Raw genomic sequence first — 56,084 nt, 5'->3', positions numbered from 1 at the left:
CGTAGGCGAGCTGGATCGTGGCCTTGCGCGCGAGGCCGGCGGCGACGACGTTCTTGGCGAGGTAGCGCGCCGCGTAGGCCGCCGAGCGGTCGACCTTGGTCGGGTCCTTGCCCGAGAAGGCGCCGCCGCCGTGGGGCGCCGCGCCGCCGTAGGTGTCGACGATGATCTTGCGGCCGGTCAGGCCGGCGTCGCCGTCGGGCCCGCCGATCACGAACTTGCCGGTCGGGTTGACGTGCCACACCGTGCCGTCGGTGATCCAGGACTCAGGGAGCGCCGCCCGGATGTAGGGCTCGACGATCGCGCGCACGCCGGCCGAATCGAGCGACTCGTCGAGGTGCTGGGTCGAGAGCACGATCTGGGTCGCCTCGACCGGGCGGCCGTCGACGTAGCGCACGGTGACCTGGCTCTTGGCGTCCGGGCCGAGCTTGGCCGCCGCGCCGACCCCGCCCTTCCGGGCGTCGGCCAGGTCCTTGAGGATCTTGTGGGCGTAGTAGATCGGCGCCGGCATCAGGGCGGGGGTCTCGTCGGTCGCGTAGCCGAACATGATGCCCTGGTCGCCCGCACCCTCGTCCTTGTTGCCCGCGGCGTCGACGCCGACGGCGATGTCGGCGGACTGGGCGTGCAGGTAGATGGCGACGTCGTTGTGCTTCCAGTGGAAGCCGTCCTGCTCGTAGCCGATGTCCTTGACGGCCGCGCGGGTCAACTCCTCGAGGTCGCGGAAGGTGACCGAGTCGGGGCCACGCACCTCGCCCGCGATGACGATGCGGTTGGTGGTCGCCAGGGTCTCGACGCCGAGGCGCGCCTCCGGCATCACCGCGAGGTAGGCATCGACCACGGTATCGGAGATGCGGTCGCAGACCTTGTCGGGATGGCCCTCGGAGACCGACTCGCTCGTGAACAGGTAGTTGGAACGCGGCATGGCGTGCGGAGCCCTCAACGATCTCGTCGAGCGCGGCGCGCAGGCCGACGAAGCCCGACACTTCGATCGCGGGGTTCTGGCAGCCGGAATTCCGAACGTCAATCCGACGGACCGGAGTCGTTCTCTTTATCGAACGCTTGTTGCCCGGACAGCGCATGGTCGACGGCGCGCACGAGGCTGCCGAGGGCCTGGCGGCGCTCCCCGTCGAGATGGGTGTCGGCGGCCCGGGCCACGGCCTCGGCGAAGTCGGTCCAGGCCTCCAGCGTCTCCAGCCGCGCCTGCGGCCTGTCGCTGAGCCCGGGCTGGCCTGCCTCGCGGCCCGGCATGGACTCGAAGAAATACCCGACCGGCACGCCGAGCACGCGCGCGACGACGTCGAGGTCCGTGGCGCTGAGGCGGTTGGCGCCCTTCAGGTATTTGCCGAGCTGCGAGAGCGAGACGTCGAGCGGGGAGGCCAGCGCCTCCCGGCTCAGGCCGGCGCGCAGGCGCCGCTCCTCGATCAGGCCGCCGATATGGACGTCGCGGTGATCCGCAGGTTTCCCGGCCATCTCATCGGCTCGCAGGTTGCCCGCGCGTCGCGCCGCGGCATGGAAGGCGACGGGGTGATTGTTGATTCCCGATCGTTGCAATCGCGTAAATGCCCGCGTTTTCGGCGAACGCTTCATTCGTCATAGCGGATGGTGGCGCGACGATCGGGCCCGACGCGGTGCGTATGGCGGCGCAGGAATCCAGGTCTTGCGCGCCGCGGAGGCGGCGCCGGAATCCAAGTCTTGCGCGCCGCGGAGGCGGCGCGCTGGGGGCCCATACCCGGCCTTAACGACTGTGCGGGAAGGATGGGGCGGTGCCGCCCGGAGCCGTTCCGCCCAACGATGCCGTCCCTGCCGGATATCGCGACCCTGCGCCTGTGCAGCTCGCTCGCCACCAGCGCCTTCGCGGCGGTGTTCCTGGTGCTGTGGGCCGGCCGCCGCGGCGAGACGCACTGGCCGTGCTGGGCGGCGGGGGCGGCCGCCTACGCGGTGATCCTGGCCGGCTTCGCGGCCTCCACCCACCACCTCGTCACGGCCCTGCTCTTCGCCGCCCTCGGCGTCACCTTCACGGTCATCCTCGTCGGCGTCCGGCTCTTCGAGGGGCGGCGCGGCACGCCCGCCTGGCTGTGGGGCCTCGGCCTCGCGCCGGGCCTGGCCTACGCCCTGCCGCTCGCGGGCCTGCGCCTGCACATCGACGACGCGGCGGCGTGGCCCTGCCGCCTCCTCGGAACGCTGCTCCTCGCCGCCAACACCGTGGCCGTCGGCGGCATCCTGCTGTTCGGGCGCGTCGCCGAGCCGAGCCGGGGGCGGCGCATCGCCGGGGTGGCCCTGTTCGGCTACCTGCCGTCCTATGCGGCCGGCATCGCGTTCGAGGCGATCGGTCTCGGCAGCCTCGAACTCGCCGCCCTGCTGCCGATGCTCTCGGATCAGCTCCTGCTCGGTCTCCTCAATCTCGGTCTCCTGGCGATGCCGGGCGAGCGGGCCCAGGCGCGGCTGCGCCTGCTCGCGGAGCGCGACCCGCTGACCGGCGCGCTGAACCGGGCCGGGCTCGCCGCCGCCATGCCGGGCGCCCCGCCGGCCGGCACGGCGGCGGTCCTGATCGACATCGACCACTTCAAGGCGCTCAACGACGGCCACGGCCACGCCGTCGGCGATGCGGTGCTCAAGGCGCTGGTCCGCGTCGTCACGGCCCGGCTGCCCTCGCCCCGCGACCTGGTGGTCCGGCTCGGCGGCGACGAGTTCGCGATCGTCCTGCGCGCGACGACGCTGCCCGAGGCACTGGCGCTCGCCGAGCGGGTGAGGATCGCGTCCCGCGACGTGCCGGGTCTTCCCGCCTGGACGGCGAGCCTCGGCGTGGCGCTGAGCCGGCCCGACGACCGGACGCTGGCGGACACGATGGCGCGGGCGGACGGCGCCCTCTACCGCGCCAAGGCGTCGGGGCGCGACAGGGCCGCGTGAGGATCGTCATGAGGAGGACCGTCGTGAGGATCGGCCTAAGGATCGTCATGGCGCATCCCGCTCCCTTCCCCCGTCCGCCGGCATTCCGGAGGTCCTGAGCGATGCTCTCGACCACCGAGATCTGCCTGCGCCTCGGCGCGGCCGTGCTGGCCGGGGGGCTGGTCGGCATCAACCGCGAGATGCATTCGAAGCCCGTGGGCGTGCGCACGCTCGGCCTCGTCGCCCTCGGCGCGGCGCTGGTGACCCTGGCGGGGTCCGGCTTCTCCGGCGACGGGACCGACGCGAATGCCAGCCGGGCGATCCAGGGCACGATCACGGGAATCGGCTTCCTCGGCGCCGGCGTGATCGTGAAGCGCGAAGGCGGTGGCCGGGTGCACGGCCTCACCACCGCGGCGGCGATCTGGGTGACGGCGGCCCTCGGCATCGTCTGCGGCCTCGGCGCCTATCGTCCGCTGGCGCTCGGCACGGGCTTCCTTCTCGCCACCCTCATGCTCGGCGGCGTCATCGACCGGGCCATCGACGGGCGGCGGAGGCGGGACGGGGCGGAGGAAGGAGCGGATGACCGGGAATGATACCAAATCCGGAAGATCACTTCCGGATTTGGTATCACAAGCCCGCGCGGCACCTGAGCGAAGCCGAAATCCGCATTGCGCCTGCGATCCGACAGGATCGCCTGAAGCAATCAGTCGGATTTCGTATGACCGACCCTGCGCGGAGGCCGGCCGGTTGACCGCGCAGGCGAGCCGGCGACGTCAGGGCGTCGCGGGTGCCGCCTGCGGCGACATGGTCAGGACGAGGGAGGCTTCGAGCACGCGCCGTCCCGACGCGTCCCGCACCGCGGCGCGGCAGCGCGCCGCCTCTCCGGTCGCGCTCTCGGCGCTCATCATCTCCGTGAGCACGGTCCGGACGTAATCGCGGGCAGCGTTCAGATCAGGCAGTTCGACCCCTACGTCGTCGAGGACCACTGTGCCGTCGAACCTGTCGACGTAGTAGCAGGGCATTGGGTCAACCTTGCGCGAATGTCCGGTCCAAGACTCTACCGACCACGCTGAGAAAGGTTCCCGACGCTGCGAGGGGGCCGGATCGACCAACTGGCAGCCGACGACCGCGCCGCCGGACCGGCCCCGACGGGTCAGCCGCGGGGCTGCTGCAGGTTCAGGCCCAGGTCGATCAACTCGCGCTGCACCTGCCGGTCGACGTCGCCCGGCGCATCCCCGGTGATCGACACGACGATGCGCTGGCGTGCCGCTGCCAGGAAGGCCTCGGCCTCTACGCGGTCGCCCCTGAGATACAGCGATCCGAGCTTCTTCTCGCGCCAGCCGACGGAGATGATGAACTCGCCCGGCGCGACTTCCTCCAGGTCGACCTGGAGCGTGGCTTCCTGGGGCGTCGTTCCCGAACGGGAAGGGCCGTCGTGCACCATGATGGCGAGAGCAACAAGCTTGAGAGAACCGACCGGGACCGGCCAGGTTTCGCTGCCCATAGCGCGAAATCGCGTCGAGGGGTACCGCGATCTAACCGTGCGATCACCGGAGCCCCATCCGCCGGTTCCGGCCTCCCTCGCGACAAAAAGGAAGCCGCCCTCTCGAGCGGCTTCAGTCGGGGAGGAAACGCCCTAGGAGGGCAGCAGCGCCGCGGACGAACCGCGATGCTGCAATGCACCAACTCATGTTGCGGTGCATCGTTCCGCTCTCCCGATGCTTTCGCTCCGGAGAATTCTCCGGTCCCTGGAGTCCGTCCGAGAGGAGGCGGGCGGTCGTCGTGCCGCAGGGCGCCGGGACTCCTGCTCCGAACTTCGCAGCGTGGCGAGCGTAGTACCGCCATAGCCGCCCTCCCGAGCCTCGAGCCCGGTCTCGATCGCGGCGAGGGCCGACGGACAGAGCGAAGAGCGAGCAGCATGAGCTACGACACCGACGTTCCCCCGCACCTCTCGGCGCAACGCGCCGATCCGCCGGCCCCGGTCGACGCACGGAGGCCCAACACGGCGATGCTCAAGGGCGACATTGATTCCGGCCGCAGCGGCGACAAGGTCGAAGTGTTCGATCCCGGCATGGCGATGCTCGGGACCTGCGAGGAGGCGGGCGGCAACGCCCTCTCGCCGAAGGACATCGCCCGGGCCCGCTTCGCCGAGATCAAGGAAAGGTGGCGCCTGTCGCCCCGCAAGCCGGGCTACGCGCATAACCGGGCCGATCCGACCCTGGCCCTGTATCTCGGCTTCATCGGCGTCGCGGGCATCGGCCTGTCGGCGGCGATCTGGCTCGCCCGGGCCGGCGCGTGACGGAGATGCGCGGGCCGCGCCTCGACGGCGCGGCCCGCCCGGGATCAGAGGGTAGCGTCAGGCCCGCCGGAAGGCCAGCGCCGCCCGGAACGGCGCCGCCACCAGGTTGAACAGCGCGCCGACCGTGAGGACGAGGATGACGGAGAGGAGAGCGCCGAAGATGCCGATGAAACGCATGGTGCCGCCTCGCTGAAAGGGCCCGGGCCGCATCGCCGGCGGCCGTGTCGGGAGGCACGAGGCGCCGCAAACAAGGCGGGAGTGAGGACTCGGTGTCACGCTCAAGCTCGAAACGTGAGGATTGCGACCGTCGGCCTCAGGGGCTGGCACCGGCGGGTCGCCGATCGCCGTGAGAGGCGGTTCGCGGCGAGCGACCCGGGACGCCGAACGATGCGGCTCCGGCGATCGCGCTGCCGGACCATCGCCGTGACATGCAGAACGCCCGCCGGAGGGTTAGGACCTCGGCGGGCGCGCTGTCATCGGGGATTGGGGAATCCGCTGCTGCCCTGGAAACGTGCGGCCGGCGGACCGGTTCCGGGGCCGGGACGGCTGAGATGCGCGATCCTCGCCGGTGTCACGAGGAGGCGAGGGGTCACGGACCAGCAGTCATGGATGGTCGGATCACGGGCGATTGTCGGTCGCGAGGCAGGACTGGAACGCGTCGAACCGAGGCCAGCTCCTTCGCGCCAGGAACCCTCGCGCCATGAGGAGCACTGATGCCGGCTTCGGCCGGGCCAAGGTCGATCCGATCGCCCAAGCCACTGCATGATCGACTCACCGCCTGATCGACCGCCGTATGGCCGATCACGGGCGGCCTCATTCATTTGCAAACCGGGAAGCCATTCGGGTCGAGATGTCCACGCCGGACCTCACTATGGCCCGTCACTGGATTTCTCCAGGTTACGGCAGTGCAACCCCTATATCTGATCTGCTCTAAGCCCTGTCCTGATAAATCGCCACCTGCCACAGGAAGGAATAGCGTATACATCGATGCGACCATCAATGCAAACAGCATCATTTTCCAGTTGGCGCCAATCGATAAAATCGTTCGATGGACCATCGAAATCGCCTTGCAGCAGAGCGCTGAGACTTGAAGTAGGGCGCGACCAACGCTTCGTGGCGTAAGGCTCCCGGCCGATCCAGCGAGGATTCCAGCCTATCGCAAAAATATGTGGGACTTTTTCCCACGTCAAGCTGGTGCGCCGAGACCCGGTGCGCAGCGCCGTGCGGCCGGTTTCGAAATGTCATGGGAACCCGCGTTCCGCTTGATCGGCGCTCGACCTGCTCCACCCGGTGTTCGATGTCCGCACGGGTGGGCGGCCGCTCCCCGCGAGCCCGGCTCGCCGGGATCCTCGCCCCTGGTCCTCCCGGCTTCCGCGACGTCGGTTCCGCAGGCTGGGCAGGAGGCAGGCGTGGGCACGCCTGGCGGCGAACGGGTCTCGGCCCCGCCCGCCTTCCTGGTCGCCTTCCCGGTCCATGGATGGGCATGAAGGGCCGCAGCCCGGCCGGGACGACCTGCGGGGCATATCAGGTGCCGTGCCGATCCCGCAGGCGTCGTTCCCTGGGTCCACGGCCCGCTCGCACCGGCCGTTTGCACGACCGGCGATGCGCAAGGCACTGATTTTGGCAGAGTGTCAGCCCGGACAAGGGCTTGAAGATGCGTGGCGTCCCCGGCAGGGCTCGAACCTGCGACCCCAGGTTTCGTACCACTTCGGCTTTCGCCGCCGCCGCGAGGCGTTCGTGGTCTGGACTATCCCTTCACCGTAGTCCCGCAAGATGCCTTGCCGGAGCCCTTAGGTGCCGCCCGTCTAGTCTCTACACCTTCCCGGCCTGGCGGGCCGGGCTTGGCTCGGGATCGGCGTGAGCCGCGAGAGGGCTCGACGCTTTCCCCGACTTTGAGCGGATCCGCCGCGCGGTTTCCCGGCGCGACGCCCAATTCGGTTTAGGAAACCTGTGCTCTGTCCAGCTGAGCTACGGAGACCCACGGCGAGCCTCTTACCATCCCGGCCCGTTTCCGCCAACCTCGCCGAGACCGAGTCGGCCAGATCTCCACCACGGGCTGATCCAGCATGAGAGGACCGATCGCGGCGTGTCTCGGCTTCGCGCTCCTCGCCGGGGCGGCGGAGGCCGCAAGCCCGCGCGGGCGCGAGCCGCCGGCCTGCCGCGGGCGCATCGCCGGGCAGGACCGGATCGAGGACGTCGCCGCGCGGGGCGAGCTCGTCCTCGCCTCCGGCCGGCGGGCGCGCCTCGACGGCCTGCGCTGGCCCGACGACCCGGCGGCGGCGGAGGCCGCGCGGGCCTGGCTCGCCGGGCTCGCCGGCCGGGCGCTCGCCACGAGAGAGGCGCCGGAGCCCGACCGCTGGGGCCGAATCATCCTCGACGCCGCCACCCTGGACGAGCCGCCGGTCGACCTCGCCGGCGGGCTCGTGGCGGCGGGCCTCGTCCAGGTCGATGCCGGGGAGAGCGACAGCCTGTGCCGTCCCGGCCTGCTGGCGCTCGAGGACGCGGCCCGCCGCGGCGGTCACGGACTCTGGGCCGGGACGGCCCCGGTGCCGACGGAGGAGGTGGCCCGCCTCAGGGAGTTGGCGGGCCGGTTCGCGGTGGTGGAGGGGCGGGTGCGCAACGTGGGCGAGCGCGAGCGCCGGACTTACCTCAACTTCGCCCCTTTCGGCACGGAAGGTGTTACGGTCACGGTGTCGAAACGCACTTGGCGGATCATGCTCGAACGTGGTTTCTCTTCCCCGGCGCTTCGGGGGCGGCGCGTGCGGGCTCGCGGCGTCGTCGAGCTGTGGCGCGGGCCGACCCTGGATATCGGCGCGGCCGAGATGATCGAGTTGCTGGACGAGGAGCAGGCGCCGCGGCGCTGATCGCCATGGGGTGGTCTTTCACGCGAACACAGCCGGCCCGGCGCCGGGCGGCCGTCCTGCCGGCAGCGGCGCTCGCCCTGCTCGTCGGTGCCTGCACGGCCGACCAGACCGGCGCGCTGGCGCCGCAGGTGGCGGCCGTCGTGCCGCCCGAGGCGCCGCGCACCACCGGGCGCGACCGGCCGGCGAACGACGCCGACCACGCCAAGCTCGTCGCCTCCTTCGGCGGCGAGTACAAGGCGCCGTCGGCGCTCCGCCTCGTCAGCGACGTCACCGACCGCCTGGTCAAGGCGACAGAGCGGCCGGACGAGACCTACGCGGTGACGCTGCTCGATTCGCCGGTGGTCAACGCCTTCGCGCTGCCGACCGGCCGCCTCTACGTCACCCGCGGGCTGCTCGCGCTCGCCGACGACACCTCGGAACTCGCCGCGGTGCTGGCACACGAGATCGCCCACGTGACCCTGCGCCACGCCAGCGCCCGCACCGAGATGGCGCTGCGCTCCGAGCTCGTCAGCAAGGTCGTGGCCGACGTGCTCAACGACCCGGCGACCGGCGCCCTGCTGCAGGACCAGTCCCGCTTCGTGCTGGCCCGCTTCTCGCGCACGCAGGAATTCGAGGCCGACCAGACCGGGGTGCGCACCCTGGCCCGCGCCGGCTACGACCCGTTCGGCGCCGCGCGCTTCCTCACCGCGCTCAACCGCACCACGGCGCTCCGCGCCGGGGCCGGGCTGGCCTCCGAGCCCGACATGCTGGCGACCCATCCGAGCACGCCCGAGCGCATCACCCAGGTGACGCAGGCCGCGCGCCGCATCGGCGCGCCCGGCCTCGGCGCCGACGACCGCAACCGCTACCTCGCGGCGATCGACGGCATCGCCTACGGCGACAACCCGGCCGACGGGCTGATCCGCGGCCGTCGCTTCATCCATCCGCGCCTCGGCGTCGCCTTCGAGGCGCCGGAGGGATTCGGGCTCGACAACACCGCCCGCGCGGTCCTCGGTACCACCCCCGACGGCAACCGCCGCCTTCTGTTCGACGCTGTCGAGACCAATGCCGGCCAGGGCCTCGAGGAGGTGCTGAAGGCGACCTGGAACGACGCGATCGAGACCGGCAGCTTCGAGAACCGGATGCTGAACGGCTTCCCGGCGGTCACCGCGGTCTCGAAGGGCAAGGAGTGGTTCTTCCGCCTCGCGGCGGTGCGGGTCGGCACCAACACCTTCCGGATGATCATGGCGGCCAAGGGCAACGCCGATCCCGAGCCGGCCTTCGGCCGCTGGCTGTCCAGCATCGCCCTGGTCACGCCCGAGGAGGCGCGCAGCCTCAAGCCCCTGCGCATCCAGATCGTCACCGCCGCGCCCGGCGACACCGCCGAGAGCCTGGCCCAGCGCATGACCGCGGTGGACCGGCCGCTCGAGCGCTTCCAGGTCCTCAACGGGCTCGACAAGGGCGTGCCGCTGCGGGCGGGCCAGCCCTACAAGCTGGTGGTGGAATAGGGGAGGCGGCGCGCGGGCCGATTCCCCTGCCGCCCCGCTTCTCAACCCGGACCGGCCGTGCTATCTGGGCAGCCGCCGCGGGTGTAGCTCAATGGTAGAGCAGCAGCCTTCCAAGCTGAATACGAGGGTTCGATTCCCTTCACCCGCTCCACCATTTCAAGGCCGGAAAGCTGTACCCGCACAGGGGTTTAGCTCTCCGGCCTTTTCCTTGCCCGGGACCGCCCCGTTCGAGTGATACCAGCCTGATACCAGTTTCAGGGGTGAAACCGGCCCCTATTGCGGCGCGCCGATTCGGGGTCGATCTTCGCCGCTGGCAGGTGCGGGCGCAGGCGAGAGCCGAGGCCCCTAGCGAACGCCGCGAGGCTTGTCGGGACCGCCTACGGGTTGGGGCACCCGGCATAAGACACAGGCCAACCAGACCGTCGACCGCCAGCGTCAGGGTCCCCGGCAGCCGCCTTGTCCGGCCGGGGCACCTCAAGGGCGGGAGCGCCGCGGCGGCGCCCGGGGACGTTCGCGAGCCCCTCGTCGCTTCTGTGTCGAAACCCGGCACCCTCGCACGAAGGATAGGTGGTCACCCCTCGGAGGTCGCCATGCCCGCCAACGCCTACCTGTCCATGACCTCGCTCTCCGGGACGCGGCCGCATGCCATCCCCGACGACGTTTGGGGATTCCGCCGCGAGGACCCCGACGGCCGGTGCACGGCCTGCCGGCACCATGCCCGCATCGAGGGCCCGGCGCCGGCGACGCGCTACACGGGCGAGGCCGCGGTCGCCGACGTCTGCCTGGCGTTCCGGCGCGAGCTCCTGGTCGCCCTGCCGACGACGCGGCGGTGCGGGCGGTTCGAGGACGTTGCCAGCGCCTGCGCGAGCTGACACGGTACCGGCATGAGTGATCCCACCACCCGCGAGGGGGGCGTCGCCGAGGCACTGCGCCTGCTCGACCTGGCGAACACCATGTCAATGCCGCTTCCCGCGGGAGGGGAGAGCTACGGGTCCGAGGGTATCGAGGTCCTGCGTGGCCTGCCCGGTGGCCTTGAGCACGTGCTTTATCCCTCCCCGGACGGCCCCGGCGCTGGGTGCGTCGTCGAGGTCACCATACGGGTGATGGTTGGCCCGGATCGGTCGACGGTTGTCGTCCGCCGCGGTGGGGAGCCCGTGCTGCTGCACGAGGTTCGCGAGCACGGGGCGGAGGCGGAGGGCATCGGCGCGGTGATCGAGGCCGCCGTGCTAGACGGCGTTAAGCTTTCCAAATAGTGAATGTAGATTATTCGGCATTGCATAGAATTTTAAGAAATCGATTCAGCTAAATGCGATTGGCGTACAAGCATCGTGGCCCCATCGAGAGACAGGGGAGAGAGCCATGCGCCTGTACCACTTCACGTCCCTGGGACACCTTCCGGTCATCGTCGCTACCGGAGGCCTGTGGCGGGGCGAGGTCCCCGTTGGCGATGGGAGCCGGACCCTGCGGGCCACTTGGTTCACGACGGATCCGGACCCCCGCGGCCACGGCCTGGACGGAAGCGCCGCCGACAAGCGGGAGGTACGCATCACGGTTGTCATCCCGTCGAGCGACCGTGGCCTCAAGCATTGGCTCAAGTTCACCCGGACCTCGTTCGGCAGGCTGGCCGATGAGTGCGTCGAGCAGCTCGTTCGCACGGGAGGCGGCAAGCGTAAGGCGGAGACCTGGTACATCTACCCGGACCAGATCCCGCCGGCTGAATTCCGAGCCATCGAGATCCGCAGACCCGATGGGAGCTACACCCATATGGAGCCGGCTGACTTGGCAGCGTCGGTCGCTCACGAGGGACTGGAAGAGGCAGTGCGTGCGGACTTCAGCGAAATGCGCGCCCGCATGCCCTCCCGCGCCGCCTAACCGGTTTTCGCCTTCACCACCGCCGCTCGGCATCTCGCCGGGCATAGCGGGCACCCAGATTCGCCAGACGAGTGCGACCGGCCCGGCGGCATGGTGCCCACAGCAGAAAGAATAGAGGCGAGCGCAATGCAGAGGACAAACATGAGGGGCATGACTGAGGCCGAGATGGCCAAGCACATCGCACGGGGTACCGAGAATCGTATCCTCATCGATGCAGCGTCGGACCCCGAGGCCAAGCTAGCCGAAATCATGAGCCTCGGTGACGTCGTTTATGCTGTCTGGGCCGAGACGGACAAGCGGAAGCCGAAGATCTCCGGCCACGCCCTCGCCATGTTGAAGGGGCGCCCCTTGCTGCAGTCCATGCTGAATAGCGGTTCGAGTAATTCCTTGGCACACATCACTATCATGCTCGACAACCACTCGTCCGCGTACGGCGCCTGCGCCCGGTACGGTGATGAGGCCGAGCCCAAGGCCGCCTAACCGTGCTGTGCCTTCACCGCCTGGCGCTCGGCATCCCGCCGGGCGTAGCAGTCGCCCACCTTAGCGGCATCGCGGGGCAGCCTCTCCTGGCTGGGGGGCGCCTCGCGCAGCGCGTGGGCGAGCCACGGGGTAAGGACGACGACCGGCCAGAGCGGCGGCCTCACAATTCCCCTCCGTCCTGCCCGGCGAACCGCCTGACGTCCAGGTGATCATGGGCGATGCCCGTCCATGCCCACGCCAATTACACCCCGATCTAAGGATAGCTGCTCTCCCGAGAGGCTCTCGATCCTAACCCATAGGGGTGCTTGCGACATCGCTCGGGCGTTTGCCGCCTACTGTGTTGACCCGTGCTTTTGACCCTTTGCGGACGCTCCCACATAAATCATGCCATGTCCGCCTAGAGGGATGAAGCGGGCATGTTCTGACTTTGAGATAGCATAGCCTTCATCTGCCGCAGCTTGGTAACGAGATCGTTGGGCGAGGTCATTGGAATCGCGCTGCCTCCTCTGATGGTCGTCCTCATCCTGGCTGGAAAGCCAGGCCATATGGCGGGCCATTTCTGCGGGGCGGATCAGTCTTCGCGCCCGTGGCCGTCGAACAGCATCATCTGCAGGAGGCCGATCGAGACGACGACCAGCAGGTCGACCCGCTCCGCTGGACGCACCTTCCCGAAGCAGGCCGCGCGAACAAGCACCCCGCACCCGTGGGGAAGTATGAGGCTGAGAGCCACGACGGCGAGACGTAGCCGAGACAGCCCTTTATCAGCGGCCGATTGCGGGCCTGGAGCCGGATCGCGGCGGTCGAGGTGCCGTCACGTGGTGCGGCCGCCAGGGCTATGGAAGCCGGGCGGGATCGACGGTCGAGGCAGACACGAGGAACCCCGTCGAGATCGCGCCGGGGTTCGATCGCCGCTCGGACGAGCGGCGTGGCGTCCGCGACGAGGCGACCATGGCACCGCCTCGTGCATCCGAAACGCATAGGTCCCGTCGTTACAACGGGACGTTCTTCTTGGCCGTCGCCCGTGAATCTCTGGTGGGGCTTAAGGCCGCCGCCCCCTCTCCAGATTGGCGGGAGCGGTGTGCGCCACGGGCTGCGCGGCCGACACTCCGGACTTCGCCGCGCCCGTCACCGTATCGGCGCCGTCAGGAGACGTCGCCCCGCCGGCGAACAGGCCACCGGGGGCCTCGTTCGGCACCTCGATCCGCGCACCCCACACATCGATCATGTGCAGCTTTTGCGCGAGGGCGCTGCCGTTGGTCGCGGCGAGGATGGTCGCGACGAAGATCAGGCGGTACAACATCTGTACATCTCCGAAATTGGCTATTGGTAATGCATGGTGTCTGTTTTCAATATAAAACGTCTCTCGCTATATATTATCGTCGTAGAGTATATGCGATAATATACATTCATTGAAGAGTTTCATACGAAGATACTAGATCGATGGAGGAGATACCATTTGCGCGGCAGGACGAGCCCTCCCGCACCGTCGGGGCCGCCTCATTCGCGGGACTTGCCCTCCTTGGCTGCCAGGGCGGCAGACCGCTCCACGATCACGCCGAATACCGATCCTCGGCCGCAACGGGATTGCACGCCGACCGGATGGCCGAGGGCCTGGGCGGTCTGGCGCACGATGTGAAGACCGAGGCCGAGCCCGGCTCCGTCGCGGCGCCCGGCCCGATCGAAGGCCTCGAAGATGCCGGTGAGGCGCTCCGGCGGAATGCCGGGCCCGTCGTCGTGAACCTCGATCGCGATCCGCCCGCCCCGCCGCCGGCACCCGATGACGACTCGCCCGCCCCGGCCCGCATACTTGACGGCGTTGCCGACGAGGTTGCGCAGGATCGTCGCCAGCATCGCGGCCTCGCTCTCCGCCCACAGATCCGAGCCGCGCACGTGTAGCCGGATCCCGACCGCCTCGGCGTAGGGCTGCCATTCGGCCGCCACCGCGGCGAGGAGGGGGCCGAGCGGCACAGGGCCGAGGCGTGTCGGTGCTCCGCCGACCTGTGACGTGCGAGCGATGTCGTCGAGCTCGCGGCCGAGGCGCACTAGGGCGTCGCTGGCCAGGCCGAGCCGCGCGGCGGCGCGCGGCGCGACGCCGTCGGAGACGGCGCGCTCGATGGCCATGAGGGCGACCTGGAGCGGCTGCTTGAGATCGTGACCGGCGACGGCGAGGAGCCGGGACATGGCATTGCGGGCGGCCTCGGCACGGGTGAGAGCATCGCCGCCGGCCGGCATCGCCACCATCGTTCCCATCGCTACCTCCTCGATCGGTCCCAGCCCGGGACGGCGCATCCATGGGCCGGACCATGCATCTTGGCCGTGAGGCGTGAAATCATACGGAGGTTTGCCCCGACCGGCCCGCGATATCGCCTCTCACCACTGACGTCAGCCCGCGGACCCATACTGCGTTATGAGACTATCACCTCTCATCACGATATCGACAGACGCTAGTCTGACTGCTGTGCTGTACGGTCTCGGCTAGATTGATCTCGTCTCCGAGCGGAGACGAAGGCTCATCAATCGTGACGAGGAAAAGACCATGATGACACGGAACCTGCTCTGCGCGCTGGTCCTCGCGGCCTCTACTGGCGGCGCGGCGGCGCAGGACGCCCCATCCACCTACCGGTACTCGGGCCAACATTCCGGGGGCCCCGCCGGCGCGCTCATCCCCGAAGGAGCACCGGCTCCGGTGATGCACCGCCCGGTCGATCCGGCCTATCGCTATTCCGGCACCCATGCGGGCGGCCCAGCCGACGCGCTGGTGCCGGCGGGCGCGTCTGTTCCGGCGACGCACAGGGCGACGGACCCGGCCTACGGCTACCCGGGCAGCCATGCCGGCGGGCCCGCCGACGCCTTGATCCCGGAGTGAAACCAGGAGACGGGTCCGCCGGATTTGGGTCCGGCGGACCCGCCCGAGTGGCGTGGGGAGAGCCGACGCCCAGGACCGGGTTCGCGCCGCGTTGGCTCGCCGACCGAAGGCTCGACACCTCCGGCCGGCGCGTCCGCGCGGCCTTGCGGCGCATCCCATGGAATGGCCGCGGTCAGGGCTGGACGGTGTCCTCGAGGCAGCGGATCAGCGCGTCGGCTGCGAGGGGCTTGCGCAGGAGGTCTCGCGCCCCGCCGGCGAGGGCACGCCGGCGGATCGCATCGTCGTAGAACCCCGTCATCATGATGATCGGCAGATCGGGCCGGGTCCGCCTCACGCGCTCCTGCAGTTCCAGGCCGTTGATGCCCGGCATGTCCACGTCGGTCAGGAGGCAGCCCAGAGTTCCAGCCGCTCGCCCCTGCGGCTCGGCTGCCAGGAAGACGTCGGAGGCCAGGAACGCCGTGCCGGAACTGAACGCCACGGCGGCGTAGCCCAGCGACTCGAGGAAGCCGGATGTCGCGTCCAGCACCCCCTCGTCGTCGTCGACAATGGCAACCGTTGTCTTCCCGACTGACAAGGGATGTCCTTTCCGGTGTCCCATGGGCATGCTCGCCCCCACCCGAGATGGGCTAGGACCCGATCGAACGGAATCATACGATGGTGTGGTGCGACCGGATCGTCCCCGGCCGCCCGTGCCGCTCCGCGGTGATCGTCGAAGAACCCCGCTTCGTGCAGAATGCGGCCAGGACCGTCAGCCCTCCGACGCCTTCAGTGCCTCGGCCTTGCGCACGAGGTCGGCGACCGAGCCGGCCTGCATCTTCCGCATGACGTTGCCGCGGTGGATCTTCACCGTGATCTCGCTGATGCCGAGGGCGTGGGCGATCTGCTTGTTGAGCAGCCCCTGGACGACGTGCTGCATTACCTCGGCCTCGCGGGCGGTCAGGGTCGCGGCCAGGCGGGCGAGTTCGGCCGTGCCCGCGCTCTCGGTCCGCCGGGCCTTGTCCCGCTCGACCGCGACGGCGATCGCGTCGAGCATGTCCTGGTCGCGAAAGGGCTTGGTCAGGAAGTCGAGCGCCCCCGCCTTCATCGCCCGGACGCTCATCGGGATATCGCCGTGACCGGTCATGAAGATGATCGGCAGGCGGCTGCCCATCGCAGCGAGCTTCGCTTGCAGGTCGAGCCCGCTGGTGCCGGGCAGCCGGACATCGAGGACGAGGCAGCCCGGCCTGTCCGGCAGGCTCGCCGCGAGCAGGTCGGCCGTCGATCCGAAGGCGATCGCGTCAAGGCCGACCGACCGTAGCAGGTCCTGAAGACCCTCGCGGATCCCCTCGTCATCCTCGACGATGACCACCAGCGGGGCCGTCGCCGCCACCGCGGCGGGCGGGCTCGCGCCCGGGCCTCGAATGTTGCCTGCCACCGTCATCGCCGCGTCCTCGCGAGCCCCGCTGCTCCCTCGCCCCACCGGCATAGTCAACAGACCGAACCGACTCAAGGCGACGGCCAAGCTATTCGTCCCGTTCCGGTGGACGATCCGTATTCACCGCGGTGACACCGCATCCCGCGCCCGACGGGACCGAGTTCACCGCGATGGAAACCTGTCCCACCGTCAATGAGCGCAGGCCAGGCATCACCTGACACCTTCGTATGGTCACGCATGCGCAAGGTGTGAGCGCGCTCAGACCAGCCGTCGATATCGCGGCCGAGCCAAACCGGTAAGCTGATCCTTGTCGCCAGCCCCAAGGCATCGATCCACGGGGCCGGCATTCCTCGAACCTGCCGCACGACCGATCCTCTCGCCCGGGAGGATCCGCCCGGAGCGGCGCGACCCCGGTCGTCCGGCCTATGCCCATCCGACCCATGCCCTTGGAGACGAAACGATGCAGCTCACCGGCAACACCATCCTCATCACCGGCGGCACCTCCGGCATCGGCCGCGGCTTCGCCGAGGCCTTTCACCGGCTCGGCAACCAGGTGATCGTCGCGGGCCGCCGCCGGGCGCTCCTCGACGAGGTGACGCGGGCCAATCCCGGGATGTCCTCGATCGCCCTCGACATCGCCGATCCGGAGGCGATCAAGGCCGTTGCAGCCCGGGTCGTGGCCGAGTTCCCGGCGCTCAACGTGCTGTTCAACAATGCCGGCATCATGCCGTTCGACGACGCCTCCGGAATCATCGACGATGCGGTCGCCCAGGCGATCCTGACCACCAACCTGCTCGGGCCGATCCGGATGACCTCCGCCCTGATCGAGCACCTCAAGGCGCAGCCGCGGGCGACGATCGTCAACAACACCTCGATCCTCGCCTTTCTGCCGCTGGCGAGCACGGCGGTTTATTCGGCCAGCAAGGCGGCCCTGCACGCCTACACGCTCTCGCAACGCTTCATGCTGCGCAACACCCGCGTCACCGTGCAGGAGATCGCGCCGCCCTGGGTCGATACCGACCTCATCAAGAAGAGCGGCGATCCGCGCGCCATGCCTCTCGACGCCTTCATCGCCGAGACGATGACCGGGCTCGGCACCGAGGCCGAGGAAGTCGTCGTCGAGGCTGTGCGCTCCGTGCGCGACAATCCCGGCGCCACGGAGCACGCAATGGTCGATGCCTTCAACGCAGGCCTGGTCGCCAACCCGATCCCGGTCTGAGACCCGCCACGGGCGGACCCCCGAGGTCCGCCCATCGGCTACCCGCTTCGAGGAGGACACGCGATGAGCGAACGATACGACGCCGTGGTGATCGGCAGCGGCGAGGGCGGCAAGTTCCTGGCCTGGGATTTGGCGAAAGCGGGGCAGCGGGTCGCGGTGGTCGAGCGCAGCTGGATCGGCGGCTCCTGCCCCAACACCAACTGCTTGCCGAGCAAGAACGAGATCTGGAGCGCCGAGATCGCCCATCTCGCCCGGAACGCGGACCGCTACGGCGTCGAGACCGGCCCGGTCCGGGTCGACATGCGCCGCGTAGTCGAGCGCAAGCGAGCGATGGTGGCCGGCCTCGTCGAGATGCACCTCGACAAGTACCGCGACAGCGGCGCCGAGCTGGTCATGGGCAGTGCGCGGTTCACGGGCCCGAAGACGGTCGCGGTCGACCTGAACGCGGGCGGGGAGCGGGTGCTCACCGCCGACACCATCGTGCTGAACCTCGGCACGCGCCCGGCGATTCCGGACGTTCCGGGCCTGCGCGAGGCGGAGCCGCTGACCAACATCGAGGCGCTCGAACTCGACGTCCTGCCCGACCACATGATCGTGCTGGGCGGCGGCTATGTCGGCCTCGAACTGGCGCAGGCCTATCGCCGGTTCGGCAGTACCGTCACGGTGATCGAGCGCAGCGACCGGCTCGCGGGTCGCGAGGACGCGGACGTGGCGGACGAGCTGGCGCGGCTGCTGACGGCCGAGGGGATCGCGCTGCGGACCGGCACCGCTGTGGTGCGGGTGCGCGGCCGCTCGGGCGATGCCGTCGAGGTCGTGGTGCGATCGAGCGACGGCGAATCCGTGGTGGCGGGCAGCCACATCCTGGTCGCGGCGGGGCGCACGCCCAATACCGACGGAATTGGGCTCGACCGTGCCGGTGTTGCGGTGACGGAGCGCGGCACGATCCAGGTCGACGACCGCCTCGCCACAACGGCGCCGGGCATCTGGGCGATCGGCGAATGCGCCGGCAGCCCGGCCTTCACCCACGCCTCGGCCGACGATTACAGGGTGGTGCGAGACGCGCTGAAGGGTGGCGGGCGCTCCACCGCCGGCCGTCAGATGCCCTACTGCCTGTTCACCGACCCACCTCTCGCCCGCGTGGGCCTGAGCGAGACGGAGGCGCGGGCGGGCGGCGCGGAGATCCGGGTCGCCAAGCTGCCGATGCGGGCGGTGCTGCGCACCCGGACCACGGGGCTGACCGACGGATTCATGAAGGCGATGATCGGGCCGGACGATCGCATCCTCGGCTTCGCGATGATCGGCGCCGACGCCGGCGAGGTCATGGTGGCGGTGCAGGTCGCGATGCTGGCGGGGCTGCCCTACACCGCGTTGCGCGACGCGATCCTGGCGCATCCGACGACCGCGGAGGGGCTGAACGCTCTGTTCGCGGCCGTGCCGGCGCGCTGAGCGCGCTGTCAGACGTCCGCGGTGGCCGGCTCGGCCGCCGCGGCGCGGGCCGCCTCCTCGTGCAGGGGCAACTCGACCGCGAAGGTCGCGCCCACGCCCTCGTTGTTGTGGCCTCCGAGCGTCCCGCCATGGGCCTCGACGATCGCCTTGCAGATCGATAGGCCGATGCCCATCCCGTCGCGCTTGGTGGTGAAGAAGGGGCTGAAGAGTTTCGGCAGCTGGTCGGGAGCGATGCCGGTGCCGCAATCGCTCACCGTCAGCCGGACCCGATCCGGCGACGGGGCGGAGAGCGCGACATCGAGCCGTCGCCGGGTCTCCGGCACCGTCCGCATCGCGTGCAGGCCATTCATCACCAGGTTGACGACGACCTGCTGCAGCTCGACCCGACCGGCGAGGATCCGGGCCTCGGGCACCGTGACGCGCAGGCGCAGGGTCGCCGAGGCGGCGGAAATCTCGCGGTCGAGGAGGCTTGCGGCCTCGGCGAGGACGTCGCGCAGGTCGACGATCTCAGGAGGGCGCCGGTCGCGCCGGAGCTGCTCGCGGGTCCGCTGCACGATCTGGCTCGCCCGCATGCCGTCGCGCACCGCCCGCTCGGCCGCGCGCTCGGCGGCCGCGAGGTCGGGCGTCTCGCGCCGCAGCCAGCGCAGGCAGGCCTCGGCGCTCATCACCATGGCGCCGATCGGCTGGTTGACCTCGTGGGCGATCGAGGCTGAGATAGCCCCCACCGTCGCGACCCGGCCGGCCCGGGCGAGTTCGCTCTGCGCGGCGAGCAGCGCCTCCTTGGCGCGCTCGCGCTCGGTCACGTCGATCATCGCGCAAGAGACCCGGTCGTAGCCCGAATCGTCGTCGGGCAGCGCCATGACGAGGATCGCGGTGACCTCCCGGCCGTCGGCCCGCAGGAGCTTCGCCTGCATTTCGAACCGGCCGCCGCCCTGGCTGAGCCGCGCGAGGAGCATGGCGAGGAGGTCGCTGCCCGGCGGCAGGAAACGGGTCATCGCGCCGAGCACCGCCCCCCGCGAGGCACCGCCGAGGAGCTGCACCGTCGCCTCGTTCGCGTCGATCAGCGTCACGTCGGGCGAGGCGTCGCGACGCGCGATGGCTTCGTGGAGGATGGAGCCGGAATCCTGCACTCCACTCGACACCGTCACCGCCTCGTGCGCGGCGGACAGGTCGATCTCGCAGAGCGCGACGTGGGCCTGCTCGAACAGCGCGCGATAGCGCCGCTCGCTGCGGGCGAGCGCCCCGAGGGCGCGCCGGCGGGCGCTCACGTCGAAGGCGATCAGGCTGATCCCGCCGGTCAGCGCGAGGTAGAAGCCGACCGCGGTCAGGCCGCTGCGCTCGGCGAGTCCCTGAGCGATCATCGGCGAGAACGCGCCGCCGACGATGCCGCCCACATTGAAGGCGACCGAGGTGCCCGAGTAGCGCACCCGCGGCGGAAACAGGCTCGGCAGCCAGGCCCCGAGCGGCCCGTTGACGAAGCCCATCACCCAGAGGGCGAAGGCCAGGAACACGAAGGTCGTGACGAGCGATCCACTGCCGAGCATCGGTGCCAGCAGGATGCCGGCGACGATGGTGCCTGCGCAGCCGACGATGAGGACGCGGGTCGGGTCCACCCGGTCGGACAGCCAGCTCGCGGTGACGATCGCGGCGGCCATGAACAGGATCGCGCCGAGCTCGACCAGGAGGAACGAGGCCCGGGAATGGCCGAGCGTCGTCGTGCCATAGCCGAGCGCGAAGGCGGTCGCGGTCCAGAACAGCGAGAAGCAGGCCACGACCCCAAAGATCCCGGCGACCACCTGGCCGGCATGGAGGCGCATCAGCTCGACGAGCGGCGCGCGCGGAGGCTTGGCCTCCTTCAGCGAGGCGGCGAATTCCTCGGTCTCGCCGAGATGGGTGCGCACCCACAGCCCGAGCCAGACCAGCGGCACGCTGAGCAGGAACGGCACCCGCCAGCCCCACTCGGTGAACTGCTCCGGCGTCAGGGCCACGGTGAGGACCAGGAACAGCCCGTTGGCTACGAAGAAGCCGAGGGGCGCGCCGAGCGGCGCGAACATGGCGTAGCGCGCCCGCCAGCCCGGCGGGGCGTTCTCGAGCGCCAGGAGGGCGGCCCCGCTCCACTCGCCGCCGAGCGCCAGGCCCTGCCCGAAGCGCAGGAGGCAGAGCAGGGCGGGCGCGAGCCAGCCGGCGAGCGCGAAGGTCGGCAAAAGGCCGATCGCCGAGGTCGAAAGCCCCATCAGCAGGAGCGAGGCGACGAGCGTCGCCTTGCGCCCGACCCGGTCGCCGAAATGCCCGAACACCGCGCCGCCGATCGGCCGGGCCACGAAGGCGAGGCCGAAGCTCGCATAGGCGCTGATCAGCTCGGCCGATTGCAGCGTGGCCGGGAAGAACAGCGGCCCGAAGACCAGGCTCGCGGCGGTGGCGTAGATGTAGAAGTCGTAGAACTCGACGGTGGTGCCGATCAAGCTGGCGAGGAGCACGCGCGCCGTGGTCTGCCCGGAGGCCGGCTTGTGCGGTACCGTCATGCTCTCGCCTCGTCCTCTCGCGCCGGGTCCGGGACGTGCTCCGGCCGCGCGTCTGTTAGCTCTTATCTTGACCGTTGGTCGAGGGCCCGCGGCTCCCGGCCCGGTCCATCGGCGGCGCCCTCCGGCGGACCGCTGTCCCGGCAAGCCTCCCCGCGGTGATATCGGCGAGGGTAGACGGTGTACCGAGAGGGCTTGTGAGATCCCGTGAGATGGGACGAGGCGAGCCGCGCAGGCACGCCCGGGCCCGTCACGCGGTCAGGCGCGCGAGAAGCCGCGTCGCCCTGACGACATCCCGGGTGGATCGGCCCTCCGTCAGCGCATCGCAGACGTGCGAGAGCGGGCCCGCCGCCTCGGCCGCACGACCCCGGCGGGAGAGGTATTCGGCGAGATCCGTCGCGGCTCGGAGGCGATAGGACAACGCTCCCTGATCCTGCGCGATCCGGAGGGCGTGGCGGAAGGCCTCCTCCGCACGCTCCGCGTCCTGGTCCGCTTCCTGGGCCGCGAGGGCCCGGCCCTTGATGCGCCACGCCTCGGGGACGAGCGTCAGCTCCTCGTCGCGCTCGATGCGGACCAGGGCGGATCCGGCTTCGGCGAGGGCCTCGCCGGGCCGCCCCGCCTCGATCAGCGCCTCCGCGAGAGCGAGCTGCAGGGCCGAGTTCATCGTCAGGTGCGACACCTCGACGAGGCCCGCCAGTCCCTCGGACAGGAGCGCGACGCCGCTCTCCGGATCGCCTCGGAGCGCGTGGAGCTGTCCGGTCAGCGCCCGGGCGAGAAGCTCGTAGGGGACGAGCGAGTGCCGGGAGGCCAGCACCCGCCCCGTGGCGAGCGCCTCCGCCGCCCGGTCGAGATCGCCCGACCACAGGGCGACCGGCGCCGTCCAGAGCAACGCCGTGCATAGCGAGACGGGATGGCCGATCGCCTCGGTCTCCCGCACCACCCCGTCGACGGCCGCTTTCGCCTGGTCGGGGAGGCCCTGCACCCACAGCGCGCGGGCGATGGCGCAATGGGCCAGCATGCGCTGGTCGATGCCGAAGCGGACCACCTCGGGCCGGCGCTGGAGCGGGAAGTTGCGCAGGGCGTGCCCGCAGCGCAGCCGCGCCTCGGCCTGACGCCCCATGAAGTGATCGAGGACGCCCACCATCCAGTCGCCGGTCGCGAGGCCGGTATCGCTGAGCGAGTGCCAGATTCCGGCGCGGCCGCGCTCCGCATAGGCCATCGCCGCCTTGAAGTCCGCGAGGCGGAGGGCGAAGATGTACAGGCCCTCCAACAACCGGATCTGGTAGGCCAGATCCCCCTCGGCCTCGGCCAGGTCCAGGGCCTCGTGGAGCGCGGTCCGCGCATCCTCGCTGTTACCCCTGGTGTAGCGCAGGGCGACGCTGCGTGCCGCCTTCAGTTCGAGCCGCTGCTTCGGCCCGAGCGCGGCGAACTCACCCGCCCCGAGCGCCCGCCCGGTCCAGTCGACGCATTCGGCGAGCAGCGACAGGTGCAGGAACAGGGGCGCGGAACAGGCCGCGAGCCGGACCGCCGCTCGCGCGTCGCCGTCCGGCCCGAACGCCCAGACCAGTGCGGCCCGGACGTTGCCGATCTCGAAGGCGAGGGCCGCCACCCCGTCGCCCCCGTGCCGCGTCCCGCTCGCCGCCCGCGCGCCTTCGAGCAGGCCTGCGTAGCAGGCGACGTGCCGGCGAGCGACGCCCGCTTCCTCGCCCGCCGCCCGGAGCTTCCGGAGGGCGAACTGGCGCGTCATCTGGAGCAGGCGGTACCGGGCGCCACCCCGGGCGGGCTCCAGCACGAGATGGGACTTGTCGGCGAGCGCGCTGAGGACCTCCAGGTGATCGGAGCGGTCCGTGCCGTCGTCGAGGACCGACACGGCCGCCTCCAGCGAGAAGTGGCCGGTGAAGATCGACAGGGTCCGCAGCGCGCGGGCCTCGGCTTCGGACAGGAGGGTGTAGCTCCAGTCGAAGGTGGCCTGAAGGCTGCGGTGGCGGGGGACGGCGCTACGGTGGGCGAGTTCGGCGCCGTTGCGCAAAAGCTCGACGAGGCCGGCGAGGCCCAGGGTCCGCATGCGGGCCGCGACGAGTTCGATCGCCAGGGGAAGACCGTCGACCTGCCGGCAGATCTCGCCGACGAGCCGGGCCTGGGCCGGATCGAGGGCGAGGTCGGGCGATTGCAGGCGTGCCCGATCGCAGAAGAGCTGGACCGCCGAGAAGGCGAGCGGGTCGTCCGCGTCGGTGACGGGCGCCGCCAGGGGCAGGAGGTGGTGGACGGCCTCGCCGGACAGACGGAGCGGTTCGCGGCTCGTCGCGAGGATGCGCGCGGCGGGCGCGCCGCGCAGGATGGCCTCGGCCGCGAGCGCGACGGCATCGATGACGTGCTCGCAATTGTCGAGGACGAGGAGGGCGTCCGCATCCGCCAGCACCTTGACGATTTGCGGCAGCGGATTGGCCGATCCGACCGGAATGCCCAGGGCCGTGGCGACGGCGCTCGGCACCAGGTCGGGATCGTCCAGCGTCGTTAGGTCGACGAAGGACGGCGACGGCCCTGCAGGGCCGCCGATCCGATGCATGACCGCGGCGGCGAGCGTCGTCTTGCCGACGCCGCCCGTGCCGACCACCGTCACCAGCCGATGACGCGCCAGGCACCCGAGCAGGATCTCGACATCGGCGGACCGGCCGATCAGGTTCGACGGCTCGGGCGGCAGGAGCGGCGCGCCGGCCGGCCGGACCATGGGCATCGGCTGGGCCGGCACGGCGGGTGTGACCGTCGCGGTGAAGCAGTAGCCGCGGCCCGGCACGCTCGTCACGTGCTCGGCCCCTCCTGCGTGCTCGGCGAGCGCCTTCCGCAGCTGCCCGATCTGGAAGCGGAGGTTGCTCTCCTCGACCTGCGCCCCGGCCCAGGCGGCCGCCGTCAGCTCGCGATGGCTGATCACCTCGCCGGGCCGCGACGCGAGATGGATGAGGAGATCGAGGGCGCGGCTGCCGAGCTTGACGACGGACGACCCCGCCAGAAGGCGCCGGTGCTCGGGCAGCAGCCTGAAGACGCCGAACACGATCTCCGGCCGCGCCGCGCCGGGCGGGCCCGCCGTGGCGTCGCTTGCCTTCGTCATGCCGCCACTCCCGCATCCGCCCGACGCCGACCGCCCGAGCCGCCGCCGGCTCCATCCCTTGCGGGGATCACTCCCTGCGCGCGTAACCGGCCGGCGCACCATAGCGCAGCCGTATCCCCGATCATCCGGGCCCTCCGGACGTAGATGCCACCTTTCCGGACATTCCTCCGCCTGAGCGCCCGCCTTCCCATAGGGAATAATCATGCCTCGTTTCCGGCCGCCATGCTTGCCACGGCCGGAGCCCGGGCCGATGGTGCGGCGCGAGAAAGGGGATGGAGCCGATGACGACGACGCGCCGCACGGGGCTGGTGATCGGCCCCGACTTCGACTTCATGGGGCTCGCCGTGACCTCGCCGTTCGTGGTGGCGAACCGCTACGCCGGGGCGGCTCTCTACGATGTCCACCTGCTATCGGAGCGCGGCGGTCCGATCCGGTCCGGTCTCGGCCCCGACCTCGCCACCGAGCCGCTCGGCGACCCGGCGGCCTTCGACACGCTCCTCGTCGCGGCCGGGATCAATCCGCCGACGACCTCGCCCGTGCTCGCCGACCATCTCCGCGCCGCCGCCCGCTCGACGCGGCGGGTCGCCGGGCTGTGCCTGGGCGCCTTCATGCTGGGCGATGCCGGCCTGCTCGACGGGCGTCGCGCGACCACCCACTGGCATTTCGCGCCGCAGTTCCGCGCGCGCTATCCGGCCTGCCGGCTCGACATCGACAAGATCTACGTCGTCGACGACACCCTCTGGACCTCGGCCGGCATGTCGGCCGCCATCGACCTCGCGGTCGGCATGATCGAGCACGACCACGGCCGGGACCTTGCCGTCAGCGTGGCCCGCGGCCTCGTGATGGAGCGCCGTCGGGCCGGGGGCCAGGCGCAGCACTCGGCCTTCCTCGATCTCGACGCCCGCACCGACCGGATCCAGGCCGTCCTGGCCTATGCGCGACGCAACCTGCACCTGCCGTTGACGACCGAGGCACTGGCGGCGGTGGCCTGCCTCAGCCCGCGCCAGTTCACCCGGCTGTTCCGGGCGGAGACCGGCGCCTCGCCGTCCAAGGCGGTGGAGCGCCTCCGCCTGGAGGCGGCGAAGCTGATGCTGGAGCAGAGCCGCCTGCCGATCGAGGAGATCGCGCGAGAGACGGGTTTTTCCAACCGCGAGCGGATGCGCCGGGCGTTCCTGCGGGCCTACGGGGCGGGGCCGCGCAGCGTCCGCGCCGGAGCTGGCCCCATCGCCGCTCAGTGACAGAGTCAAGCCGGTGGTCCGGTCCGATCGACCGAGAATGTCCGGAATCGTAACGTCAACGTCCGGATTCGCCACTGCCTCACCCGCCTGATGGTCTAACATTCGCCGAAGCCCAACCGCCTCCCGTCCGGTCCGGCAGCAGGCAGGCGAGCCGATGCGGAAGGTTGGAGTTGTGGTCGCCCCGAGCCTGCAACTCATGTCGATCGCGGCGCTCGCGGTCTTCCAGGCCGCCAACATCCTGATGGAGGATCGCGTCTACGAGACCCGCCTCTTGTCGGAGGGCGGCGGCGAGGTCCCGACCGCCGCCGGCTTCGCGGTGGCGAGCCATCCCCTGGAGCCGGAGATCTACGACACGCTGCTGGTGGCGGCCCGCATCGGCACGGAACCGGCCCCCGCCGCCCTGGTCGCGTTCACCCGGGAGACGGCGGCGACGTCGCGCCGGGTCGGCGTCCTGTGCACCGGGGCCTTCACCCTGGCGCAGGCGGCCTCCTGTCGCAGCGCCGTGCCACGACGCATTGGCGCCACGCCCGCGAGCTGCAGGCGCGCTTCCCCGACATCCGGATCGAGGCGGACCGTCTCTTCGTCAATGACGGCCCGATCTGGACCTCGGCCGGGATGATGGCGGGGATCGACATGACGCTCGCCCTCGTCGAGGCCGATCTCGGCACCGACGTCGCCCGCATCCTCGCGCGCCGGATGATCCTCGACCGCCGGCGGCCGGGGGCGGATCCGCAGGCCTCGGGGCTCCTGGAGCTCGAACCGCGGACCGACCGGATCCGTAAGGTCCTGGATTACGTCCGGCGGCACCTGCGCGACGACCTCTCGGTGGCCCGGATGGCCGCGGTCGCGAACCTTTCGCCGCGCCAGTTCGGGCGGGCCTGCGCCGCCGAATTCGGCGAGTCGCCCGCGAAGATCGTCGAGCGGCTGCGCGCCGAAGCGGCCCGGGCGCTCCTGATCGACGGCCAGCATTCGTGCGAGGCCGTCGCCGACCGGGTTGGCTTCGCCGACCGCGAGCGGATGCGGCGCGCCTTCCTGCGGCTCTACGGCCGGCCGCCCCAGGACTTCCGACGGACGACCCGCCCACTTGGCCCGCCGGTGGGGACGGCCTGCGACGAGGTCTGATGGAGCCGCCGGCTCACGGAATCTCACGAGGCCTCGCACGACACCCGCGCGGCCCGGCGCCTACGACAGGCCTATTGGCACAATGACGGCAGGCCGCGGGCGCTCGGACCCCCGGCCGCCATCCAGTTTCGCCATCCAAGGAGGCCCCATGTTCGACCTGACCATCAACGGCCAGTCCCGCCGCGTCGATGTCGAACCCGATACGCCGCTCCTCTGGGTCCTGCGCGACACGCTGGGCATAACCGGCACCAAGTACGGCTGCGGCATTGCGCAATGCGGCGCCTGCACCGTGCTGGTGGACGGCCAGGCGACCCGCTCGTGCCAGGTCACGGTGGATTCGGTCGGCGCGGCCAAAGTCGAGACGATCGAGGCGGTGGAAGCCGATCCGGTCGGCCGCAAGGTGGTCGAAGCCTGGGTTGCCGTGCAGGTCCCGCAATGCGGCTACTGCCAGTCGGGCCAGGTGATGGCCGCGACCGCGCTCCTGCGCGAGACGCCGAAGCCCAGCGACGACGATATCGCCACCGCGATGACCAACCTGTGCCGCTGCGGCACCTACAACGCCATCGCCGCCGCCGTGCGGCACGCCGCGGTTTGAGGGGGTGATCATGGACCAGATCCTGCGCACGCCCTCCCGGGCCCCCACCGGCACCGCGATCCTCTCGCGCCGCCATCTCCTCGGCGCCGCGGCCGGCGCGCTGGTGCTCGCCGTCGCGCTGCCCGGCCGCGCCCGGGCCGAGGCGCAGGGACCCGCCGAGGGCGCCGGCGCGATCGCGCCGAAGCCCGGCACCCGGGTCCCGGCCTTCCTGGAGATCCGCCCCGATGGGACGGTGCGCTTCCTGTCGCCCTTCGTCGAGGGCGGCCAGGGCATCGCCACCGGCATGGCCCAGATCGTCGGCGAGGAGCTGGACGTCGATCCGGCGCGCTTCGTGGTCGAGTGCGCCCCGCCCGGCCCGGATTACGCGGTGGTCAACGGCATCCGCATGACCGGCGGCAGCTTCTCGACGCGCTCGAGCTATCCGCTGATGCGCCAGCTCGGGGCCACCGCCCGCGACATGCTGGTGCGCGCGGCGGCCGCGCAGCTCAAGGTGCAGGCGGCCGAGCTCACCACCCGCGACGGCACCGTGGTCCACGCCGCATCCGGCCGCACGCTCGCCTACGGCGCGCTGGCCGCCGACGCGATGGCACTCAAGCCCAACGAATCCGCAGCCCTGCGCGACCCCGAGACCTTCCGCTACATCGGCCAGCCGGTGGCCCGGATCGACGTGCGTGACAAGGCGACGGGCCGCGCCGTCTACGCCATCGACCAGAAGGTCGAGGGCATGCTCTACGCCGCGGTGGCGCACGCGCCACATCCGGGTACCGAGCCGGTCGGGCTCGACAACGAGGCGGCTTTGCGCGCGATGCCCGGCGTGCATTCGGTCCACCGCCTGCCCGGGGCGGTCGCGGTCGCCGCCGACAGCTGGTGGCGGGCGCGCAAGGCCGTCGAGGCGCTGACCGTGCGCTGGAGCGCCCCGAAGGCGACCGGCCTCGACACGGTCGCGGCCGACTTCTCCTCCGACGGGTTGCTCGCGGTGCTCAAGGCCTCGGCGGAGGCCGGCCACGCAGCGGAAGCGGAGGGCGACGCCCCAGAGGCCTTCGCGCGTGCCGCCAAGGTCGTCGAGGCGGAGTATGCGGCGCCCTACCTGGCCCACGCCCAGCTCGAGCCACCCTCGGCGATCGCGCACTTCAACCCCGACGGGACGCTCGACGTCTGGCTGCCGAACCAGATGCCGGAGCTGTTCCAGGCGATCTCCGCGAAGGTTGCGGGGCTGTCGCCGGACAAGGTGCGCATCCACTCGCCGATGCTCGGCGGGTTCTTCGGCCGGCACTTTCCCTATGATTCCGGTAACCCGTTCCCGCAGGCGATCCTGCTCGCGAAGGCGACCGGCCGGCCGGTGAAGGTGCTGTGGTCGCGCGAGGAGGAATTCGCCCGCGACGGCCTGCGTCCCTTGAGCTTCAGCCGCTTCCGCGCCGCCCTCGACGCGGCCGGGACCCCGACGGCGATCGAGGTGCGCACGGTCGGCGAGGGACCGATCGGCCGCTATTTCGGCGCCCTGATGCGAACGCCGGTCGACCCCTCCGCGGTCGAGGGCCTCGTCGAGAAGCCCTACGCGATCCCGAACCGCCGGATGACCTTCACCAAGGTCGCGCATCCGGTGACGATCGCGTTCTGGCGCTCGGTCGGGCACTCGATGAACGACGCCTTCTACGAGAGTTTCCTCGATGAGGTGGCGCAGGCCGGGGGGCACGACCCGTTCGAACTCCGGATGACGCTCCTGAAGGACAAGCCGCGCCACCTGCGACTCCTACGTGAGGTCGCCGATCTCGCCGGTGGTTGGCGCCGCGGCCCCTACGCGGCCGGAGGCGGGCGGAGGGCGCGCGGTATCTCGCTCGCCTCGCCCTTCGGGTCGGAGACCGCGACGATCGCCGAAGTCTCGGTCGAGGGCGGCGAGGCCCGGGTGCACAACCTCTGGATCGCGTTCGATCCGGGTTCGGTCGTCAACCCGGCGATCGTGAAGGCGCAGGTCGAGTCGGCGGCGGCGCTCGGCACCTCCTCGGTGCTGTTCGAGCAGGTTGTCTACCGCGACGGGATGCGCCAGTCGCAGAACTTCGACACCTACCCGATCCTGCGCCGCGAGCACATGCCGGCGGTCCACGTCCGCATCGTCGAGAGCGGCGCCCCGATGGGCGGCGTCGGCGAGCCGGGCCTGCCGGGCGTGCCCCCGGCGATCCTCAACGCCATCGCGGCGCTGACCGGGCAGCGGATCCGGTCGCTGCCGGTCGCCAACACCAAGCTCGCCGGCGCCTGAGCGGCAGCACGACCCGACGTTGGAGCGGTACGCCGACGGGAGAGGCTCCTGCCGTCGGCGCCACGATCGATCCCCTTGTACCGCCGCGCCTTCGAGCGGATTCGTTCGAATGCGAGGGCCGTTAGCGCCCGGCGCCGGCGCGCCCCGACGGCCCGGCACGCCATCCCTGCACGCTCCAAAGACACGGCGGACGTCAAGGTCGAGATCGGCCATTTCCTCGCCGACCACTCAACAGCGGATTGATGACATGACGAGCTTCCTCACGACCGTTCTCGATGCTCATGGCGGCCTCGCACGCTGGAACCAATTCTCGACGATGACGGCGCATCTCGCGCAAGGCGGCGCGCTCTGGGCCCTCAAGGGGAAGGCGGGGCTGCTCGATGAGGTCGACGTGACGGTGGGCCTGCGCGATGAATGGGCGTCCCACGCGCCGTTCGGGGGCGACGGACGCCGCTCCCGCTTCATGCCCGATCGCGTCTCGATCGAGGATGCGGCCGGGTCGACGATCGAGGAACTCGTTGACCCGCGCGCGTCATTCCGGGGTCACACCCTGGAGACGCCTTGGAGCGATCCGCAACTCGCCTACTTCGCCGGCTGTGCGATGTGGACCTACCTCAACATGCCGTTCCTGCTCGCCTATCCGGGTGTCGAGACGCAGGAGATTGAGCCCTGGCGCGACGGCGAGACGGTTTGGCGTCGGCTGCGGGCGACCTTCGCGCCCGGCATCGCGACGCACAGCCGGATCCAGACGCTCTACGTCGATGCCGACAACCTGATCGCCCGGCACGACTACGACGTCGAGATCGCCGGAAGCACGCCGGGCGCGCATTTTTTCTCGGATTACGTCGACGTCTCCGGAATCAAGGTCCCGACGCGGCGGCGGATCTTCCCGCGGCGGCCCGACGGCCGGCCGATGCCCGAGCCGCTCGTGGTGTCCATCGATCTCTCCGCCATCACGCTGAGCTGAGGGGCTTAGGTCCGACCAAGAATTTTCCAGCCGAGGCGTTCTTCCCATGATGCCGTCGACAGTTCAGCACCGAAGCTCTGGTCACACGATGATACTCCTCCAAGAGATCCATCATCGGGTTGCGAACGAGCTTCAGGGCTTGGTCGGAGCCCTTTCACCACCTCGCGCGAAGCAGATGCTCGACGGCTCCGGTGCCGTCGCGCGGGCCGTGGAGCGCATCGGGCACATCGCCCGACTCAACCGCCAGATCTACGAAGCGCCCACCTCGCTCGTGTTTTCGCAACACTGCCGCGAACTCTGTGCCGGTGTCCTGTCCGCCTTCGGTCGATCGGACATCGTCCTGCTCATCGACTTCATGGCCGAACCTGCGAGCCGAGAGCAGAGGCTGACGGTCGCGCTGATCGTCGTCGAGTTGTTGACCAATGCGGTCAAGCACAGTCTTGCGGACGAGAGGGACGCCTGCATCCGGCTCGAGCTCACCACGACGCCGTGCGGATCGCTGCGGCTGACGGCCTCCGATAGCGCAACCATCCAAGAACCGACGTCACTCACGTCATCGTCAATCGTCCGTCTGCTCGCCGAGGACGCAGGAGGGTCGGTCACAATCACAGCAGACCCCGGCTACATTGCGACTGTTGTCCTGCCGAAATATTGATTTAACGTTGTTTCAAGGCAATTCCTCCAGTGCGGCCTCGGTCGCCTCCTCGAAGCTGAGTTCGGCATGCTGCCCTTCGCACTCGCCATGCCGGCCTTTCCATCCGTCGGACGACACCTGCCCGTCGCAGGCCCGCGATATGCGGCGACCTTGCCGACGATCCCGGTATAAGCCGGGTTGCCCTCGGTGACCCCGTCGGCATGCCCGCGAAGTCGGTTCGGAAGCCGCCGGGCTTTACGACGGTGATTTGCACCGCAAGCGGCTTCATCCCCATGCACGGCACCTCGGAAAGTCCCTCCACCGCGACCCTCGCGGCAGAGTACGGGCCCCGCCCGGTCGCATTGGTGCAGCCTCCTATGGAGGAGACCGGCAGGAAGTGGCCGCGACGCCAACCGCGGACAACCGAGGACGGACGTGACCGCAGCCCCAGGAAACCGCCTCGATGGGCTCGACGACAACTTGCAAGCGTCGCCAAGTGCCTTGCTATTGAACTTACGATTGGTCGCGGCGGAGCGTACTTCCACTCATTGATTCAGCGACTGTTCGTTGCCGAGGATATTGTGTCGCCCAGTTTGACTGTTTCGCGGGGTGGCAGCTTGCGGGACAAGAGCGGGCATTCCAGAAGCCTTGTTCGAAGGTCCGAAAGTGGCGCATAGTTCGCGCGAGGAGAACGAAGGGTAGTTGCATCCTATCCGTCGTCCACCCCCGGCGCTTCCGTTTAACGGAAGCCGCGAGCCGCGGGCGCGCTGGTCCAGCTGTTCGGTAGCCGGCGGTGATCTCGGAGCCCCAGAGAGCGATCTGGCACGCTCCGAGCGCAGCTGGAAAAAAGCTCTTTCTCACCAGCAGGGCAGGGCGCATTCAGCTCAGATCCGGGTTGATGAGGGAAGCTGCCCTGTCGAGGCTGCCCCCGCCGATCTCCTCGTGCTGGACCTAGCTAGGCCCATCAGAAATGAGACGGAGCAGGGGCACGGTCTTGCAGCTTTAAGGCCAAAGTCAGGCCCCGGTCACACGCCAGACCACGTTGCCGACGTCGTCTGCCATCAGCAGCGACTTATCGGGCCCAAGCGCGACGCCAACCGGCCTGCCATAAGAGACACTCTCGTCCGGCGCCAGGAAGCCCGACAGGATGTCGCGAGCCGGGCCGGACGGGTGTCCGTTCTCGAACGGCACGAAGACAAGCTTGTAGCCGCTCAACGTGCTGCGGTTCCAGGAGCCGTGCTGCCCGATCGCCATGCCATCCGGGAAGCCAGGCAGCGTTCCTGCCGGCATCCAGCAAAGACCCAGTGATGCGGTATGGCCGCCCAGCGCATAGTCCGGTGTGATCGCGCGGGCGACGGCGGCGGCGTCCTGCGGCACGCGGTCGTCTACGGTCTGCCCCCAATACGAGTACGGCCAGCCATAGAACCCACCATCTTGCACGGACGTGAGATAGTCCGGCGGCGTCTCGTCGCCCAACCCGTCCCGCTCATTGACCACCGTCCACAGCACGTTCGTGCTCGGTTCCCAGGCGAGGCCGACAGGATTGCGCAGTCCCGAGGCGAAGATGCGGCTCGTGCCGCTGGCGAGGTCGAGCTCGTAGACGGCCGCGCGGCCCTCTTCGACCGCCATGCTATCGTCGCCGATATTGCTCAACGAGCCGACGCCCGCATACAACTTCGTCCCGTCCGTGCTGGCCAATAAGCTGCGTGTCCAATGGCCGCCCGGCTTGAAATCGACCAGCTTGCGGCCCGGCCCGGCGATCCTGGTGGTACCCTCTGCGTAGGGAAACACGACGATGCCGTCGGTGTTGCCGACGTAGAACTTATCATCCACGAGAGCCATGCCAAATGGCTGGCTGAGGCCCGTGAGGAACGGCTCGCACGTCTCCGCCACACCGTCACCATCCGTGTCGCGCAGCAGTGTGATGCGGTTTGCGCTCACCCCCGCGGCGCGGGCGCGCTTCATGGTTGCGGTCATGGCGTGGTCGAACAGATGCCGCATGACCTTGCGCGGCTCACCGGATGATTCGGCGACCAGCACATCCCCGTTCGGGAGCACATGAAGCCAGCGTGGGTGGTCCAACCCGGTGGCGAAGGCATTGACCTTCAGGCCGGGAGCAGCGACCGGCGTCTGCCCCGGTGACCACCCGCGTGCCGAGGGCATCTTCAGCGTCATGATCCGGCCCTGCGGCTTCGCAGTCGGAATGGTGGGCGCACTGCCCCAGGCAGGTTCGTAGCTGCCATCGCGAAATCGCCGCAGCCTGGACGCGGCTCCACCGATCAACGAAACACCGCGTGCGAATGTATTCGACAAGTTCAACGACCCTCTCCCAACGATTGTTGCCTGATCGGCTGGAGGCACCTGGGCTTGGTACGGCCGCCGGAACCGGTCCTAGACGTGCGCCGCTGAGGCAGTGGAACTGCGCCGGCGGCCCGACCGTGATGCCAGGATCATAACCCGCATCGCCATTGCAAGAGCCTGATCGATACCGCGCATGTTCAAGCCGACCACGGGCGGACGAACACGGCAGGGTCGGCGGCGCACGGCAGATTCTCAAGGATTGCGGTAGCGTCCTCTCCGGTAGACCAAGCTGAAATTGTTGGCCGGCATCGGAATACGCTCGACGAGGCTCAAGCCCTGAGCCAGGCCGGCTTCAGAAATCGCTTCGACATCCCGCACGCCCCACGCGGGGTCGCGAGCACGCAGGTCCGCATCAAAGGTCGCGTTGCTTGGAGCCGTGTGGGCCCCCGCGACCCTGAACGGACCATACAGGTAGAGCAGGCCGCCTTCAGGAAGGATGCCGCCAGCTCCCGCCATCAGCCCCACCGTTGCCGACCACGGCGCGATGTGGGTCATGTTGATCGCCAGCACCGCATCGGCGCGCGCCACCGGCCAAGGCTGCGCGCGGGCATCGAGGGATTGCGGGGCAAGGACATTGGCGAAGCCAGTGTTTTGTGCGTGTGCCGCGATACTCCTCAGTGCTCTTGGATCAGCATCAGTCGGTTGCCAGCGCAGGCGAGGTAACGCGGACGCAAAGTGAACTATGTGCTCGCCCGACCCACTGGCCACCTCTAGAACCAAGCCAGACGCGGGGAGCAGTCGGTACAGGACATTGAGGATCGGCTCTCTGTTCCGAGCCACGGCTGGCGCAAACAAGGCATCGCCGTTTGAAAGAGGTTGGCTCAAGACCGCGTCCCATTCCAGCATGACCTGCTTCACGATGAGCATCGGCCCTCGTGAGGTAGAGCGGTCCTGGGCCCTGACCAGTGCGCGGAGATGGCCGACAGTTGGTCCGCTGGTGACCTCCGAGCTGAGATCCCGATTTCGCCCGGCGAAGCTCCATCGCCACACATGACTGGGTGTGGCATGGGCAGCCTCATGATCCGCGCAAGGCCTCGGATCGCTGGCCCAGCTGCCTATCTATCCGGAACGATGGAGCTCGGTCTGCACGAGGAGAGTACGATGGCCTACGAGAAAGCGGTGCTGGCGGGCGGGTGTTTCTGGGGCATGCAAGACCTGATCCGCCGTCAGGAAGGGGTTGTCGCGACCCGAGTAGGTTATACCGGCGGCGACGTAGCGAACGCGACCTACCGCAATTACGGCACCCATGCGGAGGCCATCGAAATCACCTACGATCCGGCGCGTACGAGCTTCCGCCGGATACTAGAGTTCTTCTTCCAGATTCACGATCCGACGATCCCGAACCGCCAGGGCAACGACCGTGGCCTGAGCTACCGATCGGCTATCTACTACGTCGACGAGGATCAGTGCCGAATCGCCGAGGGCACCATAGCAGATGTGAACGCGTCGGGCCTCTGGCCTGGGCGGGTGGTCACCGAGGTGGCACCCGCCGGACCGTTTTGGGAGGCCGAGCCGGAGCATCAGGATTATCTGGAGCGCCATCCCAACGGCTATACCTGCCACTTCGTCCGACCGAATTGGCGGCTGCCGGTCCGGACTGCGGCAGAATAGCCGAGAGTTCCAGTGGCATCGTCTGCGGACGGTGCCTTCTTCACGAGCAATGGGAAGAGGCTGCAATCCAGCGCCATCACCGGGCTGATGAACCTCCGATTTTTCCCGGTACCGGCGCGGGGACGCCTGAACGCTGGGCTAATTCCTGACGCCATCCGCGCCTTCAAATCACTTGTACCGAAGGACTGCATGAGGTGGGGACCGAACCCTACCCCTTTGCCCGAGCGCGAACGTTTCGCTTCCGGCCGATGTCGGTCGTCGATCACCCTGCTCGGTCCGCTTGGAGGCGGATGTAGATACTCTCGGCTGGAAGATGATCCGCTTTGTGAGAGAATGCGGCACCGCATGTCACAACCGTGCAGGTCGGTTCGTCATGGCTTCGAACGTCGTCTCCGGCGCTCCGAGCACAAGGACGGGACATGAGCGAGATCAAGCGACTGGTCTGGAACGAGGTGGCCCCGCAGGGGGCCAAGGCGCTCTATGGCATTCACCACTACATCACCACTGGCACCGATCTACCCCATGAGCTGATCCAAATCGTCTTTCTGCGAGTGTCGCAGATCAACGGCTGCGCGCACTGCATCGACTTGCACACCCGGGATCTCCTTAAGACGATGCCGTTCGAGAAGGTCGCCCTGGTTCCGGTCTGGGCCGAGGTGCCACACCTTTTTCCTGACCAATACTGCGCCGCGCTCGCGTGGGCGGAGGAAGTCACGCTGGTCAGCGAGACGCACGCTTCCGATGAAGCCTATGCGGCCGCAAGCGCAGCCTTCGCGCCCAAGGATCTCGTGGATCTCACGATCACCATCGCGGCGATGAACGCGTTCAACCGCCTCGGCGCACCCTTCCGCCTCCCGGTCCAGGCGAAAATTTAGTCGGTTCTGCGCTCTGTCAGGGGCGGCGCCAGCGCCGTCCCATTCCCGCTGATGTCAATCGATCTTCGGCGGCGGTTCCACGTCTCACGTCGCCGATTTTTTTCCGGGGCATGTCACATCGGGCCCATCCCGCCTCGTCATTTGTTCGACGGACGCCTGAAAGCGGCAAGGAGCCGCGCCGTCCGTTCTCGAGCAAGGAGATCGGTATCATGAAGATCGTGGTGATTGGCGGAAGCGGCCTCATCGGCAGGCATCTGTCGGCCGAGCTGTCGCGGCAAGGACATGAGGCCATTGCGGCCTCGCCGAGCAGCGGGGTGAATGCGCTGACGGGCGAGGGCTTGGCCGGGGTTCTTGCCGGAGCCGACGTCGTCGTCGACGTGTCGAACTCTCCGTCCTTCGAGGACGCCGCGGTGCTCGACTTCTTCGAGCGCTCTGGCCGCAACCTCCTCGCCGCAGAGCGCGAGGCGGGTGTGAAACATCACGTCGCCCTATCCATCGTCGGCACGGACCGCCTGGAGGGGAACGGATACTTCCTCGCGAAGGTCGCACAGGAGCGATTGATCGCGGCCTGTGGCCTTCCCTACACCATCGTCCGGGCGACGCAATTCTTCGAGTTCGTCGCGACGATTGCCCAGGCTTCCGTCGCAGGCGACCGCATCGTTGTTCCCGATGCCGACTTCCAGCCGATCGCCGCCGCCGATGTAGCCGCAGCGCTCGCCGATGTCGCGCTTGCTCCTCCCCGCAACGCGACGATCGAGATTGCGGGGCCGGACCGCCTGCCGTTCCGTGACTTCGTCGCCCACTCGATCGCGTCCACCGGCGACCGTCGGGAGGTCCTAGCCGACAGGGCAGCGCGCTACTTCGGCGCCGCGCTCGACAAGGGTTCTCTCGTTCCCGAGCATGAGGAAGCGGCGCGGCTCGGGCCGACGCGGTTCGAGAGCTGGCTCGCTGCTGCCTGAACCGCTGCGCTTCTCTCCATCCACGAAGAAAGACCCCTTCCATGTTCAGAGCATTTCTGCTGGGCGCCCTCGTTGCCGTCTCCACAGTTCCTGCGATGGCGGCCGATGTTGCGAGGGGCGAGGCCCGCGTCACGACGATCTTCGACCATCCACTACCTTCGGTTCCCGGCAAGAGCCTGCGTGGTGTCCTCGTCGAGTACGGTCCGGGCGGATCCTCACCGTCCCACACCCACGCCGCATCTGCCTTCATCACGGCAACTGTGATCGAGGGCGCGGTGCGCAGCCGGGTCAACGACGGCCCGGAGAAAGTCTTCCGCGTCGGCGAGAGCTTTGTCGAAATGCCCGGTGATCACCACGGTGTCAGCGCTAATGCCAGCGACGTCGAGCCCTCCAAGCTCCTCGCCGTCTTCGTCGTGGACACGGCCGACCGGGTGTTGACGACGCCGGACCGGCACTAACAGCGGCGGCGGCGCGGGAACTCAGCTGTTCAAGGCGGCAAGGATAGCCGATGGTCGTCCACATTCGCTCAACCGGCTTCGTTTACGAGGAACGGCCCATGTCGCCAGCCGAAATTGCCACGGCGACCTTCGAGTCCCATCGCGCGCGGCTGTTGCGCATCGCCTACCGCATGCTTGGCTCGCACAGCGAAGCGGAGGACGTCGTGCAGAATGCGTGGCTGCGCTGGGTGGCGGTGGACCAGACGAAGGTCGCTGCTTCCTATCCCTTCCTCGCGCGCATCGTTACGCGCCTCTGCCTCGACGAGATGAAGTCGGCCCGCGCCCGCCGGGAGACTTACGTCGGCGCTTGGCTGCCCGAGCCGCTCGTCGAGAACGAGGAAGATGGGCTGGACAAAGATGATCTGACGCTGACGCTGATGATGGCGCTGGAGCGCCTGTCGCCGCTCGAAAGGGCGGCATTTCTCCTCCACGACGTCTTCGGCGTGCCGCTCGGCGAGGTGGCGGATGCGCTCGATCGGGAGGCGGCGGCTGTGCGCCAACTCGCCGTCCGGGCACGGCGGAACGTGGAGGCTGCGCGTCCGCGCTTCCCCGTAAAGCGCGAAGAGGGCGAGCGGATCGCACGAGCCTTCTTCGCGGCAAGCACCAGCGGCGATACCGCAGCGCTGCGTACTCTTCTCGCCGAGAATGCGGTGCTGCGCTCCGATGGCGGCGGCAAGGTTTTGGCCTTCATCAACCCCATTACCGGATTGGACCGCCTCCTGCGGATGTTCGAGGGTGTGCGGCGCAAATGGGGTCAGGGCTGGGCGCAGATGCTCGAACTGGTCTGGATCGACGGCTTGCCCGGCTATATCAGCCGCGAACGCGGCGACGTTCTCCAAACAACTGCACTCGCCATCGAGGACGGCCGGATCACCGCGATCTACATCACCCGCAATCCCGACAAGCTCCGCCACGTCGCGCAGGCGCTCGCAGTGGCACCGGACCCTACCTCGCGGACCCACTAATCAGACAGCGCTCCCCCTGAGCCGCCCTACTCAATATCCAGCCTCTCAAGGTGTGCCCCCGCCGTTGGAAGCTGAAGGCAATATCCGCTGAGGCCGCAGCAGACCGCCCGTGGTCTTCGGTCGACAGTAGGAAGCAGGCGCAGCGCGATGTCCGCTCTTGCGTGCTGTCGATCGAAAGCGGATCAGCGGACATCCACACAACGCAGTCGTCGACCTCTGCCGCGTCAACAGCCTGGAAGCGGACCTTCCCGGGGACCGCAACGGGTCGGGATCGGCGGTTCGGCGCCTCCTGACCAAGGTCGGCCCCTGGCGCAACGCAGCCCTACGGACCGTGCCACCAGTGCACGACGGATTAACGCGGGATCATCTCGATCACCGGAGCGTTGCGCCTCCGCACCCGCAAGGGCAATCGGAGACCGAACCGACGATGGCAGTGCGAGAGCGCAAGGGGCTGGCGGTGGTGACGGGCGCCTCCAGTGGCATCGGGCTGGAGCTGGCGAAGCTGTTTGCAGCCGATCGCTACGACCTTCTGATTGCCGCCCGCAGCGAGCACCTCGAAGCGGTGGCCTGCCGGATGCGCGAGGCAGGGACGTCGGTCGAGGTCTGTCGAGCCGACCTGTCGAAGCCGAAGGGCGTCGAGACGCTCTGTGCGGCGATCCAAGCCGCTGAGCGACCACTTGAGGCTATCGCCATCAACGCAGGTGTCGGCCTCGGCGGACCCTTCGTCGAAAACCGCTGGGAGGACGAGCTGAACCTTATGCAGATCAACGTCGTCGAGACCGTTCACCTTGCCAAGCTCGTTGTACCCGGCATGGTCGCCCGGGGCCGCGGGCAGGTCCTGTTCACGTCCTCGATCTCCGGCACCACACCGGTGCCGTTCGAGGCCGTCTACGGCGCCTCCAAGGCCTTCGTTCTCTCGTTCGCCGAAGCCATTCGTAACGAGCTGCGCGACACCGGCGTCACCGTGACGGCTCTCCTGCCTGGCCAGACCGAGACCAACTTCTTCCATCACGCCGGCATGGACGACACCAGCATCGGGGCGGGTCCGAAGAGCGACCCGGCCGATGTGGCGAAGGCCGGCTACGACGCGATGATGGCGGGCCGGGAGAAGGTCGTGGCCGGCAGCATTGCGACCCACTTCGAGGCCGCGGTACTGAACCGCATTCTGCCTGACGCCATGAAGGCGGAGCGGCACAGGAAGCTGTCGGAGCCGGGCGGCGCAGAGTAGCGGAGGCCTCTGGAAGTCATCGCCTAGCCCTGTTTATGGACAGCATGCGAACTGCTGACCCCTTCCGGACCCTGCGACATATCAATTCGGATGTCCACTTGGCGGACAGAAGCGGCCCCAAGAGCCGTGGCTACGACAGCGGTTTCGGGCATGTCGGCTACGTCTCTCGGCCATCCTTGCGGTCAGTTGTTCGAAGGCATTCCGTGTCTTTCCTGTAGGGATTTATCTTTGCCATACTAACGCCTAAACACCTTGCGCTGAAAGGTGCTGTGACCACGTTCTCATCGCACAGCCTTGCCCTCTTCATGCAGCGAAGCGAGCGAGATCATGTCTTCCAGTCAGCCAGGAAGTCGAGGAGTAGTCGGTTAACTTCCTGGGGCTGCTCTTCGTGGGGAAGGTGGCCGCAGCGCGGGATCGCCGCGGTGCGCAGGTCGCTCGCCATCTCGGCCCACACGGCCGCCATGTCGAAGGTCTTGCCGACGGCGCCGAAGTCGGCGCCCCACAGCGACAGCACCGGGCAGGAGATCTTCACGTCGGCGTCGACGAGATCTTGCGCCGTGTCCTCCTGGTTTGCGCGGTAATCCGCCATTGCGCCGCGCACGGCCCCGGGCGCCTTGTAGGCGGCGACGTAAGCATCGAAGTCGGCGCCTGAGATGGCATGCGGGTTGAAGCACCAGTCCGAGAAGAAGTGGCGCAGCCAAATGTCCTCGCGGCCCGCGATCAGTGCCTCCGGCAGGTCGGGCACGAGGTGGAACAGGAAGAACCAGTAGGCACGGGCGATCTGGGCGTTCATGCTGCGCGCCACGATTCGGGTCGGCACGTTGTCCATCACGACCAGGCGGTCGAGGCGACCAGGATGGTCCTTGGCGAATCGCGTGGCGACGCGGGCACCACGGTCATGCCCAACGAGGGCGATTCTGTCGATCCCGAGAGCGTCGAGGAGGGCGACAAGGTCCTGAGCCATCGTACGCTTGTCGTACCCACTCGCCGGCTTGTCGGTCTCGCCGTAGCCCCGTAGATCTGGTGCGATGACGCGGTAGTGTCGGCTGAGCGGCGGGATCTGGTAGCGCCAGGCGTAGCTCGTTTCCGGGAAGCCGTGCAGCAGCACGACGGGCGGACCCGACCCGGCCTCGAGGTAGTGCTGCCGGATACCGTTCGCCCGGATGGTATGATGCGTGATCAACGGCATGCTCCGTCCTTCTTTATATTTCGCAGCGTGCAGCCAGCATGGCACGGCGCAGGCTGCGGTCTTTCAGAATTGCCCGGTGTTTTAGACGTATCGCAGGCGCTGGATCACGTAGCCTTTGCTGAAGCGGGATCCGTAGCGGCGACGAGGATCAGCGCAGGGGCGAGGGCGAGAGCCGCGAGCCCCACGAGGTAGTAGAGCAGAGCCGCAAGCCCGCAGCCGAGCGCGAAGGCCGCGACGGCGGCGCTCATTCGAGCGATCCGGCGCCGGCCCGCGTGCTCGGCGGGCACGCCGCGCAGGAGATCGGCGAGGTCGATCATGATCTGCGTCGTCGTCCCGGTCATCAGGGTCGAGGGCGGCGCCTCAGGCAGATGCGCCCGGTGCGCAGCGTTCTGGACCGCCATCGCGGTAACCAGCACCATGCCGGTAAGGAGCGCTGCCGGACGGTCGGCATCGGCGAAGGGTCCGAGAGCCACAGCGAGGACCGCTCCGAGGAACAGGCAGACGCATTGGGCGGCGAGCAGCACACGCAGGGCCGGCCGGCCCGTCTCGTCCAGGCGGCGGCTCGCCAATCGAGTCAGGAGAACTGCAACGCAGAAGACCGGCAGTACCAAGAGCTTCGCCCAAGCACCGGTGGCGCCGTGCACCATCGCGGCGCCGAAGGTCACGAAGTTGCCGGTGACGTGGGCGGTGAACAGGCCCTGCAGGGCGAGGAAGCCGAGCGTGTCGACGTAGCCGCCGACAAAGCTCAAGACATGGGCAAGAGAAGGACGCATGAGGGCGTGATCCGTTCAAGTGTTGGGGCGGCTCACCAGGCGTAGCGAAGCTCGACGCCGAGATAGGTGCCGTCCTTGCCTCCAGCCCGGCGGATCGTCTCGCCGGCGGAGAAGCGGATCGCCTCGACCGCACCGGTGAGACCGGGAGCGAAGACGTAATCCGCCCGCAGCTGGCCATAGACGCCGCTCCACAGATGCCCGTGCCCGGCCGTGCCCGGCACTGGGTTGCTCGGCTGGACGTAGATCGCGTCGGACGTGGTCTGGCGCCATTGCAGTCCCAGAGCCGCGCTGACCGCGAGGTCGGCGGCCGGGTGCACGGTCAGCGACGGCTTGAGGTGGAGGAGATTGGCGTAGCTCGTGTAACCCGCCAGCGTGAAGTAGTAGCCGTTCGGGAAGAGCGGGTTGAAGGTGCCGAGGACGCCGTCGCCGCGGCGGCGGTCGCCCGACGCGGCGTCGCCCTGGAGGCCGAGGCGCGGCTGCCAGGGGAGATCCGCGAGCGTGTAGCCGACGCGGCTGCCAACGGCCCAGGCAGCGATGTCGTTGCGGCCGACGCGGCCGAACTGGCCCATCGCTTCGAGATCCCAGTCGAACCCGCCCGCGCTGCCCGCATAGCGGATGTCGAGGACGTGGCGCGACTCGTTGCCGGTGGCGTCGAGGAAGCGGGCGCCGTCGCGCTGGTAGAGTCCCCAATAAGCCGAGAGTTCCTGATCGCCGAAGACCTTGCGCTCGACCCGCAGGGTGCTGAAAGCGAAGGCCCGGGTGGAGATGTCGTCGAAGGGTTCATTGAACCGGTACTGCACCGGCTGGCTGACGAAGCCGAGCACCCGCCACGGCCCGGCTTCCCAGTCGGCCCAGAATGCGTCGAAGGACTGGCGCACGTTCGGTCCGTCGCGCGAGGACACGAAGCGCTGCAGGTCGAAGGCGAAGTCCTGTCGGCCGACCCGCGCCTTGAAGGTTCCGGCCTCAGCGGTCCGGCTATAGGACAGGAAGGCGAGGCGCAGGTCGAGGATGTTCTCGTCGACCGAGGTGATGACGCGTTTGCCGGGTGCCCGCACGTCCTCGATCTGCGCGAAGATCTGCCAGCTCTCGTTCAGGCGCGCGTCGAGGTGGATCTGCAGGCGCTGGAGCAGGTAGGCATCGCCCCGCGGCCCACCGATGCCAAAGGCGGGCGTGCGGTTGCTCTCGAACCGCTCGCGCAAGGTCAGGCCGAGCGACAGGTAGCTCTTCGGGTCGGCCGCGAAGAGCGGGATGTATTTCAGGTCGTCGAAAGGCTGGGTGCGCTTGGCCGGGTCGGCGAGCCCCGACCAGTCCTCGGCCCAGCGGTTCGTCTTCGTCGCCGGACGGGTGACCGCGTCGGACGTCGCATCCTCCGCGCGCGCGCCCGCGCCGAGGAGTACGCAGAGCGCGACGACCACGCCCGGCCGTGTGCCGCTCACTGCGCCGCTGCGCCGGATGCGTGGATCTCTGCGACGTAGCCGCCGGGGAAACGCACCATCGCGGCATTCCGGTCGCCGGCGGAGTAAGGCGCGACCAGCACGCTCGCGCCGGAGGCCTGCGCCTTAGTGAGGGTGTCAGCGAGGTCGGCGACCTCGTAGCCGGTCGTCTCGTGACCGTAGGGGTAGGGCAGGTGGCCGTCGGTCACCAGCACGGTCAGGCGGCCGAACCCCGAGGTCAGGCGCAGGCGCCGGTAGGTGTCGCCCGGCCGGCCGATCTCGACGCCGGGGGCCTTAAGCTCGTCCGAAACAATGCGGCCTTGCGAGAAGCGGCAAAATCCCTCGACGAAAGCCTCGACGTTGTCGGGCGAGATGTAGACGCGGTTCTCCGGCACCGTCGCGAAGGGCGCGTAGTCGGGCTTCGTTGTGTGCCAGTAGAGCTGCATGTTGACGCCGCCAGGCCACTGGATGACGGCGTCGCGGCCGATCGGGTCCGGGAAGGTCTGGACGATCACCGCGGCCCCGGCGGCGCGGGCGGCCGCCACCGCCGCATCCATGTCGGTGACGAGGTAGCCGGTGCGCTCGGCTCCGAAGGGGTAGGGGATCGGCGTCTTGAAGCCGAACAGGGAGACGGTGCCGACCGGGGTCTGGATCAGCTGCGAGGTGGTGCTCGACGGCGTCGGCGTGACGGTCGCGACGACCTGCTTGGTGCTGGCTCCGCCAAAGGTGGCCGTGAAGCTCGCGACGAAGCGGTCGACGTCCTCGGGGGCGACGTAGACGTGGGTGGTGTCGTATTGCGGGGCGACGGCAACCTTGTGCTCGTGCGCGGCGTCCCGGGCTTCTGCCTGTCCGGCAAGGAGAGCGGCCGCCAGGAGGAAGGCGGCGAAGGTACGCGTCATCTGGGGCTCCAAGCGGTTGGCCGTAAAAAGTATTGTTGCGAGTTGTGAGGGGCGTCCTGAACCCTCCCGTCTGCGGGGGGGGGGGGAGGATGATGGTGCTGGTCCTCACACCGCCCAGCAGGCGCAGCCCAGCGCGCCCCAGAAGCTCTTCAGGTCCGAGACCGGCGCCTGCGACGACCAGGCAGTGGCGTGGGCGTGCCCGTGCAGCCCGCAGGACATCGCACAGCCGCAGGACGCGCTCGCTTCCCTTGCTACCACCGCCTCCGCCCGGACCGGGCGCTCGCCCCAGGCGCCATAGCCCTTGAAGGTGCGCACTGGCGACCAGTCCGGCATTGCCGGCGGGGGCGGGGTCTCGTCGAGCGCGGCGAATAGGCCCGCCGCGTACACCACCTTGCCGCCCACCACCGTCAGGTCGCTCACCGTGTCGGCGATGTCGGCCTCGGCGCAGGCCATCACGTCGCGGTCCGGCACGATCAGGTCGGCGAGCTGGCCCACCTGGATGCGGCCCTTCCTGCCCTCCTCGTTCGAGAACCAAGTCACCTTCTCGGTCCACATCCGCAAGGCCGTCTCGCGGTCGAGGCAGTTGCGGCGGGGCGTGAGCTGCATCCCGCCGACGGTGCGGCCAGTGACGAGCCAGGAGATCGCGACCCAGGGATTGTAGGACGCCACCCGTGTCGCGTCGGTGCCGGCCGAGACCGGCACGCCCTTCTCCAGCATCCGCGCCACGGGCGGGGTCGCGGCGGCGGCGCCGTGGCCGTAGCGCTCGACGAAGTATTCGCCCTGGTAGGCCATCCGATGCTGGATCGCGATGCCGCCGCCGAGCGCGGCGATGCGGTCGATCGAGGCCTCGGAGATCGTCTCGGCGTGGTCGAAGAACCAGTTGAGGCCTTCGAGCGGGATGTCCTGGTTGACGCGCTCGAACACGTCGAGGGCGCGGGAGATCGTCTCGTCGTAGGTGGCGTGCAGGCGCCAGGGCCAGCGGTTCTCGGCCAGCACCCGCACCACGCCCTCGAGCTCGCCCTCCATCTCGGGCGCCATGTCGGGCCGGAGCTGGCGGAAATCCTCGAAATCGGCCGCCGAGAAGACCAGCATCTCGCCGGCACCGTTGTGGCGGAAGTAGTCGTCGCCCTGCTTGTAGCGGGACGACTTCGTCCAGGCGAGGAAGTCGTCCTTCTCGGCCTTCGGCTTCTGGGTGAACAGGTTGTAGGCGAGACGCACGGTGAGCTGGCCGGCCTCGGCGAGCGTCTGGACGACCTGGTAATCCTCCGGATAGTTCTGGAAGCCGCCGCCGGCATCGATCGCGCCGGTCACGCCGAGCCGGTTGAGCTCGCGCATGAAGTGGCGGGTCGAGTTGACCTGGTACTCGAAGGGGAGCTTCGGCCCCTTGGCGAGGGTGGCGTAGAGGATCGCGGCGTTGGGCTTGGCGAGCAGGAGCCCGGTCGGGTTGCCGGCAGAATCGCGCAGGATCGACCCACCCGGCGGCTCGGGCGTATCCTTGGTGTAGCCGACGGCCCGCAAAGCTGCGCCGTTCAGGAGCGCCCGGTCGTAGAGGTGGAGCAGGAAGACTGGCGTGTCGGGGGCGACGGCGTTCAGTTCCTCGAGCGTCGGTAGGCGCTTCTCGGCGAACTGGTGCTCGGTGAAGCCGCCGACGACCCGTACCCATTGCGGCGGCGGCGTGACCGCCACCTGCCGCTTGAGCATCGCCATCGCGTCGGCGAGCGAACGCACGCCGTCCCAGCGCAGCTCCATGTTGAAGTTGAGCCCGCCGCGAATCAGGTGCAGGTGGTTGTCGATGAGGCCAGGCAGCACCCGGCGGCCCTTGAGGTCGACCACCCGCGTCTGCGGGCCGGCGAGCGCCATGACCTCGCGGTCGAACCCGACCGCCGTGAAGGCGCCGTCCGTCATCGCGACCGCCGAGGCGACAGGATTGCTCGGATCGAGCGTGGTGACGAGGCCGCCGCGCAGGATGAGGTCGGGGTAAGCCACAGCGCTCAATCGAAGCTCCTCGGTCGGATGTTGAGGGGAACCGCCGGCCTTAAGTCAGGCCGGCGGGTGTCTCGGAGCCTCCCGCTCGACCGCGAAGCTCTTGCGGTGGAGCAGGCTCGACAGGACGGCCGGGTGGCCGCGCCAGTAGGAGACGGCCATCTCGCCGGCTAGGATGCCAAGGAGGCCGACGAGGGCGATAATCGGCGGTGCGGGCGACTTCACGCCGATCACCCCGTAGGCGACGCCGACCGCCAGGCCGGCGCCGAGGGAGAGGAGGTACGGCAGCATCGCGCGCGCCGGGTTGATTCGATGGCCTTGGGCTCAGTGGCCTTCGGACGCGCCGAACATCGACTTGGCGTAGATGATGCCGAGCCCATAGGCGCCGCTGTACTTCTTGGCGATGCCGGTGGTCATCTCGTAGGTCTCGGTGCGGGCCCAGTCGCGCTGCAGCTCAAGCATGTATTGCAGCGAGGTCATCGGCTGCACGCCGGCCTGGATCATCCGCTGCATGGCACGCTCGTGCGCCTCGTCCGAGACGTCGCCGCACGCATCTGCGATGACGTAGACCTCGTAACCCTGGTCGAGAGCTGAGAGGGTCGGGCCGACGATGCAGACCGACGTCCACAGGCCGGCGAAAACCAGGCGGTCCTTGCCGATCTCCGACACCCGGGCCACCACGGCGGCATCCTCCCAGGTGTTCATCGAAGTGCGGTCGAGGAGCTTCTCCTCCGGGAAGGCCGAGGTGATCTCCTCGAACATCGGTCCCGAGAAGCTCTTCTCGGCCACCGTCGTCAGCACCGTCGACACGCCGAACCCGGCGGCCGCGCGCGAGACCAGGGCGACGTTGTTGCGCAGGGTCACGGCGTCGATCGACTTCGTCGCGAAAGACATCTGCGACTGGAAGTCGATCATGATCAGCGTGTGATCGTGCGGCGAGACGAGGCGCTTTCCGGGCGTCGGCGTCGCTTTGATGGCCATGAGTCGGGCTCCTTGCGCTCGTCCTGGCGGACGGTGATTGTCGCGCCACCGCTCTCGGGGCGTTGGCGATGCCCAGTTTCTAGTCCCGCTGGGGACACGCGGATTGGAGGCTTTGCGCGCGGCTTGGACGAATGCGCTGTCGCGGCGTCCCAACGGTGCGCGGCGGGGAACCCTTTCGGGATGGGATCAATGTCGTCGCCGATCGCCGGACGAGGCGCGGATTGTCTCCTCTCGCCACTGGTCCGACGGGGAAGCGCGGTCCGGGCGCAGCCCCCCGGACCGACTAAATACCGCGAGAATCGACAAGACCTGAGGCGGCCCACCGCCCGATCCTTCGGCCGCGCTCGTCGCCCCGGCGGGCGGGCCAACCGGGAAGGCCATGATCGAGCATCACGACAGAGGCGAGGAACCCAGGCCCGGCCTGCGCGACGCGCTGCTGCGCTGGCTCTTGCACGACACGGTGGACGAGCGCTTCCTCGACGACGTCTTCGCGGGCTTCTGCGACCGGCTGCGCCGCAACGGCGTCGCGGTGGCGCATGCCACGCTGCACTTGCGCACCAACCATCCGCAATGGCTCGGCATCGAGATCCTGTGGCGGAAGGGCTGCCGTACGCCGCGCTCGCGCAACCTCGATTACGGTCTGTTCGGGACGGAGGGATTTCGCGGTAGCCCGGCGGCGCGGATCCTCGCCGGTGCCGAGATGGTGCGACACCGCCATGGCGAGACGGGCGAGGGCGCGCAGCCGGAGGTCGCCGGACTGATGGCCGTCGAGGGCCTGACCGATCTCGTCGCATGGCCGATGCGCTATACGCTGGGCCGGCGGCACGTGGCCTCCTTCGCGAGCGACCGGCCGGGCGGGTTCACGCACGCCGAGATCACCCTCCTGACGGACCTCCTGCCGGCGCTGGCCGTCGTCACCGAGGTGCGCCACCGGAACCGCCTGACCCGCCTCCTCCTCGACACCTATGTCGGGCCGCATGCAGGCGAGATGATCCTGAACGGCGCGACGCGGCGAGGCAGCGGCGTCACCGTCGAGGCGGCAATCATGGTGGTCGACCTGCGCGGCTTCACCCGGATCTCCGAGCTGTGGCCGCGCGACGACGTGATCGCGCTCCTCAACGACTATTTCGACGCGGTGTGCTGCCCGGTGGAGCGCAACGGCGGCGAGATCCTGAAGTTCATGGGCGACGGCCTCCTGGCGATCTTCCCCCTCGACCGGCCCGATGCCGGCGGCGCGACCCTGCGGGCCGCCGACGAGGCCCGCCGGGCGATGCACGGCCTCAACGGGACTCGCAGGGCCCAAGGCCTCGACGCCCTCGGCTACGGGATCGGGGTCCATGCGGGTGCGGTGATGTACGGCAACATCGGCTCGCGCACCCGGCTCGACTTCACGGTCATCGGCCCGGCCGTCAACGTCGCCGCCCGGCTGGAGGGGCTGACGAAGGCGCTCGACGCCGACGTTCTGGTCTCGGGTGCCTTCGCGGCGCTCCTCGACGCGCCGACGGCGCTGGCGTGCCTCGGGAGCTTCCCGCTGCGCGGCGTCGGCGAGCCGCTGGAGGTTTACCGGCTCGCCGAATAAGAGATCCCGGCGCGTGACAAGCCGCGCCAGCGCCGTCACCCCTCGATGAAGGCCAGGAGGTCGGCGTTGAGGCGGTCGGCGTGGGTCGTCGCGGTGGCGTGGGGGGCGCCCGGGTAGACCTTGAGCGTCGCGCCACTGATCATCTCGGCTGCGAGCTTGCCCGTCGACTCGAATGGCACGACCTGATCGGCATCGCCGTGGACCACCAGGGTCGGTATGTCGATCTTCTGCATGTCGGGCCGGAAGTCGGTTTCGGCGAAGGCCGTGGCGCAGTCGACCGTGGCCTTGATCGAGGCCATGAGGGCGATCTGCAGCGTCTGCTTGAAGACGCCTTGCGAGACACTCATGCCCTTGTTGGTGCCGTAGAAGATCGGGTTGAAGTCGTCGAGAAACTGCGCCCGATCCTTGACGATGCCGGCCTTCAGGGCATCGAAGAAGGACTTGTCCGGCCCATCGTGGTCAGCGGTCTTGCCGAAGATCGGCGTGATGGCGCTGACGAGCGCGAGCTTGGCGACCCGCCCCGAGCCATGCCGGGCGATATAGCGGGTCACGTCGCCGCCGCCCATCGAGAAGCCGACCAGCACGACATCCTGCAGGTCCAGAGCCTCGATCAGCGCCCCGATGTCGTCCGCCATCGTGTCGTAGTCGTAGCCGTCCCATGGCTGGCCCGACCGGCCGAAGCCACGCCGGTCGAACGCCACCGTGCGGTAGCCGCGCTCGGCGAAAAACAGCATCTGGGCGTCCCACATGTCGGCCGAGAGCGGCCAGCCGTGGCTGAACAGGATCGGTTGGCCCGTGCCCCAGTCCTTGTAGTAGATTTCGGTCCCGTCCTTGGTCTTGATCGTCGGCATGTCCTGCTTCCCCTCGTCCTGCTTCCCCGCAGGTGACGGCACGCACGATAGGCTTCGGGGCGGGCGAGCGGATTGGACGATCGCGACGCGGCTTGTGCAGGTTCCCGCTGCCGTCGCGGCCGCCTTGCCCGGGAGCGGGGCAGCATGGTCTCGATCTCGCGCCGCGGCTCCTCGTGGGCCGGGTTCCGCCGGCCCCGCTAAGACGCGCCCCGATCGCCGAGGAGCCCATCCTCGTCGTGCGGCTGCCCCGATGGGAGCACGAGCGGATGCGGCGCGTGCAGGCGCCGCCACTGTCCGGGGCTGGTCCCGACCGCGCGGGAGAAGACCCGGGTGAAGTAGCTCTGGTCGTGAAAGCCGCAGGAGAGGGCGATGTCGGCCAGCGGCAGCCCCGTCGTCGTCATCAGCGTGCGCGCCTCATCGACCCGCAAGGCCGACAGGTACTGGTGCGGCGAGCGCCCGGTGCTGCGCCGGAAGGCGGCGGCGAAGTAGCTCGGGGAGAGCCCGCACGCGCGGCTGACCTCGGTGATCGTCAGCGGACTCGCGAGCCGGGCCCGCATCATCTCCTTGGCGCGGCGTTCCTGCCAGGGGGCGAGGCCGCCGCGCCGGACGTTCGTCTGCGCGGGTACCTGCCCGTAGAGGTGGGCCGCGTGGCTCAGGAAGGCCAGCACGAGGTGGTCGACGAAGGCGGCGCGCGCGGGGTCCGGCCGCTCGATCGCCGGGAGGAGCAACTGCGCCAGCCCGAGGGCGACGGGGTCGACCCCGTCGCGGGGCCAGGACAGGCCTGTGGGCCGGGCGAAGCCCTCCTTGGCGGCGATGTCGTGCAGGACCGCGTCCGGCAGGTAGAGCTGCATCGCGTCGAAGGTGCCGCGCATGGCGGAGCGGGGCGTGTCGCCGAGGTTCAGCGCACTGACCGCTCCGGCCGGGACCAGTCCCGCGTGCCGGACGCGGCCGGCGACGCTGAGGTCGTGATGCTGCAGCGGCTGGAGCTGGATCACGATGCTGAAGGCGGCCTCAGGCCTGAGCGGCGCCGTAACCGCGTCGGGCGTCACTTGCCCCTGAAGCCGCGTCAGGACGAGCGGTGCGAGGCGACCTCGCCCGACCGGGAGGGAGGAGGTCGCCCGGATCCCGAAATGCCGGGCGAGGCGCACACCGTGCAGGCCCTGCCAAGGGCCGGCCTGATGCGAGGGTGACTCCGTGCGCCGTGTCTCGGTTTCTGCTGCCATGGGCCGTCGAAGGTCCAGCCAGGTCTGGAAACAAATCTCTCCCAAGTCGGGGCGGGGATGAAGTTATCCATGCGTATCGGGTGTCGGGACGTGGACCGCAGCCCTGGGATATCGGCGCACCGGATCGCGTCAGCGTGCCAGGGTCGCCTCTACGGCGGCAAGCGTCGGATAGTCGGTGTAGCCGGATTCGTCGCCGCCATAGACGCCGATCGAACGCGGGGCATTGTAGGGACCACCCGTTCGGATGCGGGCGGGCAGGACGGGATTGGCCAGGAACGGGCGCCCGAACGCGACGGCTTCGGTCTCGCCCTCCGCCACGATCGCAGCCGCGCGCTCCGGTGTGAGGCCGCCATTGACGATCAGCGGGCCCGGATAGAGCGGGCGAAACAGCGCCAGCATCCGGTCGTAGTCGGGGGCCCCGGTCCAGGCGTTGGTGTCCGCAAGGTGCAGGTAGGCGAGGCCGGCCCCGGCGAGCCAGGACGCCAGCGGGCCGTAGGTCTCGGCGGGATCCGGGTCGCGGACGTCGTTGTAGGTGGCGAAAGGCGAGAGCCGGAGGCCGACGCGATCCGGCGGCACCGCGTCCGTCACCGCCGCGATCACCTCCCGCAGGAAGCGGGCGCGCCCTTGCGCGTCGCCGCCATACGCGTCGGTACGCCGGTTGGTGGTGGGCGAGAGGAATTGCGGGATCAGGTAACCGTTGGCGCCGTGGATCTCCACGCCGTCGAAGCCGGCCTCGCGGGCATGGGCGGCCGCGACGCGGTAGGCCTCGACCGTCGCGGCGATCTTGGGCGCCGTCATGGCGCGGGATTGCGTCGCCGCGATCCGCACGTAGGCGCCGTTGGCGAGTAGCCCCCAGACCTGCAGCGCGCCGAGGTCGTCGTTCACGCCCGACGGCGACAGGGGCTCGTGGCCACCGAGCAGGCCCCGCGCGCTCGCCCGGCCGCCGTGCCAGAGCTGCGCCACGATGAGACCGCCCTCCTTGTGCACCGCCTCAACGACCGGCCGCCAGCCCTCGACCTGGGCGCGCGTCCACAGGCCCGGCGCGCGGTCGAAGGCGTTCGACATCGGCTCGACGTTCACGCCCTCAGAGACGATCAATCCGGCGCCGGCCCGCGCGGCGTAGTACCGCGCGGCCGAAGCGTTGATGACGCCCTGCGCGTCGGCGCGCGAGCGCGTCATCGGGGCCATGACGATGCGGTTCGCGAGCGTGAGGCCGCCGAGGCGGACGGGGTCGAACAAATCGGACATCGCTCTTGTCCCTCCTTTCGTCAGGCGCCGAGGGCGGCCTTGATCCGGCCCGCCGTGAGAGGCAGGTCGTGCAGGCGCTGGCCGGTCGCGTCCCGGATCGCGTTGGCGAGCGCGGCGCCGGCCGGCCCCTGGGCCGCCTCGGCGACGCCGAGGAACGGCTGATCGGGCTGCGTCACGATGTGGACCTCGACGCTGCGCGGCACCGCGCTAAAGCGCAGGATCGGGTAGGCCGACCAATCGACCGAGGTCACGCGTGTGCGGTCGAAGGCGACGCGCTCGAACAGCGTCCAACTCGCGGCCTGGAGGATGCCGCCCTCGATCTGGTTGGCGACCCCGTCGGGGTTGACGACCTCGCCGGTATCGACCGCGGCGACGACCCGCTCGATCGAGACCTGGCCGGTCTCGCGGTCCACCGCGACCTCGACCGCGACGGCGCAATAGGCCTCAAGGTTCTTGTAGCGGGCGAAGGCGAAGCCGAATCCTCCGCCGGCGCGCGCGGATCGCCCCTCCCAGCCGAAACTTCGCGCCGCCGCCGCGACGACGGCGCTCGCGCGCGCATCCGTCAGGTGCCGGAGCCGGAAGGCGACCGGGTCCCAGCCGGCGGCGCGGGCGAGATCGTCCACCGTGCTCTCGATGGCCATCACGTTGAGGTAGCCGCCGAGCGAGCGCATCGACGAGCCGCGCAGCGGCATCTCGGGCAGGAAGTGGTGCACCACCCTCGCGTTCGGAAAGGCGTAGAGCGGGATCGCGTTGCGGTCGCCGCCGCCCTCCGGCTGGGCGAGGGCCACGGGTGGGGCCGGCGTGAACGGCTCTGCGATCTCTCGGGCTGCGAGCAGCGCGCCGGGCGGTCCTGGCCGCATCATGTGCGACGGGCTCCAGACCTCGTGCGTCCAGTCGGCGACGCGCCCGTCCGGCGTGACGGCGGCGCGCACGCTCGCCACCATCCCGGGCCCGAACGGCTCCCAGGCATGCTCCTGCTCGCGCATCCACTGCACCCGGACCGGGCGGCCCAGCACCGCGCGTGCCAGGAGCGCGGCATCGGCCGCCGCGTCGTCTGCGCCGTTCTGGCCGTAGCAGCCCGCCCCCTCGGCGTGGATGCACCGCACCTTGTCGTCGGGTAGGTGCAGGAGACCGGCGAGCGCCCGGCGCAGCGGGAAGATGCCCTGGCTGTGGCTCCAGACCGTCACGCCGCCGTCCTGCCACTCCGCGATGGCGCAGGAGGGGCCGATCGAACCGTGGGCGAGGTAGGGGCGAGTGAAGGTCCCCTCGACGACTGTACCGGCGCCGCCCGTGGCGCCCCGCTCCAGGATGGTCGAGTCGCGGCTCGGCAGCGCGCGCAGGGCGTCCGGCAGGGCTGCGGCATCTGGCAGGGACGCGATCTCACGCCAGCGGGCGGAGGCGGCGAGCCGGCGCATCGCCTGGATCGCGGTCCACTCGCCCTCGGCGACGACGCCGAGGAAGGTCCCGTCGCGGACGACCTTCACCACGCCCGGGAGCCGCTCGACCGCCGTCGCATCGACCTCGATCAGGATGGCGCCATAGCTCGGAGGCCGCACGACGCGGGCATGCAGCAGGCCTGGCGGGCGCAGGTCTTGGATGTACGCCGCGCCGCCCGTCACCTTGGCGGGGATGTCGATGCGGGGCACCGGCCGCCCGATCACCGCGTACTCGGCCGCGGGCGTGAGGGACGAGGCGGGTTGCGCCTCCGCGGTGAGGAGCGCGTCGGTTACGAGGTCGCCGTAGCCGATCCGGGCGCCGCCGGGCCCGAGGACCGCCCCGTCCTCGGCCCGCAGCCGCTCCGCCGGGACGCCGAGCCGCCCGGCCGCCTCGGCGATCAGCAGGGCCCGGACCTGGGCGGCGGCGTGGCGGATCGCGGTCCCGGAATCCTGGACCGAGTGGCTCGCCGCCGTGTAGCCCTCGTCGGCGGTGCGGCCGGTATCGGCGGTCACGAGCGATAGGCGGGTGAGGGGAGCTTTCAGCTCCTCGGCGGCGATCTGGAGCAGCGCCGTCTTCAAGCCCTGGCCGAGCTCGGCCTTGCCGGTCAGGACCGTGACCGCGCCGTCGGGCCCGACGCGGATCCAGGAATCGAGGCGCGGGGTGTCGTCGAGGCTGCCGGGCAGGCCGCGCTTCCTCGGCCCCTCGCCCTTTCCGGTCTCGGTCTGCGCGCGCGCGGGCGCGAGGGAGAACGCGAGCACAAGGGCACCGGTGCCGGCGAGCACCGTGCGTCGTGACAGGGTCATCGTCCGGCCTCCGCGGTCGAGCGCGGCCGCATCGCGTCTGCCGCCCGGCGGATGGCACGCAGGACGCGCATGTGGGTGCCGCACCGGCACAGATGCGGCTCAAGCTCGGCCCGGATCGCGGCGTCGGACGCATCCGGGTCGCGCGTGAGGAGGGCTTGGGCCCGCATCATCATGCCGGGGATGCAGTAGCCGCACTGGGCTGCCTGCGCGTCGATGAAAGCGCGCTGCAGCGGGCCCGGCGCCTCCGCCGTGCCAAGCCCTTCGAGCGTCGTGACCTGGCGGTTCTCGGCCAGCATGACCGGCGTGACGCAGGAGAAGACCGCCTCGCCGTCGATCACCACCGTGCAGGCGCCGCACTGGCCGAGCCCGCAGCCGTACTTGGCGGCGTTGAGCCCGAACTCCTCGCGCAGCACGTAGAGGAGGGGGGTGTCCGGCGCCGCGCGCACCGCGCGCCGCTCGCCGTTGAGGATCATGCTCGTCATGGTCGGCCTCATCGCGTCATTGCCAACGTCATCGCCGCCGGGCGCGCCGCGAGGCGGCGGGCGGCCCGGGCCTCGCGGATCGCGGGTTCGAGATCGGGCCAGGGGGCGCCGCCGGCGAAGCGCCGGCGCAAGCCGGCCGCGAGGCTCGCCACCTGGGCGTCGGTCAGCACCGCGCCGAAGCCCGGCATGATCGGCTGGCCGGTCCCGCCCCGCACCGGCAGGCCCTCCAGGATCACGTTGACCAGGTTGCGCGGGCTCTCGCCGGAGATCGCGGTCGAGAGCGCCAGCGAGACCCCGCCGAAGGGCGGCGGCCGCCCGCCCTCATGGCAGGCCGCGCAGGTGGCCGCGTAGAGGTCGGTGCCGGCCCCTTCGATCGCGGCCTGCATTCCGGCCGACTGCGGCGCCTGGCCCGGACCGGAGGAGGAGGCGAGAGGTGGCGTGGCCTTGCCCGAGCCGGCGCCCAGGGAGGCGAGATAGCGCGCCATCGCCACGACCTCCTCCCGCGGCACCTCGGCCAGGTTCTCAACCACCGGCGCCATCGGCCCGCGGGCGACGCCGTGCAACGGGTGGAAGCCCTCGCGCAGGTACTGCGTCAGCGCCGCCTCGTCCCACGGCACCGGCGCGCGGGAGGCGGCGCCGAGCGCGTAGGCCCGCCAGCCCTCGGCCTCGCCACCCTCGTAGGCGCGCGATACGACCTCGGCCCCCAGGACGTTGCGCGGCGAGTGGCAGGCGCCGCAATGGCCGAGACCCTCGACCAGATAGCGGCCGCGATGCCAGACCGCGTCCTTCGTCGGATCGGGCGCGAGGTCCCGGGGACGCAGGAACAGCAGCTTCCAGCCGGCGAGCGTCAGGCGGATGTTGAGCGGGAAGGGGAGTTCGTTCGGCGGCGGCGTCGCGGCGACTGCCGAGCGAGTCATGAAGAACGCGTAGAGGGCCCGCACGTCGTCGTCGGACGTCGCGCTGTAATGGTCGTAGGGGAAGGCCGGGTAGAGGTGGCGCCCCTCGCGGTCGACCCCCTTGCGCAGGGCGCGGGCGAAGGCGGCCTCGGACCAGCGCCCGATCCCGGTTTCCGGATCCGGGGTGATGTTGGTCGAGTACAGCGTCCCGAACGGCGTCGGCAGGGGCAGGCCGCCGGCGAAGGCGGCCCCGCCCGAAGTCGTATGGCAGGTGCGGCAATCGCCGATCAGGGCGAGGTCGGCCCCGCGGCGCACCAGCGCCGGGTCGAAGGAGGCGGGCGCCGGCGGCGGGACCGGCGCGATCGCGGGCCGCCAGGCGAGCGCGAGCGCCGCCCCGGCCGCGGCGAGGCCGAGGATCCCGATCCCCATGATGGTGCGTCTCGTTCGGGCGTGTCTCTCTCGCACGGTCGTCACCTCCTGGCGGGGGAACGGAGCACGGCCCGGGGCGGCGGGGCTTGTCGCATCGCCGGGCCGATTGGACATTTG

Annotated in this window: 52 protein-coding genes and 1 tRNA gene (1 of these 53 only partly in view); 27 read left to right on the top strand and 26 right to left on the bottom strand. The window is 69.6% G+C overall.

The genetic code is table 11. The features are described from left to right. A protein-coding gene (metK, locus tag BM430_RS21205; RefSeq protein WP_093569232.1) for a methionine adenosyltransferase crosses the window boundary here: on the bottom strand, window positions 1–919 show its 5' portion. The gene continues 260 nt to the left of window position 1, outside the view; only the first 919 of its 1,179 coding nucleotides appear in the window; the start codon lies at window positions 917–919; its stop codon lies off the left edge, out of view. 98 nt (window positions 920–1,017) lie between these two features. Next, window positions 1,018–1,584 carry a helix-turn-helix domain-containing protein gene (locus tag BM430_RS21200; RefSeq protein ID WP_244539595.1) on the bottom strand — a complete coding sequence of 189 codons (567 nt, stop codon included), beginning with the start codon at window positions 1,582–1,584 and terminating at the stop codon, window positions 1,018–1,020. 204 nt (window positions 1,585–1,788) lie between these two features. Here BM430_RS21200 and BM430_RS21195 point away from each other — a divergent pair, with 204 nt between their 5' ends. Together BM430_RS21195 and BM430_RS21190 are read left to right on the top strand one after the other, a co-directional pair. Further along, window positions 1,789–2,904: a GGDEF domain-containing protein gene (locus BM430_RS21195; RefSeq protein ID WP_143132089.1), complete on the top strand. Its 1,116-nt coding sequence runs from the start codon at window positions 1,789–1,791 to the stop codon at window positions 2,902–2,904. 101 nt (window positions 2,905–3,005) lie between these two features. Beyond that, window positions 3,006–3,476, top strand: a complete 471-nt coding sequence (locus BM430_RS21190; protein WP_093569229.1) for an MgtC/SapB family protein — start codon at window positions 3,006–3,008, stop codon at window positions 3,474–3,476. Between the two features lie 180 nt (window positions 3,477–3,656). On the opposite strand, the gene BM430_RS21185 is transcribed toward BM430_RS21190, so the two are convergent. Next, the gene (locus BM430_RS21185; protein WP_093569228.1) at window positions 3,657–3,905 is read right to left on the bottom strand and encodes a DUF6894 family protein; all 249 of its coding nucleotides are present in this window, start codon (window positions 3,903–3,905) and stop codon (window positions 3,657–3,659) included. 131 nt (window positions 3,906–4,036) lie between these two features. Then, the gene (locus BM430_RS21180) at window positions 4,037–4,387 is read right to left on the bottom strand and encodes a hypothetical protein (protein ID WP_093569227.1); all 351 of its coding nucleotides are present in this window, start codon (window positions 4,385–4,387) and stop codon (window positions 4,037–4,039) included. A 414-nt stretch (window positions 4,388–4,801) separates the two neighbouring features. On the opposite strand from BM430_RS21180, the gene BM430_RS21175 reads away from it, so the two are divergent. The 8 genes from BM430_RS21175 to BM430_RS21140 all read left to right on the top strand — a co-directional run bounded on the left by BM430_RS21175 (window position 4,802) and on the right by BM430_RS21140 (window position 11,885). Further along, window positions 4,802–5,182 (top strand): hypothetical protein, encoded by a 381-nt coding sequence (locus BM430_RS21175; RefSeq protein WP_093569226.1) that lies wholly within the window; start codon window positions 4,802–4,804, stop codon window positions 5,180–5,182. Window positions 5,183–7,248: 2,066 nt separating this feature from the next. Further along, window positions 7,249–8,046, top strand: coding sequence for a DNA-binding protein (locus tag BM430_RS21170; RefSeq protein ID WP_093569225.1), 798 nt, complete (start codon window positions 7,249–7,251; stop codon window positions 8,044–8,046). 5 nt (window positions 8,047–8,051) lie between these two features. Beyond that, window positions 8,052–9,533, top strand: coding sequence for a M48 family metalloprotease (locus BM430_RS21165; RefSeq protein WP_093569224.1), 1,482 nt, complete (start codon window positions 8,052–8,054; stop codon window positions 9,531–9,533). A gap of 77 nt (window positions 9,534–9,610) precedes the next feature. Beyond that, window positions 9,611–9,684, top strand: a tRNA-Gly gene (locus BM430_RS21160). Between the two features lie 439 nt (window positions 9,685–10,123). Beyond that, the gene (locus BM430_RS21155; protein ID WP_093569223.1) at window positions 10,124–10,405 is read left to right on the top strand and encodes a hypothetical protein; all 282 of its coding nucleotides are present in this window, start codon (window positions 10,124–10,126) and stop codon (window positions 10,403–10,405) included. Between the two features lie 12 nt (window positions 10,406–10,417). Then, window positions 10,418–10,786 (top strand): hypothetical protein, encoded by a 369-nt coding sequence (locus BM430_RS21150; RefSeq protein ID WP_093569222.1) that lies wholly within the window; start codon window positions 10,418–10,420, stop codon window positions 10,784–10,786. A gap of 106 nt (window positions 10,787–10,892) precedes the next feature. Then, a complete protein-coding gene (locus tag BM430_RS21145) occupies window positions 10,893–11,405 on the top strand; it encodes a hypothetical protein (RefSeq protein ID WP_244539594.1) in 513 nt (170 codons plus the stop codon). A gap of 165 nt (window positions 11,406–11,570) precedes the next feature. Further along, window positions 11,571–11,885, top strand: coding sequence for a hypothetical protein (locus tag BM430_RS21140; protein WP_143132088.1), 315 nt, complete (start codon window positions 11,571–11,573; stop codon window positions 11,883–11,885). Window positions 11,886–12,924: 1,039 nt separating this feature from the next. On the opposite strand, the gene BM430_RS21135 is transcribed toward BM430_RS21140, so the two are convergent. Both BM430_RS21135 and BM430_RS21130 read right to left on the bottom strand, forming a co-directional pair. After that, window positions 12,925–13,185 (bottom strand): hypothetical protein, encoded by a 261-nt coding sequence (locus tag BM430_RS21135; RefSeq protein ID WP_093569220.1) that lies wholly within the window; start codon window positions 13,183–13,185, stop codon window positions 12,925–12,927. 197 nt (window positions 13,186–13,382) lie between these two features. Continuing rightward, window positions 13,383–14,135, bottom strand: a complete 753-nt coding sequence (locus BM430_RS21130; RefSeq protein WP_093569219.1) for a sensor histidine kinase — start codon at window positions 14,133–14,135, stop codon at window positions 13,383–13,385. A 286-nt stretch (window positions 14,136–14,421) separates the two neighbouring features. On the opposite strand from BM430_RS21130, the gene BM430_RS34135 reads away from it, so the two are divergent. Beyond that, on the top strand, window positions 14,422–14,751 hold the full coding sequence (locus BM430_RS34135; RefSeq protein WP_143132087.1) for a hypothetical protein: 330 nt from the start codon (window positions 14,422–14,424) through the stop codon (window positions 14,749–14,751). 172 nt (window positions 14,752–14,923) lie between these two features. Here the strand turns inward: BM430_RS34135 and BM430_RS21125 are convergent, their stop codons facing one another. Continuing rightward, window positions 14,924–15,325: a response regulator transcription factor gene (locus BM430_RS21125; protein WP_093569218.1), complete on the bottom strand. Its 402-nt coding sequence runs from the start codon at window positions 15,323–15,325 to the stop codon at window positions 14,924–14,926. Window positions 15,326–15,499: 174 nt separating this feature from the next. Beyond that, window positions 15,500–16,171 (bottom strand): response regulator transcription factor, encoded by a 672-nt coding sequence (locus BM430_RS21120; RefSeq protein WP_093569217.1) that lies wholly within the window; start codon window positions 16,169–16,171, stop codon window positions 15,500–15,502. Window positions 16,172–16,625: 454 nt separating this feature from the next. On the opposite strand from BM430_RS21120, the gene BM430_RS21115 reads away from it, so the two are divergent. Next, window positions 16,626–17,384 (top strand): SDR family oxidoreductase, encoded by a 759-nt coding sequence (locus BM430_RS21115; protein WP_093569216.1) that lies wholly within the window; start codon window positions 16,626–16,628, stop codon window positions 17,382–17,384. A gap of 63 nt (window positions 17,385–17,447) precedes the next feature. After that, window positions 17,448–18,830, top strand: a complete 1,383-nt coding sequence (locus tag BM430_RS21110; protein WP_093569215.1) for a mercuric reductase — start codon at window positions 17,448–17,450, stop codon at window positions 18,828–18,830. Between the two features lie 8 nt (window positions 18,831–18,838). Here BM430_RS21110 and BM430_RS21105 read toward each other — a convergent pair whose 3' ends face one another. Together BM430_RS21105 and BM430_RS21100 are read right to left on the bottom strand one after the other, a co-directional pair. Beyond that, a complete protein-coding gene (locus BM430_RS21105; protein ID WP_093569214.1) occupies window positions 18,839–21,352 on the bottom strand; it encodes an MFS transporter in 2,514 nt (837 codons plus the stop codon). 247 nt (window positions 21,353–21,599) lie between these two features. Continuing rightward, window positions 21,600–24,455, bottom strand: coding sequence for an ATP-binding protein (locus BM430_RS21100; protein WP_177303126.1), 2,856 nt, complete (start codon window positions 24,453–24,455; stop codon window positions 21,600–21,602). 281 nt (window positions 24,456–24,736) lie between these two features. On the opposite strand from BM430_RS21100, the gene BM430_RS21095 reads away from it, so the two are divergent. The 7 genes from BM430_RS21095 (at window position 24,737) to BM430_RS21070 (ending at window position 31,286) form a co-directional block, all read left to right on the top strand. After that, window positions 24,737–25,693 carry a GlxA family transcriptional regulator gene (locus tag BM430_RS21095; protein WP_093569245.1) on the top strand — a complete coding sequence of 319 codons (957 nt, stop codon included), beginning with the start codon at window positions 24,737–24,739 and terminating at the stop codon, window positions 25,691–25,693. A gap of 196 nt (window positions 25,694–25,889) precedes the next feature. Further along, a complete protein-coding gene (locus BM430_RS35705) occupies window positions 25,890–26,312 on the top strand; it encodes a type 1 glutamine amidotransferase family protein (RefSeq protein WP_348273090.1) in 423 nt (140 codons plus the stop codon). A gap of 14 nt (window positions 26,313–26,326) precedes the next feature. After that, on the top strand, window positions 26,327–26,815 hold the full coding sequence (locus BM430_RS35700; protein ID WP_348273089.1) for a helix-turn-helix domain-containing protein: 489 nt from the start codon (window positions 26,327–26,329) through the stop codon (window positions 26,813–26,815). Between the two features lie 148 nt (window positions 26,816–26,963). After that, a complete protein-coding gene (locus BM430_RS21085; RefSeq protein ID WP_093569212.1) occupies window positions 26,964–27,410 on the top strand; it encodes a (2Fe-2S)-binding protein in 447 nt (148 codons plus the stop codon). Between the two features lie 10 nt (window positions 27,411–27,420). Further along, complete coding sequence (locus tag BM430_RS21080; RefSeq protein ID WP_093569211.1) at window positions 27,421–29,664, top strand: xanthine dehydrogenase family protein molybdopterin-binding subunit; 2,244 nt, start codon at window positions 27,421–27,423, stop codon at window positions 29,662–29,664. 247 nt (window positions 29,665–29,911) lie between these two features. Further along, window positions 29,912–30,631 carry a hypothetical protein gene (locus BM430_RS21075; RefSeq protein WP_093569210.1) on the top strand — a complete coding sequence of 240 codons (720 nt, stop codon included), beginning with the start codon at window positions 29,912–29,914 and terminating at the stop codon, window positions 30,629–30,631. 46 nt (window positions 30,632–30,677) lie between these two features. Next, a complete protein-coding gene (locus BM430_RS21070) occupies window positions 30,678–31,286 on the top strand; it encodes a histidine kinase dimerization/phosphoacceptor domain -containing protein (RefSeq protein WP_093569209.1) in 609 nt (202 codons plus the stop codon). Between the two features lies 1 nt (window position 31,287). Here BM430_RS21070 and BM430_RS34130 read toward each other — a convergent pair whose 3' ends face one another. From BM430_RS34130 to BM430_RS21060, 3 genes are all read right to left on the bottom strand, one after another. After that, on the bottom strand, window positions 31,288–31,761 hold the full coding sequence (locus BM430_RS34130; protein ID WP_244539593.1) for an SDR family NAD(P)-dependent oxidoreductase: 474 nt from the start codon (window positions 31,759–31,761) through the stop codon (window positions 31,288–31,290). A 518-nt stretch (window positions 31,762–32,279) separates the two neighbouring features. Further along, the gene (locus tag BM430_RS21065; RefSeq protein ID WP_093569208.1) at window positions 32,280–33,584 is read right to left on the bottom strand and encodes a PQQ-dependent sugar dehydrogenase; all 1,305 of its coding nucleotides are present in this window, start codon (window positions 33,582–33,584) and stop codon (window positions 32,280–32,282) included. A 234-nt stretch (window positions 33,585–33,818) separates the two neighbouring features. Then, window positions 33,819–34,472 carry a DUF938 domain-containing protein gene (locus BM430_RS21060; protein WP_093569244.1) on the bottom strand — a complete coding sequence of 218 codons (654 nt, stop codon included), beginning with the start codon at window positions 34,470–34,472 and terminating at the stop codon, window positions 33,819–33,821. Between the two features lie 255 nt (window positions 34,473–34,727). Here BM430_RS21060 and msrA point away from each other — a divergent pair, with 255 nt between their 5' ends. From msrA to BM430_RS21030, 6 genes are all read left to right on the top strand, one after another. Next, entirely contained in the window at window positions 34,728–35,237 is a 510-nt protein-coding gene (gene msrA, locus BM430_RS21055) for a peptide-methionine (S)-S-oxide reductase MsrA (protein WP_093569243.1), read from the top strand. A 419-nt stretch (window positions 35,238–35,656) separates the two neighbouring features. Next, complete coding sequence (locus tag BM430_RS21050; protein WP_093569207.1) at window positions 35,657–36,112, top strand: carboxymuconolactone decarboxylase family protein; 456 nt, start codon at window positions 35,657–35,659, stop codon at window positions 36,110–36,112. 209 nt (window positions 36,113–36,321) lie between these two features. After that, window positions 36,322–37,071 carry an SDR family oxidoreductase gene (locus BM430_RS21045; RefSeq protein WP_093569206.1) on the top strand — a complete coding sequence of 250 codons (750 nt, stop codon included), beginning with the start codon at window positions 36,322–36,324 and terminating at the stop codon, window positions 37,069–37,071. A gap of 41 nt (window positions 37,072–37,112) precedes the next feature. After that, window positions 37,113–37,529 carry a cupin domain-containing protein gene (locus BM430_RS21040; RefSeq protein ID WP_093569205.1) on the top strand — a complete coding sequence of 139 codons (417 nt, stop codon included), beginning with the start codon at window positions 37,113–37,115 and terminating at the stop codon, window positions 37,527–37,529. Between the two features lie 98 nt (window positions 37,530–37,627). After that, complete coding sequence (locus BM430_RS21035; protein ID WP_177303129.1) at window positions 37,628–38,533, top strand: sigma-70 family RNA polymerase sigma factor; 906 nt, start codon at window positions 37,628–37,630, stop codon at window positions 38,531–38,533. Between the two features lie 427 nt (window positions 38,534–38,960). After that, complete coding sequence (locus tag BM430_RS21030) at window positions 38,961–39,761, top strand: SDR family NAD(P)-dependent oxidoreductase (protein WP_093569203.1); 801 nt, start codon at window positions 38,961–38,963, stop codon at window positions 39,759–39,761. 325 nt (window positions 39,762–40,086) lie between these two features. Here BM430_RS21030 and BM430_RS21025 read toward each other — a convergent pair whose 3' ends face one another. From BM430_RS21025 to BM430_RS20995, 7 genes are all read right to left on the bottom strand, one after another. Beyond that, entirely contained in the window at window positions 40,087–40,944 is an 858-nt protein-coding gene (locus BM430_RS21025) for an alpha/beta fold hydrolase (protein WP_244539592.1), read from the bottom strand. Window positions 40,945–41,054: 110 nt separating this feature from the next. Next, complete coding sequence (locus BM430_RS21020) at window positions 41,055–41,723, bottom strand: YoaK family protein (protein WP_093569201.1); 669 nt, start codon at window positions 41,721–41,723, stop codon at window positions 41,055–41,057. 32 nt (window positions 41,724–41,755) lie between these two features. Beyond that, window positions 41,756–43,159 carry an alginate export family protein gene (locus BM430_RS21015; RefSeq protein ID WP_177303124.1) on the bottom strand — a complete coding sequence of 468 codons (1,404 nt, stop codon included), beginning with the start codon at window positions 43,157–43,159 and terminating at the stop codon, window positions 41,756–41,758. Then, window positions 43,156–44,055: a glyoxalase gene (locus BM430_RS21010; RefSeq protein ID WP_093569199.1), complete on the bottom strand. Its 900-nt coding sequence runs from the start codon at window positions 44,053–44,055 to the stop codon at window positions 43,156–43,158. The genes BM430_RS21015 and BM430_RS21010 overlap by 4 nt, the downstream gene beginning before the upstream one ends. Before the next feature lie 105 nt (window positions 44,056–44,160). Continuing rightward, window positions 44,161–46,050, bottom strand: a complete 1,890-nt coding sequence (locus BM430_RS21005) for an amidohydrolase (RefSeq protein WP_177303123.1) — start codon at window positions 46,048–46,050, stop codon at window positions 44,161–44,163. Window positions 46,051–46,095: 45 nt separating this feature from the next. Then, entirely contained in the window at window positions 46,096–46,329 is a 234-nt protein-coding gene (locus tag BM430_RS21000) for a DUF1427 family protein (protein ID WP_093569197.1), read from the bottom strand. A gap of 33 nt (window positions 46,330–46,362) precedes the next feature. Further along, window positions 46,363–47,013 carry a hydrolase gene (locus BM430_RS20995; protein WP_210188452.1) on the bottom strand — a complete coding sequence of 217 codons (651 nt, stop codon included), beginning with the start codon at window positions 47,011–47,013 and terminating at the stop codon, window positions 46,363–46,365. A gap of 385 nt (window positions 47,014–47,398) precedes the next feature. Here BM430_RS20995 and BM430_RS20990 point away from each other — a divergent pair, with 385 nt between their 5' ends. Next, window positions 47,399–48,598: an adenylate/guanylate cyclase domain-containing protein gene (locus BM430_RS20990; protein ID WP_093569195.1), complete on the top strand. Its 1,200-nt coding sequence runs from the start codon at window positions 47,399–47,401 to the stop codon at window positions 48,596–48,598. 35 nt (window positions 48,599–48,633) lie between these two features. Here the strand turns inward: BM430_RS20990 and BM430_RS20985 are convergent, their stop codons facing one another. The 6 genes from BM430_RS20985 to BM430_RS20960 all read right to left on the bottom strand — a co-directional run bounded on the left by BM430_RS20985 (window position 48,634) and on the right by BM430_RS20960 (window position 55,967). Next, a complete protein-coding gene (locus tag BM430_RS20985) occupies window positions 48,634–49,449 on the bottom strand; it encodes an alpha/beta fold hydrolase (protein WP_093569194.1) in 816 nt (271 codons plus the stop codon). 197 nt (window positions 49,450–49,646) lie between these two features. Continuing rightward, window positions 49,647–50,498: a helix-turn-helix transcriptional regulator gene (locus tag BM430_RS20980; RefSeq protein ID WP_244539591.1), complete on the bottom strand. Its 852-nt coding sequence runs from the start codon at window positions 50,496–50,498 to the stop codon at window positions 49,647–49,649. Window positions 50,499–50,801: 303 nt separating this feature from the next. Next, window positions 50,802–51,920, bottom strand: coding sequence for an alkene reductase (locus BM430_RS20975; RefSeq protein ID WP_093569192.1), 1,119 nt, complete (start codon window positions 51,918–51,920; stop codon window positions 50,802–50,804). A 20-nt stretch (window positions 51,921–51,940) separates the two neighbouring features. After that, on the bottom strand, window positions 51,941–54,160 hold the full coding sequence (locus BM430_RS20970) for a xanthine dehydrogenase family protein molybdopterin-binding subunit (RefSeq protein WP_093569191.1): 2,220 nt from the start codon (window positions 54,158–54,160) through the stop codon (window positions 51,941–51,943). Beyond that, a complete protein-coding gene (locus BM430_RS20965; RefSeq protein WP_093569190.1) occupies window positions 54,157–54,642 on the bottom strand; it encodes a (2Fe-2S)-binding protein in 486 nt (161 codons plus the stop codon). Before BM430_RS20965 ends, BM430_RS20970 begins: the two co-directional genes overlap by 4 nt. 8 nt (window positions 54,643–54,650) lie before the next feature. Next, window positions 54,651–55,967, bottom strand: coding sequence for a c-type cytochrome (locus tag BM430_RS20960; protein WP_093569189.1), 1,317 nt, complete (start codon window positions 55,965–55,967; stop codon window positions 54,651–54,653). Window positions 55,968–56,084: the final 117 nt, after the last annotated feature.

The organism is Methylobacterium sp. 174MFSha1.1 (genome assembly GCF_900116815.1).
In the GTDB taxonomy this organism is placed as follows: Bacteria; Pseudomonadota; Alphaproteobacteria; order Rhizobiales; family Beijerinckiaceae; genus Methylobacterium.
The sequence above is the reverse complement of the archived record's forward strand: the minus strand, read 5'-3'. Positions and strand labels throughout refer to the sequence as shown.

Excerpts from the sequence above, each read along its gene's own strand:
- BM430_RS21200 (WP_244539595.1), bottom strand. The coding sequence starts at position 1,584 with ATGAAGCGTTCGCCGAAAACGCGGGCATTTACGCGATTGCAACGATCG.
- BM430_RS21195 (WP_143132089.1), top strand. The coding sequence starts at position 1,789 with ATGCCGTCCCTGCCGGATATCGCGACCCTGCGCCTGTGCAGCTCGCTC.
- BM430_RS21190 (WP_093569229.1), top strand. The coding sequence starts at position 3,006 with ATGCTCTCGACCACCGAGATCTGCCTGCGCCTCGGCGCGGCCGTGCTG.
- BM430_RS21185 (WP_093569228.1), bottom strand. The coding sequence starts at position 3,905 with ATGCCCTGCTACTACGTCGACAGGTTCGACGGCACAGTGGTCCTCGAC.
- BM430_RS21180 (WP_093569227.1), bottom strand. The coding sequence starts at position 4,387 with ATGGGCAGCGAAACCTGGCCGGTCCCGGTCGGTTCTCTCAAGCTTGTT.
- BM430_RS21175 (WP_093569226.1), top strand. The coding sequence starts at position 4,802 with ATGAGCTACGACACCGACGTTCCCCCGCACCTCTCGGCGCAACGCGCC.
- BM430_RS21170 (WP_093569225.1), top strand. The coding sequence starts at position 7,249 with ATGAGAGGACCGATCGCGGCGTGTCTCGGCTTCGCGCTCCTCGCCGGG.
- BM430_RS21165 (WP_093569224.1), top strand. The coding sequence starts at position 8,052 with ATGGGGTGGTCTTTCACGCGAACACAGCCGGCCCGGCGCCGGGCGGCC.
- BM430_RS21155 (WP_093569223.1), top strand. The coding sequence starts at position 10,124 with ATGCCCGCCAACGCCTACCTGTCCATGACCTCGCTCTCCGGGACGCGG.
- BM430_RS21150 (WP_093569222.1), top strand. The coding sequence starts at position 10,418 with ATGAGTGATCCCACCACCCGCGAGGGGGGCGTCGCCGAGGCACTGCGC.
- BM430_RS21145 (WP_244539594.1), top strand. The coding sequence starts at position 10,893 with ATGCGCCTGTACCACTTCACGTCCCTGGGACACCTTCCGGTCATCGTC.
- BM430_RS21140 (WP_143132088.1), top strand. The coding sequence starts at position 11,571 with ATGGCCAAGCACATCGCACGGGGTACCGAGAATCGTATCCTCATCGAT.
- BM430_RS21135 (WP_093569220.1), bottom strand. The coding sequence starts at position 13,185 with ATGTTGTACCGCCTGATCTTCGTCGCGACCATCCTCGCCGCGACCAAC.
- BM430_RS21130 (WP_093569219.1), bottom strand. The coding sequence starts at position 14,135 with ATGGGAACGATGGTGGCGATGCCGGCCGGCGGCGATGCTCTCACCCGT.
- BM430_RS34135 (WP_143132087.1), top strand. The coding sequence starts at position 14,422 with ATGATGACACGGAACCTGCTCTGCGCGCTGGTCCTCGCGGCCTCTACT.
- BM430_RS21120 (WP_093569217.1), bottom strand. The coding sequence starts at position 16,171 with ATGACGGTGGCAGGCAACATTCGAGGCCCGGGCGCGAGCCCGCCCGCC.
- BM430_RS21115 (WP_093569216.1), top strand. The coding sequence starts at position 16,626 with ATGCAGCTCACCGGCAACACCATCCTCATCACCGGCGGCACCTCCGGC.
- BM430_RS21110 (WP_093569215.1), top strand. The coding sequence starts at position 17,448 with ATGAGCGAACGATACGACGCCGTGGTGATCGGCAGCGGCGAGGGCGGC.
- BM430_RS21105 (WP_093569214.1), bottom strand. The coding sequence starts at position 21,352 with ATGACGGTACCGCACAAGCCGGCCTCCGGGCAGACCACGGCGCGCGTG.
- BM430_RS21100 (WP_177303126.1), bottom strand. The coding sequence starts at position 24,455 with ATGACGAAGGCAAGCGACGCCACGGCGGGCCCGCCCGGCGCGGCGCGG.
- BM430_RS21095 (WP_093569245.1), top strand. The coding sequence starts at position 24,737 with ATGACGACGACGCGCCGCACGGGGCTGGTGATCGGCCCCGACTTCGAC.
- BM430_RS35705 (WP_348273090.1), top strand. The coding sequence starts at position 25,890 with ATGTCGATCGCGGCGCTCGCGGTCTTCCAGGCCGCCAACATCCTGATG.
- BM430_RS35700 (WP_348273089.1), top strand. The coding sequence starts at position 26,327 with ATGACGCTCGCCCTCGTCGAGGCCGATCTCGGCACCGACGTCGCCCGC.
- BM430_RS21085 (WP_093569212.1), top strand. The coding sequence starts at position 26,964 with ATGTTCGACCTGACCATCAACGGCCAGTCCCGCCGCGTCGATGTCGAA.
- BM430_RS21080 (WP_093569211.1), top strand. The coding sequence starts at position 27,421 with ATGGACCAGATCCTGCGCACGCCCTCCCGGGCCCCCACCGGCACCGCG.
- BM430_RS21075 (WP_093569210.1), top strand. The coding sequence starts at position 29,912 with ATGACGAGCTTCCTCACGACCGTTCTCGATGCTCATGGCGGCCTCGCA.
- BM430_RS21070 (WP_093569209.1), top strand. The coding sequence starts at position 30,678 with ATGATGCCGTCGACAGTTCAGCACCGAAGCTCTGGTCACACGATGATA.
- BM430_RS21060 (WP_093569244.1), bottom strand. The coding sequence starts at position 34,472 with ATGCTGGAATGGGACGCGGTCTTGAGCCAACCTCTTTCAAACGGCGAT.
- msrA (WP_093569243.1), top strand. The coding sequence starts at position 34,728 with ATGGCCTACGAGAAAGCGGTGCTGGCGGGCGGGTGTTTCTGGGGCATG.
- BM430_RS21050 (WP_093569207.1), top strand. The coding sequence starts at position 35,657 with ATGAGCGAGATCAAGCGACTGGTCTGGAACGAGGTGGCCCCGCAGGGG.
- BM430_RS21045 (WP_093569206.1), top strand. The coding sequence starts at position 36,322 with ATGAAGATCGTGGTGATTGGCGGAAGCGGCCTCATCGGCAGGCATCTG.
- BM430_RS21040 (WP_093569205.1), top strand. The coding sequence starts at position 37,113 with ATGTTCAGAGCATTTCTGCTGGGCGCCCTCGTTGCCGTCTCCACAGTT.
- BM430_RS21035 (WP_177303129.1), top strand. The coding sequence starts at position 37,628 with ATGTCGCCAGCCGAAATTGCCACGGCGACCTTCGAGTCCCATCGCGCG.
- BM430_RS21030 (WP_093569203.1), top strand. The coding sequence starts at position 38,961 with ATGGCAGTGCGAGAGCGCAAGGGGCTGGCGGTGGTGACGGGCGCCTCC.
- BM430_RS21020 (WP_093569201.1), bottom strand. The coding sequence starts at position 41,723 with ATGCGTCCTTCTCTTGCCCATGTCTTGAGCTTTGTCGGCGGCTACGTC.
- BM430_RS21010 (WP_093569199.1), bottom strand. The coding sequence starts at position 44,055 with ATGACGCGTACCTTCGCCGCCTTCCTCCTGGCGGCCGCTCTCCTTGCC.
- BM430_RS21000 (WP_093569197.1), bottom strand. The coding sequence starts at position 46,329 with ATGCTGCCGTACCTCCTCTCCCTCGGCGCCGGCCTGGCGGTCGGCGTC.
- BM430_RS20990 (WP_093569195.1), top strand. The coding sequence starts at position 47,399 with ATGATCGAGCATCACGACAGAGGCGAGGAACCCAGGCCCGGCCTGCGC.
- BM430_RS20985 (WP_093569194.1), bottom strand. The coding sequence starts at position 49,449 with ATGCCGACGATCAAGACCAAGGACGGGACCGAAATCTACTACAAGGAC.
- BM430_RS20975 (WP_093569192.1), bottom strand. The coding sequence starts at position 51,920 with ATGTCCGATTTGTTCGACCCCGTCCGCCTCGGCGGCCTCACGCTCGCG.
- BM430_RS20970 (WP_093569191.1), bottom strand. The coding sequence starts at position 54,160 with ATGACCCTGTCACGACGCACGGTGCTCGCCGGCACCGGTGCCCTTGTG.
- BM430_RS20965 (WP_093569190.1), bottom strand. The coding sequence starts at position 54,642 with ATGACGAGCATGATCCTCAACGGCGAGCGGCGCGCGGTGCGCGCGGCG.
- BM430_RS20960 (WP_093569189.1), bottom strand. The coding sequence starts at position 55,967 with ATGGGGATCGGGATCCTCGGCCTCGCCGCGGCCGGGGCGGCGCTCGCG.